Source organism: Bacillus mobilis (assembly GCF_001884045.1).
GTDB lineage: Bacteria > Bacillota > Bacilli > Bacillales > Bacillaceae_G > Bacillus_A > Bacillus_A mobilis.
Genome location: NZ_MACF01000093.1, coordinates 1 through 57,671, shown reverse-complemented (window position 1 = coordinate 57,671; position 57,671 = coordinate 1). Strand labels below are relative to the sequence as shown.

The 57,671-nt window shown below is 35.9% G+C and carries 54 protein-coding genes and 2 pseudogenes (1 of these 56 running past the window's edge); 16 read left to right on the top strand and 40 right to left on the bottom strand.

Annotated features, from left to right (window positions below; all coding sequences use genetic code 11):
- Positions 1-12, top strand: partial view of a glycoside hydrolase family 18 protein gene (locus tag BAQ44_RS16590; protein WP_071722447.1) — the final stretch only. The gene continues 1,281 nt to the left of window position 1, outside the view; only the last 12 of its 1,293 coding nucleotides appear in the window; the start codon falls outside the window, past its left edge; its stop codon occupies positions 10-12.
- Between the two features lie 68 nt (positions 13-80).
- Here the strand turns inward: BAQ44_RS16590 and sspN are convergent, their stop codons facing one another.
- From sspN to BAQ44_RS16570, 4 genes are all read right to left on the bottom strand, one after another.
- Complete coding sequence (gene sspN / locus BAQ44_RS16585; protein ID WP_000527987.1) at positions 81-215, bottom strand: acid-soluble spore protein SspN; 135 nt, start codon at positions 213-215, stop codon at positions 81-83.
- Positions 216-258: 43 nt separating this feature from the next.
- On the bottom strand, positions 259-402 hold the full coding sequence (locus BAQ44_RS16580; RefSeq protein WP_001254697.1) for an FbpB family small basic protein: 144 nt from the start codon (positions 400-402) through the stop codon (positions 259-261).
- Positions 403-543: 141 nt separating this feature from the next.
- On the bottom strand, positions 544-1,491 hold the full coding sequence (locus BAQ44_RS16575; RefSeq protein ID WP_071722446.1) for a 3'-5' exonuclease: 948 nt from the start codon (positions 1,489-1,491) through the stop codon (positions 544-546).
- 115 nt (positions 1,492-1,606) lie between these two features.
- Entirely contained in the window at positions 1,607-2,182 is a 576-nt protein-coding gene (locus BAQ44_RS16570) for a TlpA family protein disulfide reductase (protein ID WP_063262469.1), read from the bottom strand.
- Between the two features lie 483 nt (positions 2,183-2,665).
- Here BAQ44_RS16570 and BAQ44_RS16560 point away from each other — a divergent pair, with 483 nt between their 5' ends.
- Positions 2,666-2,890, top strand: a complete 225-nt coding sequence (locus tag BAQ44_RS16560; protein WP_063262468.1) for a hypothetical protein — start codon at positions 2,666-2,668, stop codon at positions 2,888-2,890.
- Between the two features lie 5 nt (positions 2,891-2,895).
- A complete protein-coding gene (locus BAQ44_RS16555) occupies positions 2,896-3,228 on the top strand; it encodes a YmzC family protein (protein WP_080467759.1) in 333 nt (110 codons plus the stop codon).
- A gap of 22 nt (positions 3,229-3,250) precedes the next feature.
- On the opposite strand, the gene BAQ44_RS16550 is transcribed toward BAQ44_RS16555, so the two are convergent.
- Both BAQ44_RS16550 and acnA read right to left on the bottom strand, forming a co-directional pair.
- Positions 3,251-4,909 carry an ABC transporter ATP-binding protein gene (locus BAQ44_RS16550; RefSeq protein ID WP_071722444.1) on the bottom strand — a complete coding sequence of 553 codons (1,659 nt, stop codon included), beginning with the start codon at positions 4,907-4,909 and terminating at the stop codon, positions 3,251-3,253.
- Between the two features lie 117 nt (positions 4,910-5,026).
- On the bottom strand, positions 5,027-7,750 hold the full coding sequence (acnA, locus tag BAQ44_RS16545; protein ID WP_071722442.1) for an aconitate hydratase AcnA: 2,724 nt from the start codon (positions 7,748-7,750) through the stop codon (positions 5,027-5,029).
- 291 nt (positions 7,751-8,041) lie between these two features.
- Here acnA and sspO point away from each other — a divergent pair, with 291 nt between their 5' ends.
- On the top strand, positions 8,042-8,191 hold the full coding sequence (gene sspO / locus BAQ44_RS16540) for a small acid-soluble spore protein SspO (protein ID WP_063262465.1): 150 nt from the start codon (positions 8,042-8,044) through the stop codon (positions 8,189-8,191).
- A gap of 41 nt (positions 8,192-8,232) precedes the next feature.
- Here the strand turns inward: sspO and pdaB are convergent, their stop codons facing one another.
- Together pdaB and BAQ44_RS16530 are read right to left on the bottom strand one after the other, a co-directional pair.
- Positions 8,233-8,958, bottom strand: a complete 726-nt coding sequence (gene pdaB / locus BAQ44_RS16535; RefSeq protein ID WP_098374097.1) for a polysaccharide deacetylase family sporulation protein PdaB — start codon at positions 8,956-8,958, stop codon at positions 8,233-8,235.
- Positions 8,959-9,004: 46 nt separating this feature from the next.
- Positions 9,005-9,268, bottom strand: coding sequence for a hypothetical protein (locus BAQ44_RS16530; protein ID WP_001146295.1), 264 nt, complete (start codon positions 9,266-9,268; stop codon positions 9,005-9,007).
- Between the two features lie 121 nt (positions 9,269-9,389).
- On the opposite strand from BAQ44_RS16530, the gene BAQ44_RS16525 reads away from it, so the two are divergent.
- Positions 9,390-9,512 carry a small acid-soluble spore protein P gene (locus tag BAQ44_RS16525; protein WP_000517650.1) on the top strand — a complete coding sequence of 41 codons (123 nt, stop codon included), beginning with the start codon at positions 9,390-9,392 and terminating at the stop codon, positions 9,510-9,512.
- A 124-nt stretch (positions 9,513-9,636) separates the two neighbouring features.
- Complete coding sequence (locus BAQ44_RS16520; RefSeq protein WP_000516737.1) at positions 9,637-10,023, top strand: Hsp20/alpha crystallin family protein; 387 nt, start codon at positions 9,637-9,639, stop codon at positions 10,021-10,023.
- Between the two features lie 92 nt (positions 10,024-10,115).
- On the opposite strand, the gene BAQ44_RS16515 is transcribed toward BAQ44_RS16520, so the two are convergent.
- Complete coding sequence (locus BAQ44_RS16515) at positions 10,116-11,354, bottom strand: MDR family MFS transporter (RefSeq protein WP_063262464.1); 1,239 nt, start codon at positions 11,352-11,354, stop codon at positions 10,116-10,118.
- A 68-nt stretch (positions 11,355-11,422) separates the two neighbouring features.
- The gene (locus BAQ44_RS16510) at positions 11,423-11,830 is read right to left on the bottom strand and encodes a hypothetical protein (protein WP_061678575.1); all 408 of its coding nucleotides are present in this window, start codon (positions 11,828-11,830) and stop codon (positions 11,423-11,425) included.
- 137 nt (positions 11,831-11,967) lie between these two features.
- Here BAQ44_RS16510 and BAQ44_RS16505 point away from each other — a divergent pair, with 137 nt between their 5' ends.
- Positions 11,968-13,170 (top strand): alanyl-tRNA editing protein, encoded by a 1,203-nt coding sequence (locus tag BAQ44_RS16505; RefSeq protein WP_148662575.1) that lies wholly within the window; start codon positions 11,968-11,970, stop codon positions 13,168-13,170.
- A 44-nt stretch (positions 13,171-13,214) separates the two neighbouring features.
- On the opposite strand, the gene BAQ44_RS16500 is transcribed toward BAQ44_RS16505, so the two are convergent.
- A complete protein-coding gene (locus BAQ44_RS16500) occupies positions 13,215-13,658 on the bottom strand; it encodes an NUDIX hydrolase (RefSeq protein ID WP_063262462.1) in 444 nt (147 codons plus the stop codon).
- Between the two features lie 104 nt (positions 13,659-13,762).
- Between BAQ44_RS16500 and BAQ44_RS16495 the strand changes: the two genes are divergently transcribed.
- Entirely contained in the window at positions 13,763-14,344 is a 582-nt protein-coding gene (locus BAQ44_RS16495) for a DUF6434 domain-containing protein (protein ID WP_071722438.1), read from the top strand.
- Positions 14,345-14,491: 147 nt separating this feature from the next.
- Here BAQ44_RS16495 and BAQ44_RS16490 read toward each other — a convergent pair whose 3' ends face one another.
- The 9 genes and pseudogenes from BAQ44_RS16490 to BAQ44_RS16450 form a co-directional block, all read right to left on the bottom strand.
- The gene (locus BAQ44_RS16490; protein WP_000827732.1) at positions 14,492-14,689 is read right to left on the bottom strand and encodes a hypothetical protein; all 198 of its coding nucleotides are present in this window, start codon (positions 14,687-14,689) and stop codon (positions 14,492-14,494) included.
- Positions 14,690-15,102: 413 nt separating this feature from the next.
- A complete protein-coding gene (locus BAQ44_RS16485) occupies positions 15,103-16,368 on the bottom strand; it encodes a helix-turn-helix domain-containing protein (protein WP_001020464.1) in 1,266 nt (421 codons plus the stop codon).
- 360 nt (positions 16,369-16,728) lie between these two features.
- Positions 16,729-17,820 (bottom strand): acetyl-CoA C-acyltransferase, encoded by a 1,092-nt coding sequence (locus BAQ44_RS16480; RefSeq protein WP_063262459.1) that lies wholly within the window; start codon positions 17,818-17,820, stop codon positions 16,729-16,731.
- Positions 17,813-19,276 (bottom strand): acyl-CoA synthetase, encoded by a 1,464-nt coding sequence (locus BAQ44_RS16475; protein WP_071722436.1) that lies wholly within the window; start codon positions 19,274-19,276, stop codon positions 17,813-17,815. Before BAQ44_RS16475 ends, BAQ44_RS16480 begins: the two co-directional genes overlap by 8 nt.
- Positions 19,277-19,341: 65 nt before the next feature.
- A complete protein-coding gene (locus BAQ44_RS16470; protein ID WP_001093321.1) occupies positions 19,342-19,917 on the bottom strand; it encodes a biotin transporter BioY in 576 nt (191 codons plus the stop codon).
- Between the two features lie 123 nt (positions 19,918-20,040).
- Complete coding sequence (locus BAQ44_RS16465; protein ID WP_071722434.1) at positions 20,041-21,654, bottom strand: long-chain fatty acid--CoA ligase; 1,614 nt, start codon at positions 21,652-21,654, stop codon at positions 20,041-20,043.
- 169 nt (positions 21,655-21,823) lie between these two features.
- Positions 21,824-22,612, bottom strand: a complete 789-nt coding sequence (locus tag BAQ44_RS16460) for a helix-turn-helix domain-containing protein (RefSeq protein ID WP_063262455.1) — start codon at positions 22,610-22,612, stop codon at positions 21,824-21,826.
- A gap of 343 nt (positions 22,613-22,955) precedes the next feature.
- Positions 22,956-23,060, bottom strand: a pseudogene (locus BAQ44_RS31820) (GNAT family N-acetyltransferase); the annotation flags it as partial.
- A 3-nt stretch (positions 23,061-23,063) separates the two neighbouring features.
- Positions 23,064-23,267 (bottom strand): hypothetical protein, encoded by a 204-nt coding sequence (locus tag BAQ44_RS16450; RefSeq protein WP_000810209.1) that lies wholly within the window; start codon positions 23,265-23,267, stop codon positions 23,064-23,066.
- Positions 23,268-23,419: 152 nt separating this feature from the next.
- Here BAQ44_RS16450 and BAQ44_RS16445 point away from each other — a divergent pair, with 152 nt between their 5' ends.
- Together BAQ44_RS16445 and BAQ44_RS16440 are read left to right on the top strand one after the other, a co-directional pair.
- Complete coding sequence (locus tag BAQ44_RS16445; RefSeq protein ID WP_063262454.1) at positions 23,420-24,232, top strand: GNAT family N-acetyltransferase; 813 nt, start codon at positions 23,420-23,422, stop codon at positions 24,230-24,232.
- 315 nt (positions 24,233-24,547) lie between these two features.
- Complete coding sequence (locus tag BAQ44_RS16440; protein WP_061678565.1) at positions 24,548-24,760, top strand: CsbD family protein; 213 nt, start codon at positions 24,548-24,550, stop codon at positions 24,758-24,760.
- Between the two features lie 213 nt (positions 24,761-24,973).
- Here the strand turns inward: BAQ44_RS16440 and BAQ44_RS16435 are convergent, their stop codons facing one another.
- The 4 genes from BAQ44_RS16435 to BAQ44_RS16420 form a co-directional block, all read right to left on the bottom strand.
- Positions 24,974-26,452 carry a DUF4822 domain-containing protein gene (locus BAQ44_RS16435; protein ID WP_071722458.1) on the bottom strand — a complete coding sequence of 493 codons (1,479 nt, stop codon included), beginning with the start codon at positions 26,450-26,452 and terminating at the stop codon, positions 24,974-24,976.
- Positions 26,453-26,888: 436 nt separating this feature from the next.
- Positions 26,889-27,140 (bottom strand): DUF2164 domain-containing protein, encoded by a 252-nt coding sequence (locus tag BAQ44_RS16430; protein ID WP_001983516.1) that lies wholly within the window; start codon positions 27,138-27,140, stop codon positions 26,889-26,891.
- 17 nt (positions 27,141-27,157) lie between these two features.
- Complete coding sequence (locus tag BAQ44_RS16425) at positions 27,158-27,610, bottom strand: peptidoglycan recognition protein family protein (protein ID WP_063262452.1); 453 nt, start codon at positions 27,608-27,610, stop codon at positions 27,158-27,160.
- A 13-nt stretch (positions 27,611-27,623) separates the two neighbouring features.
- Positions 27,624-28,445, bottom strand: a complete 822-nt coding sequence (locus BAQ44_RS16420) for a protein phosphatase 2C domain-containing protein (protein ID WP_116758377.1) — start codon at positions 28,443-28,445, stop codon at positions 27,624-27,626.
- A gap of 126 nt (positions 28,446-28,571) precedes the next feature.
- Here BAQ44_RS16420 and BAQ44_RS16415 point away from each other — a divergent pair, with 126 nt between their 5' ends.
- A complete protein-coding gene (locus BAQ44_RS16415) occupies positions 28,572-29,381 on the top strand; it encodes a YitT family protein (protein WP_000251342.1) in 810 nt (269 codons plus the stop codon).
- Between the two features lie 20 nt (positions 29,382-29,401).
- Here BAQ44_RS16415 and BAQ44_RS16410 read toward each other — a convergent pair whose 3' ends face one another.
- Positions 29,402-29,773 carry a VOC family protein gene (locus BAQ44_RS16410; protein ID WP_063262450.1) on the bottom strand — a complete coding sequence of 124 codons (372 nt, stop codon included), beginning with the start codon at positions 29,771-29,773 and terminating at the stop codon, positions 29,402-29,404.
- 235 nt (positions 29,774-30,008) lie between these two features.
- Here BAQ44_RS16410 and BAQ44_RS16400 point away from each other — a divergent pair, with 235 nt between their 5' ends.
- Entirely contained in the window at positions 30,009-31,541 is a 1,533-nt protein-coding gene (locus BAQ44_RS16400; protein ID WP_061678561.1) for a BA3702 family sensor histidine kinase, read from the top strand.
- Between the two features lie 44 nt (positions 31,542-31,585).
- On the opposite strand, the gene BAQ44_RS16395 is transcribed toward BAQ44_RS16400, so the two are convergent.
- The 11 genes from BAQ44_RS16395 to hutP form a co-directional block, all read right to left on the bottom strand.
- Positions 31,586-32,194 (bottom strand): alpha/beta hydrolase, encoded by a 609-nt coding sequence (locus BAQ44_RS16395; protein WP_071722430.1) that lies wholly within the window; start codon positions 32,192-32,194, stop codon positions 31,586-31,588.
- A gap of 19 nt (positions 32,195-32,213) precedes the next feature.
- Positions 32,214-33,158, bottom strand: a complete 945-nt coding sequence (locus tag BAQ44_RS16390) for a ring-cleaving dioxygenase (protein ID WP_071722428.1) — start codon at positions 33,156-33,158, stop codon at positions 32,214-32,216.
- A 341-nt stretch (positions 33,159-33,499) separates the two neighbouring features.
- The gene (gene putP, locus BAQ44_RS16385) at positions 33,500-34,978 is read right to left on the bottom strand and encodes a sodium/proline symporter PutP (RefSeq protein ID WP_071722426.1); all 1,479 of its coding nucleotides are present in this window, start codon (positions 34,976-34,978) and stop codon (positions 33,500-33,502) included.
- Between the two features lie 303 nt (positions 34,979-35,281).
- Positions 35,282-36,850 carry an FMN-binding glutamate synthase family protein gene (locus BAQ44_RS16380; protein WP_071722424.1) on the bottom strand — a complete coding sequence of 523 codons (1,569 nt, stop codon included), beginning with the start codon at positions 36,848-36,850 and terminating at the stop codon, positions 35,282-35,284.
- Positions 36,851-36,917: 67 nt separating this feature from the next.
- The gene (locus BAQ44_RS16375; protein ID WP_071722421.1) at positions 36,918-38,045 is read right to left on the bottom strand and encodes an alkene reductase; all 1,128 of its coding nucleotides are present in this window, start codon (positions 38,043-38,045) and stop codon (positions 36,918-36,920) included.
- 594 nt (positions 38,046-38,639) lie between these two features.
- On the bottom strand, positions 38,640-39,101 hold the full coding sequence (locus tag BAQ44_RS16370) for a CarD family transcriptional regulator (protein WP_170956876.1): 462 nt from the start codon (positions 39,099-39,101) through the stop codon (positions 38,640-38,642).
- A gap of 281 nt (positions 39,102-39,382) precedes the next feature.
- Positions 39,383-40,354, bottom strand: a complete 972-nt coding sequence (gene hutG, locus BAQ44_RS16365; protein ID WP_063262442.1) for a formimidoylglutamase — start codon at positions 40,352-40,354, stop codon at positions 39,383-39,385.
- A complete protein-coding gene (gene hutI, locus BAQ44_RS16360; protein WP_071722416.1) occupies positions 40,333-41,604 on the bottom strand; it encodes an imidazolonepropionase in 1,272 nt (423 codons plus the stop codon). The genes hutG and hutI overlap by 22 nt, the downstream gene beginning before the upstream one ends.
- Before the next feature lie 12 nt (positions 41,605-41,616).
- A complete protein-coding gene (gene hutU / locus BAQ44_RS16355; protein WP_029439737.1) occupies positions 41,617-43,275 on the bottom strand; it encodes a urocanate hydratase in 1,659 nt (552 codons plus the stop codon).
- 23 nt (positions 43,276-43,298) lie between these two features.
- Positions 43,299-44,816, bottom strand: coding sequence for a histidine ammonia-lyase (hutH, locus tag BAQ44_RS16350; RefSeq protein WP_000631839.1), 1,518 nt, complete (start codon positions 44,814-44,816; stop codon positions 43,299-43,301).
- A gap of 104 nt (positions 44,817-44,920) precedes the next feature.
- The gene (gene hutP / locus BAQ44_RS16345; RefSeq protein ID WP_000926516.1) at positions 44,921-45,361 is read right to left on the bottom strand and encodes a histidine utilization transcription antiterminator HutP; all 441 of its coding nucleotides are present in this window, start codon (positions 45,359-45,361) and stop codon (positions 44,921-44,923) included.
- Between the two features lie 194 nt (positions 45,362-45,555).
- On the opposite strand from hutP, the gene BAQ44_RS16340 reads away from it, so the two are divergent.
- Positions 45,556-46,503, top strand: a complete 948-nt coding sequence (locus tag BAQ44_RS16340; protein ID WP_071722414.1) for a class I SAM-dependent methyltransferase — start codon at positions 45,556-45,558, stop codon at positions 46,501-46,503.
- A 13-nt stretch (positions 46,504-46,516) separates the two neighbouring features.
- Here the strand turns inward: BAQ44_RS16340 and BAQ44_RS16335 are convergent, their stop codons facing one another.
- Positions 46,517-47,089, bottom strand: a complete 573-nt coding sequence (locus tag BAQ44_RS16335; protein ID WP_071722412.1) for a DJ-1/PfpI family protein — start codon at positions 47,087-47,089, stop codon at positions 46,517-46,519.
- Positions 47,086-47,664: an AAA family ATPase gene (locus BAQ44_RS16330; protein WP_071722410.1), complete on the bottom strand. Its 579-nt coding sequence runs from the start codon at positions 47,662-47,664 to the stop codon at positions 47,086-47,088. The genes BAQ44_RS16335 and BAQ44_RS16330 overlap by 4 nt, the downstream gene beginning before the upstream one ends.
- A gap of 254 nt (positions 47,665-47,918) precedes the next feature.
- On the opposite strand from BAQ44_RS16330, the gene BAQ44_RS16320 reads away from it, so the two are divergent.
- Positions 47,919-48,215, top strand: coding sequence for a hypothetical protein (locus BAQ44_RS16320; RefSeq protein ID WP_071722405.1), 297 nt, complete (start codon positions 47,919-47,921; stop codon positions 48,213-48,215).
- 103 nt (positions 48,216-48,318) lie between these two features.
- Complete coding sequence (locus tag BAQ44_RS16315) at positions 48,319-48,756, top strand: DUF2621 domain-containing protein (protein ID WP_063262434.1); 438 nt, start codon at positions 48,319-48,321, stop codon at positions 48,754-48,756.
- A gap of 34 nt (positions 48,757-48,790) precedes the next feature.
- On the opposite strand, the gene BAQ44_RS16310 is transcribed toward BAQ44_RS16315, so the two are convergent.
- Both BAQ44_RS16310 and BAQ44_RS16305 read right to left on the bottom strand, forming a co-directional pair.
- Positions 48,791-49,846, bottom strand: a complete 1,056-nt coding sequence (locus tag BAQ44_RS16310; protein WP_071722403.1) for a hypothetical protein — start codon at positions 49,844-49,846, stop codon at positions 48,791-48,793.
- A 57-nt stretch (positions 49,847-49,903) separates the two neighbouring features.
- Complete coding sequence (locus tag BAQ44_RS16305) at positions 49,904-50,974, bottom strand: hypothetical protein (protein WP_071722401.1); 1,071 nt, start codon at positions 50,972-50,974, stop codon at positions 49,904-49,906.
- Between the two features lie 275 nt (positions 50,975-51,249).
- Here BAQ44_RS16305 and BAQ44_RS16300 point away from each other — a divergent pair.
- A pseudogene (locus BAQ44_RS16300) lies at positions 51,250-57,603 on the top strand (hypothetical protein); the annotation flags it as partial.
- Positions 57,604-57,671: the final 68 nt, after the last annotated feature.

Genomic DNA, 57,671 nt, shown 5'->3' with positions numbered 1-57,671 from the left:
AAAAAGGGCTGACAAAAGTCAGCCCTTTTTTACTATTAAAAATCCGTCACAAAAAAGAAGAATGACAACATTCTCCCTTTTTAACCGTTATCAACAATCGGTTGTTTACCTGTTTGGTCTTGCATTTGCTTTCCTTTATTGCCACCAGCTTTTTTTGATTGTGTCCCAATATGATTCGGTGCAAAGTCTTTTGAATTTTTTTTCGGATTACCCATTACTATCGCCTCCTTAACACTAGTATCGTACTAGTGTTAAGAATTATTCAGCTTGCTTAAAAAGTTTCATTTCATAACGTTTTTCAATACGCTCTTCAATACGATCGATTGCATCACGATCGCTTAATAATTGTTGTTTATTTTCTTTCACAAGTTCGTCAAATGATTTACGGCGACTTCTTCTCACGCTGTTCACCCTCTCTCCTTCGCATTCTTACTATACATAGTATGAGCAAAGGAAAAACTCTTTAATCAGATTTGCAAGAAAATTTTATGTTTTAGTACTCCTAAAAAACTCCGTGTACAGTAAACCGTACACGGAGTTTTTTTATACCATCATATTTAAATACTCTTTTAACTTTTCATCTGCATTCATTTCACTTTGTTTATACTCACTTAGCGCTTGCAGTACGAAATCATACTGTTCTAAAATATAACTTTCTAATTTCAGGACGTCCTCTAGGCTATTAAGCATAATTCTCGTATTACCAACTTCACTTTTTAACGCCGGTTCACAATTTAAACTCGTACATATTTCTTTCACATCATCTTCTAATATCTCTGTTAATACGTATTTCTTTCGCCCTTTTACTTTTACTCTCATAACTGGATAAAAAGCTTTTATATCTAAATAGTTTCCTACATTCATGCAACGAACCCATTCGATATCACGTTTATTTCGTACAAGCATCTTTTTTACTACTTCATATACTGCTGTTTCATCAAGTACTTCCGTATCCGATTTCCTGTTTGTTTCTTCTTCAATAGATGCACATTTTTGATAAACAGCTGCACACGTAATACAATCATCAAATGCATTATGAGAACTTAAACGAATGCCAAGCATTCGCTTTAACGTTTCAAGTTTATGATTAGGCGCGTGCTTCATATATTTCTTTGCTAAAAACACAGTGTCAATCACTTTATTTTTAGGCTCAGGCAGCCCAAGCATATTTACATTGCTTTTCAAAAAACGCATATCAAAAGATGCATTATGAGCGACAATTACATTTGTATGTAAAAATGCTAAAAATAAAGGTAATACTTCTTCAATCGTCGGTGCATCTGAAACACGATAATTTGTAATACCTGTTAAACTCGTTATTCGGTCCGGAATTGAACGCTCTGGATTCACATAGGAAACAAACTGATCTACTAGTTCATGATTACGATATTTCACTGCTGCAACTTGAATAATTTTATCATTATAAGGGTTAAATCCTGTTGTTTCAAAATCAATTACAACATAATCTAACGGTAAGGATATATTCCCCACTCCATACACTCCTTTATCTCTAAACGTTTATATTTCTTTTATCATAACATGCTGCTATCACTACGTGAAAAAGAAAAGGCAGAAATGGTAACTTTCCACTTCTACCTTTTCACCGTTATTTTAATTTAGCAATCCGTTTCTCCATCTCTTTTTGCGTCATTGGTCCAATGAACTTATCTTGAATGACACCTTTCGTATCTATAAAATAAGAAGTTGGGATCGTAATTACTTTATAGGCTGTCGTTACATCAATATTCTTGTCCAATAAAATAGGAAAAGTAATTCCTTTTTCCTTAGCAAAATTACTTACCTTTTCTACACCCCCACCTTTTTCTGAAGGTGTATAATTTATTGCTAAAATTTCTACGTTTTCTTTATGTTCTTTATAGAAAGCCTCCATATCAGGCATTTCTTGCTGGCAAGGTCCACACCACGTTGCCCAAAAGTTTACAATCACTTTCTTTCCTTTTAAATCTGATAACTTTACATCCGTTCCATCTAACTTCATTAATGTAAAGTCCGGAGCACTCTTCCCTATTTCAATACCATTACTTGCAATCATCTCTTTCATAGCAGCTTCACTTTTTTCTTGCTTCCCTTGTACCACCTGATCGTTTTTACCAAACTGTTCATACGCTGCATATCCGGCTAAACAAAGTAACACTACAATAATCGTAAACTTCCGCCACATTTTATATCACCCTAACGTGTTTGTCTTCTTATAACTTAATTAACAAAATACTGTATACCTTATTTTAGCTTATACGGACGAGCTTGGAAATATTCACAGTCGAAATAATCGGAATATTTGTAATTTAAATGAAATATTTACCTTTATATCATATAATTAGAAATATATACAAAAACTGCGAGGTGATATGTATTTTACAATTGCTAATTAACCCTTTCACTTTCGTTTTTTTCACTTTACCATTACTATGTATTTGTTCGAGCAGTTTGCTATACAAATTTAAATGGGCTGCTATTATTATTTCTTTTACTGTCCCGTTTATATTTTTCATTATCGTTTCTGAATTTGACATACACCTAGCTTTACAAAGCTTTGATGCTTGGATCATTTTTAGTGCTGTTTATTCTGTACTTTCCTACATAACGGCAGCATTAATAAGAAGAAAACTCCACATATAGAAATTTCAAAAAGGAGGATGTTTTTATGAACTTATTTGAAAAAATACTATTATATATTCTTAGTTTTATATTTTCCCCAATCGGCATTATTACTTGGATCATCTCGCTCTTCAGTAAAGATCCTGAAAAAAGGCAAGTGGGACGTATTTGCCTCTATATCGCTTTAATCTCATTTATCCTATTAGCCGGCCTTGGTTTTCTTAGTTTCTTCACGACGACTATGACTACCACTACTATACAGAAGTTATAGAAAGGATGATTATTTTGGGAGAACATCCTATAAGTAAAGAACTTCGTTATATACGGATATGTTTAGTTGTTTTAGTAATTGTTCTTTTATTTTTCAATAGTAAAAAAGTCGTTGAAATTTCTACAAATCATGATTCTACAGAAAATGTTTCGACCAGTAATATGACACAGATTGCTGAAAATACATTCGCTATTCAAGAATATAACCCCTCTCTAAGTAGCGAACATACGGTCAAAATTTTCAAATATAATCCAGATACAAACCAACTTACTCTGGTGAAAGAGTTTAGTACTAACGATACTGAGTCTTATACGTATCAACTTAATACGAGTGAATAAAGATAAGAGCACTATGTCGCTCTTATCTTTTTATTAACATCTTTTTGAAAAATGACTTATATGTTAGTAATTCTTTAGGATCCCCACATTCCACAACACTTCCATTATTCATGACAACAACTCGATCCGCTATCATCGCCCTCTCAACATCATGTGTTGTCACAACTCTCGTTACATTTCTTCCTAGCCCTTTAAGCATATTCCAAACTACTTCTTGATTATCCGGATCTAATCCAGCAGTCGGTTCATCTAAAATAATAAGATTCGGATTTGAACCCATTGCTCGCAATAATGCAAGACGTTTTCTTTCTCCTCCCGAAAACTCTTCACCACTTTTATGTAATACAGTTTCAATCCCCCCAGATAAATCTCTAATAATTGGTTTCACATTTACAAGTTCAATATTTTTTTCTAATCGATCTTCTAAATACTCTTCTCCGAAATACATATTCTCTTTTACTGTCGTCCGAAAGAAACGAGGTTCTTGCCACACTGTCGTCATACGAGCCTCATTACCATGATAAACAATGCTACCGCTAGATGGTTTATACAAACCTGTCATTAATTTTAAAAGCGTTGTTTTTCCTGCACCACTTTCCCCCACAATAATAACGAGTTCACCAGGGTAAATTTGCAAATCAATATTATGAATTCTGCATTTCTCTTCATCATTCTCCTGAAATGAAACATTTGTTACCGTCATCCCCATCGCTCTTTCTACCTTACTATCTGCCACTTTTTTATCTAAAAATGAAAAAACTCTATTTGCCGAAGCGACTGCAACTTGTGTCATCATTAATAAATCGCCAACGTAACGAACTGGAAAAAAGAGCATTTCAATTGTAGCTAATACCGCAACAAGTGAGCCAACTTCCATTTCCCCCTTCATTATTTTCTGCGCACCTATAATGAGAACAACGATATATGCTCCTGTTTCAATCATTGTTCCAACTACTCCAATACAATGTTGCATCATCGTCTTCTTTACTTCTGTTTTATAAGATTGTGCCGTTACTCCTTTAAATACGCACATGGCCCACTTTTCTTTTTGCAAACTACGTAAATCTTGTGCTCCTTTTACAAACTGTGAAACCATCTCTACAACACTTGATTGATCGCTTTGAGCAATGCTTGCAATATTTCTTACCTTTTCCCCCATCAACATCGGAACCGTTGCACTTAAAAATAAAAACGGAGTTACCCATAATATGAACATGATATCTATATGTTGTAGTGCTATGAACGCACCTATAAATTGCGCAATGGCGTGTATATATTCTATTAATATAGAACCATATAACCTAATCCAATTCGGAATATCAGACACAACTAACGTCTCTAACTCTCCTTGTTTAATTTTCTCACTCTCTTCAAACGATAATGAGAAAAAATGGCGTAATACATCTATACGCTTCTTTCGCAATATTCGTTGACTTGCTTTGGAGCTTATATAATCAAATGACAGATTGTTGATCCACATCAACAATCGGCTAGCTGCAAATAAAATAATGTAAAGGTACGCCTCCTTTAACTCCCGTTGAATAAGGTTATCTATAATTAATCCCATTAAAATCGGTCTAGATAAGTTTAAAATAGCTGCGAAGGAGCCACTGCATACAGCTGCTATTACTAACATTTTTTCTTTCTGTAACGGTAACAATATTCTTTTATATTTTTTCATGACCTTTCCTCCATTTTTTTAAGTAAAAAGAAAGGGATGAAACCAAATGGTTTCATCCCTTTTCATAAAATAAGGAAGCTAACAGTTGTTAGCTTCCTTATCGTTCATTTCAATTATTTAGTTCGACACTTTAGATTCTTCAATTTTCTCACGAAGAACCATTTGTAAGATACCACCGTGACGGTAGTAGTCAATTTCAACTTCACTATCGAAACGAGCTACTACTTCAAATTGTTTTTCGTTGCCATCTGCATCAGTTGCAACTACTTTTACAAGATCGCGTGGTCTAACTGTTTTGTCAATTTGAATTTCAAATGACTCGTTACCAACAAGACCTAATGTTTCAGCGCTTTCGCCATCTTTAAATTGAAGTGGTAACACACCCATTAACACTAAGTTACTGCGGTGAATACGTTCGAAGCTTTCTGCGATTACTGCTTTAATACCTAATAAGTTTGTACCTTTCGCAGCCCAGTCACGAGAACTTCCCATACCGTAATCTTTACCAGCAACAACTAGAAGGCCTGTGCCCTCTTCTTTATATTTCATAGCAGCATCATAGATAGATGTTACTTCACCAGTTGGCCAATGTGTTGTATATCCGCCTTCTGTTCCTGGTGCGATTTGGTTTTTAATACGGATGTTCGCGAATGTACCACGCATCATAACTTCATGGTTACCACGACGAGAACCGTAAGAGTTGAAGTCAACTGGTTGTACGCCGTTTTCTAATAAGTAACGTCCAGCTGGCGTGTGCTTACCGATTGAACCTGCTGGTGAAATGTGGTCTGTCGTTACAGAATCACCAAATTTACCAACTATGCGTAAGCCTGATAACGTTTCAACTTCACCTGGCTCTTTTGATAAACCTTCAAAGAATGGTGGGTTTTGAATATAAGTTGAATCATTATCCCAAGTATATAGAGCTTCATTTGAAGTTTGGATTTCGTTCCAACGCTCATTGCTGTTAAATACTTGTGCATATTCTTTTTTGAACAGTTCAGATGTAACAACACTTTGAACTACATCTTCAATTTCTTTAGCTGATGGCCAAATATCGTTGAAGTATACAGCATTGCCATTTGCATCTTTACCGATTTCATCATTTTTCAGGTCAATATCAACAGTACCTGCAAGTGCATATGCCACAACAAGTGGTGGTGATGCTAAGTAGTTTGCTTTTACAAGCGGGTGAATACGACCTTCAAAGTTACGGTTACCAGATAAAACAGATGTTACTAATAAATCGTTTGCTGCGATTGCTTCTTCTAATTCCTCTGCTAATGGACCAGAGTTACCGATACAAGTCGTACAGCCGTAACCAACTGTTTGGAAACCTAATTGATCTAAATATGTTGTTAAACCTGATTTATCTAAGTACTCAGTAACAACTTTAGATCCTGGTGCTAATGATGTTTTTACGTACTCAGGTACTACAAGTCCTTTTTCAATTGCTTTCTTCGCAACTAGACCTGCCCCAATTAATACGTATGGGTTTGATGTATTTGTACAGCTTGTAATTGCAGCGATTGCAATTGCACCTGTTTTCATCGTTACTTCTTTATCTTCTAATGTAACCTTCACTTCTTTATCGAACTCTTGCTCATTAAATCCAAGTCCTTGTGTTCCAACTGGTGCTACAACAGCTTTGTGGAACGCATCTTTCATATCTGAAAGTGGAATTAAATCTTGTGGGCGTTTCGGTCCAGAAAGGTTAGATTCAATTGTATTTAAATCAATTTCAACAAGATCAGTGTAAATTGGATCTTTTCTGTCCGCTGTATAGAATAAGCCGTTCGCTTTACAGTATTCTTCCACAACGCGAATTTGCTCTTCATCTCTACCTGTTAAACGTAAGTATTCTAATGAAATATCGTCGATTGGGAAGAATCCACAAGTTGCGCCATATTCTGGTGCCATGTTTGAAATTGTTGCACGGTCAGCTAAAGGCATGCTCTTTAGTCCATTACCGAAGAACTCAACGAATTTACCAACTACACCTTTTTGACGTAATACTTGTGTTACTTTTAATGCAACGTCTGTTGCTGTAGTACCACTTGGAAGTGTACCAGTTAATTTCACACCGATTACTTCAGGTACTGGGAAGTATGAAGGCTGTCCAAGCATTCCTGCTTCTGCTTCAATACCACCAACGCCCCATCCAAGAACGCCGATACCGTTAATCATTGTTGTATGTGAGTCTGTTCCAACTAATGAATCTGGGTATGCAACTAAGTCACCTTCAGCATTTTTCACAGCATGAACAACTGGCGCTAAATATTCAAGGTTTACTTGATGTACAATACCTGTAGCTGGTGGAACTGCACGGTAGTTATCAAATGATTTTTGTGCCCAGCTTAAAAATTTATAACGTTCTTCATTACGTTTAAACTCTAAGTCCATGTTGAATGCAAGCGCGTCTGCCGTACCCGCTCTATCAACCTGTACAGAGTGGTCAATTACAAGGTCTACAGTAATTTCTGGATTAATTTTATCAGGATCCCCACCCATGTCTGCCATTGCTTTACGAAGCGAAGCCAAATCTACAACAGCTGGTACACCAGTGAAATCTTGTAAAATTACACGAGATGGTTTAAATGGAACATCGATATCTTGCACATCTTTCGTTCCCCATTTCGCTAAATTTGTAACATGCTCTTCTGTAATTACACGTCCGTCTACTTGACGAAGTACTGATTCAAGTAAAACTTTCACGGAATATGGTAATTGAGATACGTTGCCAACCCCTGCGTTTTCAAGCGCTTTCAAATCATAATAATGATACGTTTTTCCATCTAATTCAAAAGTTGCACGTGATTGAAATGGATTATGTTTGACCATTATGTTTCCCCCCTGTTAAACGTGACTAAGTTGTCTGAATATAAAATGTAGACAAACTTTTCAATACCTTACGATAATATCTTATTACAACTTTCTAAATAAGTAAATAATAAGAAACTTATAGATTATCATAAGTTTTCTTTATGTTTCTAAATTTGAATAATGTTCATGCTCCTTATGAATACTATTACCATAAAGTAAAGTGCTCTATTAGCGCTTTGCTTACAGTTCATACATACTATGAACTGCTTATCATTCAACACACAAAAAATGTTATAGAGGTGAAATAAAATGGGTAAAAGAAAAGCAAATCATACTATTTCAGGAATGAATGCGGCATCTGCACAAGGACAAGGTGCTGGTTTCAATGAAGAATTTGCAAACGAGCCTTTAACTCCAGCAGAGCGACAAAATAATAAGAAACGTAAAAAGAACCAGTAACGAAAAATCCCAAAAGGTCCATTTTCCTTTTGGGATTTTTTCTAATGTTTATAACGTAGTAATTCTGAAACCGTTACAAATCGATAGCCTTGTTTTTTCAACTCAGGTAAAATTTTTGCTAACGCTGCTACTGTTTGACTACGATCATTTCCTCCATCATGTAACAATACAATATCTCCACTTTTAGCATTTTTCACTACATGATTTACAATGGATTCAACCCCTGGATTTGCCCAATCACGCGGGTCTTGATGCCACGACCATAGAACCGTTTGATAACCCGCTTCTTTCGCGGTTTTAAATACAGCATCGTTAATATATCCGCCAGGCGGACGGAATAGCAAAGGTTCTTTCACCCATTTTTTAAAATATTTCTTCCCATCTAAAATATCATTTTCTAATTTTTCGTCTGATGAATTACTCGCATACAAATGATTCATCGTATGGTTTCCAATTTCATGTCCCTCTTTTAACACTTCTTTCACTAAATATGGATTACGCTGCACTCGAAATCCAATCATAAAAAATGTCGCTTCTGCTTTATATTGACGTAATAAATGTAAAACTTGTGGTGTATAAGTTGGATCTGGTCCATCATCAAATGTAATGGCAATAATCTTTTCATTATTAGGTACTTCCCACGTTACATAGCCCGTTGGTTCTAGCTCTTTTCTGAGCAACATTTTCGCTTCCACTTTTTCAACTTGAAATATATGTACTGCGCATAATAAACAAAAAACGAATAGAAAAATCTTCTGTTTTAGCATAACGTTCGTCAAAGTAATAAGGTTGTCGAATACACAACAATCTCATTTACTTTTCTAATTGATCTACATTTCGCATAATGTTTTGGAGATTATTTTCGTATTGCTCAAGTTGTGGGCGTTGTGTTTCCGAAGCTACTTCTAATGCATTTTGAATTTGTTCATACGCTTCCTGAACCTCTTGGCGTAACTCTTTTAAATCATGACCGTAGTTTGGATCATTTTTCACAATGTTATTAAATGCGTTTTCTGCTTGTGTAACTCCTTGCTGCGCTGCTTGAAAAGCTTGTTGTTTATCTTTATGATATGGCACTATATAATCCCCTTTCCATAATAGTTAGTCCCATTTATCTTTACCTTTTTTTCTAAAAACATTCTCGTATAAATTTGCAAACTTCTCTCATTCTAAAGAGAAAGAGGAGGTGTCACATACAATGGGCAAAAACAATCGTGAAGCAAAAGAAAAAAAGGGACAACCTGAACCATTAAGCGGATCTCATAAAGTAAAAAACCGTAACCATTCACGTCAAAAGAATCATGCACATCATGATATGTAAAACAAAAGGCTCACACTAGCTACCTTTGTCACATACAATGTTTATATTTTTCCATTTATTCTTCACCCCTACTTCATTCATGCATAACATAGTATGAATTGAGATTTTACGGAGGGTGTCTTACATGGGCAAGAAAAAGAAGGATTGTCTTTTTCATGTTGATGGTTTCGAAGAATGGATGGATCAATTTTGTTCTGATTCTTGTAGTAACTTTAGTTTCCCAAATCAAATTCATATTGACCTTTGTGAAACTGAACAAGAATACATTTTGGAAACAGATGTACCAAATGTATCCGAACAAAATGTAGTTATTAAAAAGATGGAGACAGGCCTAAATATTTGCATACTTCATAATAATAGTTCTTTACAGCGGATCATTCCTTTACCCGCTACTATCATTTATAAGAAGATGCTAGCCTGCTTAGAGAATGGATATTTAGCTATTCATATTTCCAAAAATGAAGTTGCTAATAAACATGAAGAAAAAGTTCTTTTTCAAATTGAGAAGTAAAATAAAGTAAAACTTTAATCAACGGGAGTTTTACTGCCGCAAATAGCGGGATGAATACAAAAATAAGCCCCAGCCGTCTGCTGGGGCTTATTTTATTTCGCATGTAATTCTAAATTACAATTTCTATCATCTCTTTTTTTCAATAAACCTTTTGTAACTAAAAGTACAGGAAATGCTACAGTTGAAAATATAGCTAGCGCTGAAAAGACAATAAATCCATTTTGGTACCCGTAGTAATCGAGAAGTACTCCCCCAAGCCATGGACCAATTACTGCTCCAATTCCTGAAAATCCCATTGCTCCAAAATATGTGCCTTTTAAATGTGAAACAGCTATACCATCTATAAATACATCCGTCATTGAAAACATGAGAACTTCTCCAATGGTAAAAATAATTGTGCAAGTAGCAGCACCTAGTATAGATTCTACTATTCCAAATCCAAACAATCCTCCGCTCACAAATAAAGTTCCAACCATAATGGATACTAGCGGTGTATACTTTTTACACATTTGAATAACAGGGTATTGAATTACGACTACAACAATCGCATTTAAAGCTAACATATATGAAAATAATTTCACTCCATCCTGAAATATATGTGCATTTGCAAAATATTGAGATACTGTTGTCGTTAAGTGAGAAAAACCACAATTACTCAAAATAATACCGACTAATGCAACTAAAAATACGACATCCTTTCGCAAAATGCGAATTGCATTTAACATTGTGACAGGTTTTTCTGTATTTACTTTCTTTTTTTCAATTGGATACTTCTTAAATTGGAACGCTAAAATAGCTGTATATAGAATGTATACTCCAGCTGCTACTAAAAACGGAATTGTTGATTTTGCGCTTCCAATTTGTAATCCGACAAGTGGGCCAATTGCTACTCCAACATTGATTGCACCGTAACGCAAATTATATACGAGTAAACGATACTCTGGTTTCGTTAAATCTGATAATAATGCTCTTGACGTCGGTTCAAAAAAGGACCTACATAATCCATTCAAAGCATTTAATAAAAAGAAACTTAAAACATGATCTGCAAGTGAAAAACCTATGAATACAAACACCCAAACGATCATGGACCATATTATAATCATATTTCGGCCGATCCGATCCGATAAATTCCCTCCGATAAAACTAGCAAATACTCCAACAAGTGCACTCGTTCCGATAATAGCACCCGTCATTCCAGCTGATACGCCTTTCACAGTCGTTAAATAAATTGCTAAAAAAGGAATGCTCATTGACGTGGCAAACCTCGCAAATAAAGTCCCTATTATAATTGTCATTCCTAACGGATGAATATTTTGCAACTTCCCCTTCATCTAAAAAACCTACTCTCCCTGTTCTTACATAAAAAAAGAAAGCAAAGGTTCTGCTTTCTTTTCCCTTTTTATACTTGAGCTGTTGATACTCGAGTTGTTCTCGTTATATCCATATCTATGCCGTATGTAAACTGTAATTCTTTACAAACATCTTTAATTAAAATTACGACATTGTATTTCTCATTAAATTGTAAAACGATACTTTCTACTTCTTCATATGTATACTTATATTCCCCTGTAATGACACTTTTTAGATCAAAGCATTCATTTATACAAAGTTGCACAAGTAGCTGGTCATATTTCTCTATTACATCTTCTTTCTTCCACAGTACCTCTTTTACGTATAACCGATCGAACTTCACACTTTCTCGATTACAGTCCGTTAAAATCCGGGTCATTTCATTTAATTCTCGATACAATTCAGAAATATTTTTGCTTAAACTAAGTAGTTTATCTACGCCGTTTTCATATAACATATTCATTCCACCCCCGCATTTTCTTTTTCTTATTATAGCAAGAAAATTCTAAAAATAGTTTCTTTCTTCTGAAATATTAGGAAACTAATTTCAATTGCTTTACAATGAAACTATTGAACACGAAAGGGGAAAAAAAATTGAAGCAAAAATTATATTACACTGACGCTTATAAGAAAGACTTTACTACTAAAATTATAAAGCAAGATTATGATAAAGACGGTAACTTATACGTTGTTTTAAACGAAACAGCATTTTATCCGACAGGTGGCGGGCAGCCCCATGATACTGGAACTTTAAATAGCATTGCAGTAAACGATGTTGAAGAAGTCCATGAAGAAATCCGCCACTTCATTACAGAACAATTACATACAGAAGAAGTTGAAGGTAAAATCAATTGGGAACGCCGTTTTGATCATATGCAGCAACATGCAGCTCAGCACATTTTATCCGCTGCTTTTTGGGACCATTTTAACATACCTACAATTGGATTCCATCTTGGGAAAGAAACGGTAACAATTGATTTAGAAACAGAAAATCTGCATGCAGAAACAGTTGAAAAAGCAGTACAAATTGCAAACAAAATTGTTTTTGAAAACCATCCAATCCGCATCCAGTGGATGAACTTAGAAGAAGCGAAAACATTGCCCCTTCGTAAAGAACCGACTTTAACAGAAAATATACGTGTTGTTATAATTGAAAACTTCGACTACAACGGCTGTGGCGGAACACATCCGAAATATACAGGAGAAGTAGGTCCTATTCAAGTATTAGGATGGGAGCGTAATAAAGGTGGCATAAGATTAACGTTTATCGCTGGCTGGCGCACACTTAAATTAATGGGGCAACAGCAACAAATTATAAAAGATGTTTCTAAACAATTAAACAGTAGCGAGAATGATATTCCAGCAAAAGTAGCACAACTTCTCACTTCTCAAAAAGAAAACGAAAAAACAATACAAACAATGAATGAAAAATTATTATATGCAGAAGCAAACGAACTACTGCAACAGCCTTTAGAAATACATGCTGGCATACTTATTTCTAAAGTATTTACAAATCGTTCTATGCAAGAAATCGCAAAGCTTTCTGCTATTATTACAGAACAACAAGAGCATACCCTTACATATTTCGTTATCGAAAATGATGACAAACTACAATGCATCCTCGCTTGCGGAAAAACAGTCACACTTGATATGAACTCACTTTTAAAAGACGCTCTTCCTGCTATTGAAGGAAAAGGTGGCGGAAATAAAAAGAGTGCGCGCGGCGGCGGAAAAGCGGTTATGACCGGAGAAGAATTTTTAAATCAACTTGTTTCTTCTTTACAGTCAGCGGTGTGAAATATTTTTGCGAAGGATAGCTAATCGCTATCCTTCATCTATACTTACAGGCCTATATTTTGTTTCAATCCTTGATAACTCCCTGCATTTGCAAACCCTTCATTTACCAGTTTTATAAAAGTTTCCGAAAAACCATAATGACTTAATTCGTTAATCGGTACCATTTGCACATCATGAATCGGATTATGATCGAACTCGTTAGAAGGTAGCGTAATTTCACCTTCAATCTTTTCAAGCAGAAACGTAATATGTAATAAAGATGGACTAGCATCTGGTTTATCACAAACATAGAGTAGCTTCTTAATTTTAACTTCTAATCCTGTTTCTTCTCTCATTTCTCGAACCATCGCTTCTTCTAACATTTCACCATTCTCTATCCTTCCTCCAGGTAAAGACCAATCGCGATTAGCAACTTTTTGCTTTACTAGCAATACCTTTTCATCTTCAATTAAAATTCCCGTAACACGAACTTGCATTACATTTTCCATATGTAATCTCCTCTTCCTGTTATATTTACAAATTAATCCTTCCACACAAAGAACGTACGTTTTATAATTAAAGAAAATTATGGAAGAAAGAAGTTGTTACATTCATGCGTCCAACTTTAACAAAATCTATATCACTTGAAGATTTCCAAAACTATTATTGGTTAAAAGCAGAACTCCAAACATTTTGTCGTGAGCATGGTTTGCCAGCAAGTGGCTCTAAGCTTGAAATAACAGAGCGTATCTCACATTATTTACATACTGGTAAAATATTAAAAAACAGCTCTGATCAAAAAGTGAGTAAAGCTTCCCTCTCTTATAAGGACCTTTCCCTTCAAACGATTATTACTAAAAATCACCGCTGTAGCGAAGATGTTCGTGCTTTTTTCAAAGACAAAATTGGAGCAAACTTTCGCTTTACGGTAGCTCTTCAAAAATTTTTTAAAGAGAATGTTGGAAAAACATATGAAGACGCAATAACGTTTTGGTATGAAGAAAACGAACGAAAAAAAGATCCTAGTTATAAAACAACTATTAGCGCGCAGTTTGAATACAATCGTTTCACTCGCGACTTTTTCGAAGATCCAAATAATAAAGGAAAATCAAAAGCTGATGCAATTGCTGCTTGGAATGAAATAAAAGCAAAACCTGGTAGCAATGCTTATATTCCTCAAAAAGTAGAAAACTAGTAGCACCACTATCCAAACCTAAACCTAAAATACTTTAAAAGATAATTGAATATTGAATAGGGATTAGTTGTTATTCAATTATATAATCACCGACATTAAGCATTTATCTCTTATTTTGAATTTACATTTGCATAAATAGGCAATTATTTAACTATCTCTTTTTCTTTCAGGAATAAAACTAGAAAGGAAAATGGCAACAATTAATGCCAGACTGAAGTTTTCAGTAGTATCAACCTCTAAACCATTTTTCCATTGATATATAAAGGATATCAATAATAAAAGTATAGCAATTCCACCTGTATATCTTACTATTTTTCTCTTAGTTCCCGTTTCGTTTCTTTTCATATGTATCCCTCTTTCTTATTTATTAAGTATGCTGCATTGTATCTTCAGTGCCATTTATTTTTTGTTCATCTCATTTGAATTGGCTTAAATATTGTCTTTTTCATCCATTTTGTAGATTGTTTTTTCTCTTGCATCAGAATAACCACCTCCTTACTGTTTGAATTTCTATACTTAAAATATACATGTTCATTTATGTTAATAACAATTAGTAAAATCCCATTAAAATTTTAGCGAATTATTAATCGTTTTAAACTTGATATTTTACTTTTTTTGAAATATAGGAAAGATTTACTCCCCTAACTAGATATTTGACGAAAGTAATGTACTTGAATGGAAGCTTTATAAACATAGTAGTTTTACTAGCATTAATTTCCTATTAGATCAATACATAAGAAAGCCCACTTAAGCGTAGCTTAAGTGGGGAGTTGACTGGATATTTTCAAGTACTTTGCTGACATTTTATAAGCGCGATTATCATAAAAATAGTTTCCTAGTTCAGTAGCGAGTTCACGAACTAAAGGGTATTGCTTTTTTTCTAGCCCCCTTTCAATAGCTTTTTGCATATTTTTCTCATATCCATGATTATCGCCCCTTAATTTGGATATTTTCCCCTTAAGTCCATATATTTCAACATATGCGTGTGGCATATCAGAAATTGATAACATTTCTAATGCATCATCCATCAGTTTATTAACAATTTTCCAGTCTTTAGATTCTATATAAATTTCTATTAAGTTTCTTACTGCATATATTTTTTGAGCTTGATCTGGATAAAGATTGCTAGTCTGTAAACTTTTTTCATAACATTTAATAGAATTGGTGTAATCTTTTAATCCTTGATATATTTTCCCATAATTATATGCAATCAAAGGTAAATACATAGGATTATCGCTAACCTCTGCTTTAATTTCTGCTTGTTTTAAAGATTCAAGAGCTTTCTCGGATAGATTATCTTTTTGATATTGTAATGCAATAATTATAAGAATGTTTATCACTTGATTTTCTACATTTAATTTTTCATACAATCTGTAGGCTTTTTTAGCATACAAACGACTAATCGTTTGATCTTTATAAAGACTTTGATTTGTTAGACTTAGATTATAATATATATCAGCGTGTAGCCTAGTTTCATCTAAACCAAGTAAACTCTCTGTCTGCATATAAATTTCATTTGCAGTCATATAGTCTTGTTTATTAGAAAAATAATGACCTCGAGCCATTAAATAATATATAAAGTCTTGAGTATATGGGAAGGCTACTTGATTTGGAATTACTTGCGAAGCCTCATTTACAATAGTTGCTACATGTAATAAGTTATTATTTCGAGAATGATAGTATATTAAAACACCATAGGCCTTTAATAATAAGAGAATAGAGTCTGTATCGCGAACATACAACTCTAAAGATGATAAGTCTTTAGAGCTTATAATATTATCATTTTTATACCTATTACATATTTCAAGAATCTTAGCTTCAATATCCTCATAATCTACACCTACAAGAAAGTTGTAATCAATATCTAGATTTTTAGCGATTTTTTTTAAAACAGAATTTGAAGGTTTAATTTGTCCATTTTCAATTCTACTTAAATAAGTTATAGAACATACCCCTGATACTACTTCCCCTTGCGTGAATTCTTTATGTATACGTATTTGTCGAATCCGTTCGCCAATGTTCATATTCCCATTCCTTTCTTCAAATAAACTGATTTGATTATTTTAGAGCAATATAATAAGAATAACGCCTATATTATCTATCATAATATACGTATAGTTTTATGTTCAGAGAGAGAAATGTTATTAATACTTATCTGGATGCATATGAAATTTTTATGCTCAATTTACTAATATCAGCTTTTCCACCTTCCACCCATATTATTACATTATACCAATTATCTGAGGCTCAAGCTTACAAATTTAACCTCAGGTAACCCAAAAATATAGAATAATAGTTGTTTGTTTTTTGGTTACTAAGAGAGGATATAAACTCATATATTGAACTAATTATCCCCTATTAATCATAGTACAGTTAATACCTCGCTAGTCTTCTACTTTCTCAAATAATAAAGCCAGCCCTATTCCGCCCCCTATTCCTAACGTTGCAATTCCATATTTCATATGCTCTCTTTGCGCTTGATAAAATAAACGTGTTACAAGCATAGCTCCAGATGCACCGTACGGATGACCGAGCGCAATTGCACCACCATTTACATTTAATTTTTCGTACGGAATTTGTAACTCCTTTGCACAGGCAACAACTTTTGAGGCGAATGCTTCATTTATTTCAAAGTAGTCGATGTCTTCTATTTTTACATTCATTTCGTTTAATAATTTGTTCACCGCAAATATCGGACCAGTTCCCGGAAGATTTGGATCCACTCCAACTACAGCACTATGAACGAAACGAAGTACAGGCTTGTATCCTAATTTTCGGGCTTGCCCCTCTTCCATTACAAGAACTGCACATGCTCCGTCGTTTACACCACATGAATTCCCTGCCGTTACTGTACCATTTTGTAAAAATGCGGGTTTTGTTCTTTTAATAATTCGTTCATAATTCATTTCTGGCTTTATAGATTCATCTAACAATCCATTAAAAGACAATATTTCATCATGTATATATCCTTTTTCTAATGCTTGCAATGTTCGTTTATAACTGAGGCAAGCATACTCGTCTTGCATTTCTCTCGTGATGTTATAACGTTCTGCAACATATTCAGCCGCTATTCCCATATCAGGATCGCCAATTGTTGCCGGTGAAAATCGCGCTCTATTTTGAAAAGGTGATGTACTTGTACTCTCTACTCCCCCTGCAATATAACAATTACCTGCTCCGCCTTGAATGAAATGACATGCGGTGCGAATCGCTTCCAATCCGGCACCACATTGCCGGTCAATCGTTACACCCGGAATATGATAACCAAGTCCTGCTTCTAAAGCAGATAATCTCGCAATATTCCCTCCTGGTCCAACAACATTCCCTAATATAACATCGTCTATTTCTCTCTCAATTCCTTTACTGAATAACGTAAGAAGCGGCGTTACTAATTGCTGAACTTCATAATCTTTCAATATCCCATTCTTCTTACCAATAGGTGTCCTTTTCGCTTCTACAATAACCGCTCTATTCATATATCTTATCCCGGTTTTCAATCATATTTTTTGCTGCAAGACGAGCAATTTTCCCGCTATTTGTATACGGTATTTCATCTACAAAATACCATTCTTTCGGTATTTTAAACGAGGATAATCGTTGTAAGCAAAAACTTTTTAATTGTTGCTTCGTAGCAATTCCTTTTACGATGGCGACAGGTTTTTCACCCCAATAACTATCTTTCACACCAACTACAACTATTTCATCAACGGCTGGATGCTCATGTAATACACTTTCTATTTCTTCTGGAAAAATATTAATTCCTCCAAATAAAATCATATTCTTCTCTCTGCCGACAATATAAATGAAGCCTTCTTCATCTTCATAACCTACATCTCGTACTGTCATCCATCCATCTTCAGTCAACTCTGGAACTAAAACCTGATCCAATATGTATCCCATAAAAAACTGATCACTATTCACATAAACAGTTCCAATCTCGCCTTTTTGTACTTCTTCTCCTGCTTCATTACATATTCGAACTTGCACATTGTGACAAGGTTTTCCTACTGAATTTGGCCTTCTATCGCTCTCTTCATCAACTAGTGCTGTTACAAAACTTAGTTCCGATGCACCGTAAAATTCATATTTTCGTGCATAAGGAAATATACTCTTTATTTTTTCTTTCGCTTCAGCTTCCCATTTCGCTCCTGACGAAATAATTCTCATTTCATTTTCTATTACTCTGTTTTCTTTATATAAAGATTCTAGCATTGTCGGAACTGTATACATGACCGAGATATGTTCCATTTCTAACTTATCCAACACTTGATCTGGAATAAACTTTCTCATAACGTGCACCGTTTGCCCTACATATAATGCACTTATTGCGCCATATAAGAAAAGAGAATGAACGAGCGTCCCAGCTATTAAAATAGAATCTTCTTTTTTCATATGAAAGTCCTGTATATTGCAATCAAAACTATGAACCCATGATTGTTGCGCCCGTAAAAATGCTTTCGCCTTCCCAGTCGATCCTGATGTAAATCCCATATAGAACGGAGCATTTTGTACATTTTTTACAGGATAATATGTAGGCAGGTAGTTCTCTATCATACGTTTCCACTCATCAATTTCTATTACTCTTTCTTCTTCACCAGGTAGATCATTTACCTTATATCGCTCTGTCACAATCACATCCGGATTACTGATTGCAATTCTTTCTTTGAGCTCATCCTGTTTCCACTTTATATCTAATGGCACACAAACCCATCCGGCCATAGCAGCACCAGCAAATAGTTGTAAAAATTCTATACTATTCTCTAATACAATTGCTATCGTTTTATTCTTCGATTCTTTTTCATTCAACCAGTTTGCTACTTTACACACTGACTCAAACCATTCTTTATATGTTAAAATTCGATCATTTTCCTTTATCGCCATTTTATTTGATTGTATAGAGAGATGTTTTTTATATTCTTTTGTAATTCCCATATAAGTTGTCCTTTCTCTGCAAAATAATAAAAAGAAACACGCAATGAACGTGTTTCTTCTCTTTCTTATCCTGCATTTGTATATTTCCCGCTCTTTAGAGCAGGCGTAATAATATGTTTCAATGAACGATGTAATTTCGTTACAAGAATCGCTGCTATAATCGCTTTTATGCAATCACCTGGTAAAAATACGGCACTTACTTTCATCGTCTGCCATATAGAAACATCCATAAAGAAAGCTTGTACAATAATACCAAATACATAAACTACGAAAATACCACCAATTATATTAATACATAATACCTTTATTATAGAAACTTCACGTAAACGCTCGATTAAATAACCAATGACAAACGCTCCAACGATATAACCGAGTAAATATCCTGCACTTGGCCCAACAAATACGCCTGGACCACCGCGTCCACCAGCAAGTAATGGTGCTCCAACTCCAACTATAAGTAAGAAAATAAGCTGACTTAACGCACCAAGACGTGATCCTAACAATCCACCAGCAAGCATAACACCGAGTGATTGTAATGTAATCGGAACTGGTGTAATAGCAAGAGCAATTGGAGGTATTAACCCTAACACTCCCATAATAGAACTAAATAAAGCGACGAAAACTAAGTTTTTTGTATTCATATTTGCTTCTCCTATTTGTAAACTTAAAATAACTTTTAGATAACATATTATAAGAGTTATATTATCTTTCTATTTTGCCTTTGTCAACTTATTTTAAATATAGGTTTACAAATATTTTTTCAATTATTTCTCTTTATGCAAATGCTCAAGTTCTTTCCGAAGCGCCTGTTTTAAAAACTTCCCAACAGATGTTTTCGGTATTTCTTCCATAAATACAATATCGTCTGGTAACCACCACTTCGCAAACTGTGGTTTTAAAAACTCATATATTTCTTCTTTTGTTACTGTACTATTTTTCTTTTGAACGACGCAGGCAATTGGTCGCTCTTGCCACTGCGGATGAGGAACGGCAACGACAGCTGCTTCAAATATAGCATCATGTGCCATTAATGCATTTTCAAGGTCAACTGAAGAAATCCACTCACCTCCGCTTTTAATAACATCTTTCGTACGGTCAACAATTTTCACGCAGCCTTCCTCATCAACTGTAACAACATCACCAGTATATAACCAACCGTCTCGGAATCCTTCGACAGTACGATCATCGTTATAATAGCTTTCAGCGATCCAAGGTGCTCGTAAACATAACTCTCCCATCTCAGTACCATCCCACTTCACTTCACCGTTTGTACCGACTACTTTCATCTCTACACCAGGGACAAGATATCCTTGTTTTGAGCGGATTTCTAATTGCTCTTCATATGATAATTCTGTTTCATAACTTTTTAAACGTGCAAGTGTTACGAGTGGGCTTGTTTCAGTCATACCATATGCATGTACGAAAGGAACATTATATTTTTGTTCAAATGCCTTAATAACGCTTTTCGGTGCAGCAGCACCACCGCATAATATTCTCGTTATACTAGATAAATCGTAACTATTATTTTCTAATTCTTGTAATACACCGAGCCAAATTGTCGGCACACCTGCTGCTATCGTTACTTTTTCAGCTTGAATCATCTCTAATAAAATTTTTGGCGTAAACATTGGTCCTGGCAGAACTTGTTTAGTTCCAAACCAAGTAGCAGCGAAAGGAAGTCCCCAAGCGTTCACATGGAACATCGGTACAATTGCCATCGCCGCATCACTTTCCGATAAAGCAGCTGTATCCGCTAAGCCGAGTGCCATACAATGCAATACAGTACTACGATGCGTATATACAACACCTTTTGGGTTTCCTGTAGTCGCTGACGTATAACACATACCAGCAGGTGTATTTTCATCAATATCTTTAACAAATTGGAAAGTTGGATCGCCTTCTTCTAATAGCCTTTCATAATGATATACAGGTTCTAGCGTAGTATTGGGAAGTTCATCTTTATCAGTCATAATAATGTAGGCTTGTACAGTTGATAATTGTGATTGAATTTTTTCAACGAGTGGTACGAGATCTTCATCTATAAGTAGAATACGATCTTCTGCGTGCTGAATAATGTATGAAATATGTTGAGGAGATAAACGAATATTAATTGTGTGCAAAACAGAAGCAATACCAGGAATAGCAAAATACGCTTCCACATGTCGATGATGATTCCACGCTAACGTTCCTATACGCTCGCCTTCTTTAATTCCTAATTTTTTTAACGAACTGGAAAGCCTTCTCGTCCTTTCACCTAACTGCTTATACGTTAACGTCGTAACTGTATCATGTGTCCGTGAAACAATTTCTTTCTTTGAAAACAGTTTTTCTGCTCTTTCCATCATGGAACTAATTGTTAGCGGTACATTCATCATCATATTGGTTACATCCCCCTTTAAAACGTTTTCATTTTTCATTTATTATAACAGACTTCTACAAATGATTACGACATTTTTCTGTATTTTCTGAATTATTTCTTTGGAAATAATTCAGAACGATAAAAAAACATGTTTTGAATACGTTGATTCGAAACATGTTTTTTATTCTTTATAAACTATCTACCTTTTTCCTTACTTTCTTTTTCATTTTAAAAATAAAACGATTACTGTATTCCTTATTTTCTACTAAAATTCGATATATCTCCCACACTCCTACAACACGGACAAAAAGATAGACTCCAATTGCAATCAGTACAACACAATACGGATAATACTGCACTAATTCTCCTGAAGTGATATGTTTTTCCTCAAACAAAAACGGTATTGCGCCTGCGGCTATAAAACAAAATCCAACAATCATCACTGCAGCATACTTCTTCTTAATAATCGCATATCTTTTTGTCAATTCCTTTAGAAAGTTTTGATCAAATAGTAGTTCTTCTTTTTTCAGTACATTGTATCGACTCTCTTCTATTGTTGCAGGTACCATCATTGATCCAATTCCAAGGACAGCAATGATAATGACAAGGAATGTTGACATTGTTGCATTTTCTTTAAATAATAAATACGGTATTGTAGATAAAATGAGCAAACTAAATCCTAACGCAATATATTTAGAAATTTTTTGCCCATACACTATATACCCTTCTGCCATTTCCTGACTTACATAATAGCCCTCCACATTTTCATTACTTTGCTCTGCAGTTTCTTTTAATAAATAGTCGAGTGATACTTCAAAAACATTTCCAATCATTATTAACTTTTCAGTTTCTGGAAAACCTTGACCGTTTTCCCATTTACTAACCGCTTGCCTTGTTGTGTTTAATTTTTCAGCCAATGCTTCTTGAGAAAGGCCCTTTTCCTTTCTTAATTTAAAAAGCTTTTCACCAAATCCCATATGTGTGTCCCCCTTTGTTTTCTTACCTAAATTGTATGTAAACATTGCCCTTATCTCTATCTTCCTGCGGTTGCACTTTGTCAACTTACGGTTGCGATTGTGTTAAATAGCGGTTTTGTATACGATTTAGCTAGTTTTCTTTTATGATTATGGTGTGAATAAAAACACTCTATCTCAATAACCAATTATAACAATTAAAGGAAGTTTTTGCCATAAAAATACAAAAACCCCCTTATTCATTTAAAGGAGTTTTCGATATGAAATATTCCAAGAAGAACTAATTTTCTTTCTCATATTAATTCACAATTTCTTCTATACATTTTTGTATGTTGTGCAACTATTAATAAGCATCCCACACAGTATATGTTGTCATCTCTTTATATAAGGCATATTCATATATATGTAAAATATTACTCCTATTAACTTCCTTAATAAAAACACTTTTCAATAATCATAACGGCTTCTGCTTAAACTTTTCATAATGTCGTACTTTTAATAAAAGGATATTCCCGCAATCTGTACAAATATAAGCATCTACTGGTGAAGATGTGAACATCGTCTCCTTTTTCCGTATTTGTGCATATCCGACAAACTCACCTTCCCCTATGTTTTGAGAACCACAATTAGAGCATGTCTGCACGTCTTTCTGTTTCATGAGAGCACCACCTTTAATCTGTTTTCACTCCCTTCGACAATTCACTTCCATTTCCCTTCCAAAAAACCTCTTATTCTCTTACATTTCAACAGGAATCTCAAAACAAACACCGTATATGTACTATGAAATATATTTATTGACGGAGGAATTATATGAGTACAATTATGACGCTCAATACAGCACAAGAAATAGAAAACGCAGAAATACATATGCTTTCTTCTAGATTAGTGCTACTGCAAGCAACAAGTGGAAACCCAATGCAAATACAAATGAAAAAATTCGGGAACGCCACTGCCTTTTCATCAAAAATAATTGCTGGTCCTGCTTTTAATACCGTGAAGGGTACTACATTTACCAATACAGATGAGATAGATGAAATCATCTCTTATTATCAATCGCTACAAATCCCTTGTCGTTTTGAAATTACACCCGCTCAAGGTACAGCCGAATTATTTCAATACTTATCGCAAAAAGGTTTTTACCAATCGGGCTTCCATACCGCTTTATATAGTATACCGAGAAAGGATCCATCCCTGCTTCCTTCTAACATTTCAGTACGCCAACTGAAAGAAAGTGAATTTCATATTTTTGCAGACATATATGTACGTGGATTTAATATGCCATCCTTTACAAAAGATGGCGTCCGTCAAAATAACGAAATTCTCTACAATAAACCCGGCTGGCATTTTTTCATAGCCGAAGTTCGAAACACTCCTGCTAGTATAGGCGTTCTCTATATAAATAACGGTGTTGCTTCATTAGCTGCATCTGCTACTTTACCAGAATTTCAACGTAAAGGCTGTCATACTGCATTAATTCAAAAACGAATTGAAACAGCTATTGAATCCAATTGTAATTTAATAATTGGGCAAGCAAAGTTCGGTAGCGGCAGTCAAAATAATATGGAACGTGCCCATATGAAAATTGCTTATACAAAATCAATATGGACTACAAAAGAAATATAATTAACATTCTTTCTCCTTTCATTACAATCTTATACATTCTACCCCGCATTAACGGGCAGTAAGACCTCCACCGCCAAATTCAGCGAAAGCAAAGAAATTAGGTGGGAGATCAACTGCCCATAAAAGCCCGATTGGTTCAACTAATAATCAGTGGGGATGCCCCCACTGATTAAAGTTTCACTTTATGACAATTCCTTTTCTATCCTATTAATCATTTGAATATTCACACTAGATTTGTTACGCTATTACTAGATACATCATTCAACTTGCAATATGAAAAGAGAATTCTAATCAAACTACAAGGAGGAGAAATGTATGACTAAACATGATCACGGTTTAAAAGAAAAAGTAGAAGGTGCTATTGATAAAGTAAAAGGCGAAGTAAAAGAAGTTGTTGGGAAAGTAACTGACAATAAAAAATTACAAGCTGAAGGAAAATGGGATAAAGTGAAAGGCACTGCTAAAGATACTGTAGGTAATGTAAAAGAGAAAGTTCATGAATATAAAGAGCATAGAGAGAATAAATAAAAAAGAACCAGGATGTATGGTTGGGCAAGTAGTAAGTTACTAAAGTTTGTATTTTATATTTGCCGATAAAATTATTTTAAAACGACAAATAGATGCCTAAGGGCATCTATTTGTCTATAAACTGCTATTTTGCTTCTACTATATAACTTCCTAACCACTGAGGCTTCCCCTTACCGACATTCCCCAACATAATACCTTTGCTAGAATAAAAGATTACTTTGTGAAATTTGGTTTTAGGTCACCTGTATACGGTTCATGCTCAACGAAGATTTTCATATCTTTTCCATTCGCATCTTTCCCGATTCTTGTATACGTAAATTTCTCTTTATTTAACTCTGTAAGTTCAAGGACCGCACCATATTTATTATTTCCTAACGAAGCGTGAGCCCTTATTTTATTACCATGTACAACATCAAAGAAACCATAGTCTCCACGGCTTTCTCCTGTATTTACATTGAAAAACTCGTATTTATTTGTATTTTTATCGTATTTTGCTAGACTGATTAAGTTTGAGTTGTATTTTGTTACATTATTACCTTGTTCGTCTAATACCACCGTTCCGTTCCATAGTGTACTAGATAAAATTTCATCTCCATCAACGTCTGTAACTATTTTACCTGTCGAGCTTTCTAAATTTTTATCAGGTCGCGTGAAAGATAGTTCTTTTTCATGGTAAGGAACATGTTCAACAAACACTTCTACATCGCTCCCTTTTGCATCTTTCCCCATTCTTTTATATGTAAATTTCTGCTTATCTAATTGCGTTAATTCAACAACAGCTTGATAATTTTGCGTTTCAGAAATTAACACTCTTTTCTTTCCATCATTCGTTATAAAAAAGGTACCGCTATCATTACGACTCTCTCCTGTATTTGCATGAAAGAATTCATACCTTGCAGTTTTAACATCATATTTTGCAAGCCCAATGAAATTTTGATTTTCTTTCGTTACATCATTATGATCTTTGTCATAGACTTTTGTCCCTTGCCAATTCGTTTCACCAAGTATATTAGCTAGTAGTTGCCCTTTCGTTTGTTCAGTTTTTTTCGTTTCTTGTATTGCATTGTATAAAAATTGTGCGTACTGTTCACGTGTCACATCCATACTTGGAGCAAACTTCCCTTCTCCTACTCCTTTTGCAATATTATTTGTTTGAACAGCACTAATTGCATTTCTTGCCCATGAGTTCGTTGAAACATCATTAAAAGTGTGATCACTCTTTGCCTTTAAATGAAAAGCATTTGTAAGAACTTGTGCCATTTCTGCACGTGTTAACGATGCCTTCGGTCTAAAGTTCCCATGCTCGTCACCCGTAAACACACCCATTTCTGTTAAAGATAAAATTTCCTTTATATAGCTTGTTGAATCTTCACTTACGTCACCGTATGGGTTTTGATAATTTTTGTTTTCTTCCCTATTAAAATAACGATACATTAAAGCTGCAACCTGTTCGCGTGTTACGTTATCTCCAAAACCAAATCTTCCATCATCATAGCCAAAAATGATTTTCTCACCTGTTAATTGCTGAATCGCCTCATATGCCCAGTGCCCCTTTGGAACATCTTTGAATACACCAGTATGATTCGTTTTTGGTGTAACCTCTTCTGCTTTCACCTCTCCATTCGTTTCACTTAATAGACTTCCACCTAAAACTGCTGATATGATACATGTTTTTAAAATTGTTTTATTCATAGCTTCCCAATCCCTTCCTTCATTTAACAAAGAATTACACCACTTATCTTCCAAAAGAAAATTCTATGTGAGCAATTCATGTTTTAAATTTTGATTACAGCGAATTGGATACAAAGTGTTACACATCCAAATTTCTTCTTTGTAGTATCCATAGCTGCTATATATAGGAATTATAAATAGCAACTATAAATTGCCCATAAATAAATTATTAAAAAAAGATAAAATTAAGATAATATATTTTTAATCTCAATCAAAAAAACGTTATTCTTTCTCATCTAGCTTGTTAAGAAAGAATAACGTTTTTTTAATTCTGGGGTCCCTTTTGGTAAAAAAGAAAAGGTTTATTTTATATGGTCAAAAACAATTTCACGGCCTTTTCCAAACAAAACATTGGAAAGAAGCCGTGGCAAATACTTATTTTATAATTGGCGAAAGTTTACTTCCCTTCACTCTTCTCTAACACATACAAATCTTCTTCAATATTAGATAGTTTCTCTGTTACAAGCTTTCTAGCGTCTCCTATTGCTTGATTGTATGCAAACGGTCCTACTAATTTAATCATTTCTTCAATTAAACGCTCTGCTTGGAAACGCCCAATTTCATCTAAATCTTCTTCAACGAAAAATTGCTGAATTTGTGCTACAAGCTCTTCTTTTTTATCATTTGGTATTTTTATATTCATCATCATTTCTTACTCCTCTATATTTAAGATAGTTCGTTTCTTAACTCTACCATAGAAAATCGACTGCCAGGACAACTTTTTGTAACTCCTTCTAACTCCCTATGACCTAGTATATTTTCTTTCTTTATAGCAAACTGCCTCATAAACATTTTACATAAAAAATATAATGCATTCATTTGTGCAATAGTTGGATCATATTTATCAAAATTACCCGTTATGCATATTCCAATTGTATCTCTATTATTATCTTTCGCATGTGCTCCAATATGTAAACCTCGTCCTTCAACTACAGTTCCATCTTCTTCAATAAAATAGTTATAACCGATCCCGCTCCACCCTCTTACTTTTTGATGAAATTCATGTGTTTTATACACATCCCATCCATCTTCGGATGTGTGGTGAATAATCAGTTTATTTACTGTTTCTAAAGGAACTAATTCATCTTGAAATGTTAAATTAACACATTTAATTTCCATTTGAACGTCCTCCTTACAAATCAATGATCATGATTGTTTTATCATCTGGCCTTATTCTCTTTTTCCCTTCTAGTTCTTCAATAATTGCTATATATTCACTTATACTATTCTTTCTTATATATGCAACAGTTTGTTCGAGTGGCCAATCTGGGTGAAATAATCCGTCTGAACAAATAAAAATCCCGCTCACTTCATCTATATGTAATTCCCCATGTTGTAAATAATGTATCGCTTCTTTCATTCCATTTGCAACGGAATATCCATCCTGTATATTTGCAAGATAACGATTGTATTTTAACTGTTCTTTCACATCTTGAAAAACATGTTCTTCTGGTACAGATAACCCTTTTTTACGATCTTCTTCTCTCTTCTTTTTTGCTCGTTTACTAATTCCTTCGACTGTGTCTTTCGTTAATACTTGCATCGTTCCATTTTGAAGTATTGCGACAATCATACAGTCCCCTAACTGTACATATTCGATTTTCTCACCATCTATTTGAACGGCCGCGATACATGTACACCACAAATGCTCTTTCTTTCTTGTGTCTACTTCATATTCTAACATTTTGCTTTGCAATGCTTCATTTGCTTTTGCGACGGCAACTGGTAAACTATGAGTTTCGCGTAATGAAGCAAAATAACTTGCAAATAAATGTGAAGCGATGTATGCTCCATTATGTCCCTTTTCATCATGAAACGGGACGAGTGGTGTTGCCCCATCACATACACCATAAATCTTTTTTTCTTCATTACAAAAATAAGAATCCTCACATTCTTGCTTCAACGGGCTTTTCTGTTGATATGTTTTTATCTTCACAACTGTATCCCCTTTCAAATGATAAAATACTCGAATTCTTTTGATTAATCTAATTTTCCGAAATAAACTGTTTTTACCCAAAACTTTCAATATCATATATAATCTTGAAATAATATGAATTTTTTAGTGAAGGACGGGAAAGAGATGGTCAGATTTCTTGGTGTTATTATTGGTTCTATTATTATTGCAATTGCCTTTAATCTTTTCCTTATCCCCCACAAAATTTTAAGTAGTGGAATTGGCGGAATTGCTATTATTTTAGGGATTGTAACTCCTGTAAACACAGGTATTATTAACTTCGTATTAAACTTACCTATCCTTATTTTAGGATACATAGGTCTTGGAAAAAAAGTAATTTTTAACACTGTTATCTCTGTTATTGTATTATCTGTTGCATTATACTATGTTCCAGTGAAAGTCGTAGCAACAGATCCACTTTTATCATCTATCTTTGGTGGTGTCATTGCCGGAGCTGGTATCGGTCTTGTTTTTAACTGTAATGGATCAACTGGTGGATTTGATATTATCGGTATGTTGTTGTCTCGCAAACGTGACATTAAACTTGGCGGATTCCTTATTATTTTAAATGCAGTCGTTGTAATCATTGCAGGATTCTTCTTCACTTGGGATGTTGCTCTTACAAGCTTACTTTCCATTTATGTAACTGGTAAAGTTATCGATGCTATTCATACGAAACATCGGAAGGTTACACTTATGATTGTAACAAATGAAGCAGAAAAAATGAAAAAACAACTTCTTTCAACTGTTGTACGTGGAATTACATTACTTGATGGCGAAGGTGCTTATTCCAGCGAAAAGAAACGTGTACTTATGACAGTCGTTTCTCGTGAAGAATTAGCAAGTATGAAATTAACAATTTCTGAAATTGATCCTCATGCATTCGTTAACATTACAGAAACGGTTGAAGTATTAGGATTGTTTAGAAAAGGTTAAAAAACTAGGTGGATTTCTACCTAGTTTTTATTTTCCATAAATTCAATTCGATTTCCGAACGGATCTGACACATAAAATCTAATTACATCTGGTCGTGCATGATCATCTATTACTTCAATACCTTGCTTTATTAACTCTTCTTTAAATTCATCAATTTTTAAAACATAAAAAGCCGGATGCGCTTTTTTAGCTGGATTGAAGTTTTGCTCAACTCCAATATGAATCTCTTGATTTCCACACTTAAACCAACAGCCACCGCGCTTCTTTAATTCCTCTGGCTTCGGGATTTCCTCCATACCAATTTTATTACTATAAAAATCTCGTGCTTCTTCTTCACACCCTACAGGCGCAGCTACTTGTACATGATCAATACCTTGAATATAATTTCTCATTTTCTCTCCCCCTCTTCTATCCTAATATTATAAGGAAAACCTACTCCTGTAACTTACAAATGCTTTATAAAACAATATAAGCTCCCCTTATTACCACCCTATACGCACTTTTCCAAAATAAAGAAAACAAAATTTATTATATAACTTCCATTTTTTATAGAAATATACATTGCATCTATATTATAGTTATGAATAGACAAATCTTTTTAGATGCTATTTGTACGGAGGAACTATTATGAGTCGTAAAAAATATTCATCATTTCAAAGAAAACGTCATCTGAACATTTCTGGACGTTTGCGAAACCATATACAAGATCGTTCTTCAGCAGAAATGTACGCATCTCTGTTCGAGCACAATCCTGATAGTATTATTTCATTGAACTTAGAGGGAGTTATTCTACATACGAACCCTTCTGTCGAAAGAATATTAGGTTACACTTCTTTAGAATTAGAACAGAAAAATATTACCTCTATTTTAGAAGCTCATATTTCTGAGCAAGTATTACAAAATATAAAGAATACTAAAGCGGATAATCAACAAGAGTATATGTTATCTATTTATCATAAAAATGGATTCTTATTAGACGTCGTGACTAAACTAGTTCCTATATTTGTCCAAAATCGTCTAACTGGCGTATATGCCATTATGAAGCCTCTTGAAAAATCAGAAAGAATTGAGAACATGCTAAAAGAAAGCGAGAAGAGATTACGTACATTAGTGAACTCCATGCCTGCGTTCGTTATATTTAAGGATCATGAAGGGCGCTGGCTTGAAGCAAATGATTACGCACTTTCTTGCTTCAATTTCCACCATGTACCTTACCACGGGAAAAAAGATAGTGAACTCATTCAATATAATGAAGCGTACCGAGAAGCTTTTTTACATTGTGAAGAAGTTGATGAACTAGCGTGGCAACAAAGACAAATTCTTCATGGTGAGGAATTTATTATTCATAGAGATGATTTCGACTTAATCTTAAGTATATCGAAAGTTCCTCTCTATCATCCTGACGGCTCGCGTAAGGGTCTTATCGTAATGGGTAGAGACGTTACCGAACTTAAAGAAACAGAAAAGTTATTACGAAAATCAGAAAAGCTCGCAGTAGTCGGACAACTGACAGCTGGAATTGCCCATGAAATTCGAAATCCACTCACTTCTCTAAAAGGTTTTCTAACATTGCTACTCCCTGAAATCAATGAGGAGCAGAAATGGTATATCGATGTTATGTTAAGTGAGATTTCACAGATGGAATCTATTACAAGTCAATTTATGGCGATGTCTAAACCACAAGTATTATCTATCCAAACTTGTAACATACAAACTTTAATTGAAGAAGTAGTTACATTTATTTTACCAACTGCTATTATGCATAGTGTCCATATCATTATGGATCATTTTGATTACAAACATGATATTCAGTGTGATGGTAACCAATTAAAACAAGTTTTTATAAACATATTAAAAAATGCGATAGAAGCGATGCCAAATGGCGGAAATATTTACATCCAAACAAAACCATTTGATGATACTTTCATTTTAATACGGATTATTGATGAAGGTTGCGGTATCCCAGAAGATCGTATCTCTCGTCTAGGCGAACCGTTTTATAGTTTAAAAGAAAAAGGAACTGGACTAGGATTAATGATGTGTTACAAAATAATTGAGGAACATCATGGTAAATTACACATTTCAAGCGAATTAAATCAAGGTACAATCGTTGATATTCAATTGCCACTTTCTTCATCTCATCTTGCGATTCAGTCGTAAATAATAAAAGAAGCATCTGCTAATTGTTAGCAGATGCTTCTTTTTTAAAGTGCTTTGTCATACCATTCTTTTGCTTTTTCTACTTCACCCATTGTTAATTGATGCCCTCTATTTTCCCAGTGCATTGTTACGTTTGCAGTTGCACTTTCTAATAATGCCTTCAATTCCTCTGACTCTGCTGATGAACAAATCGGATCATTTGTCCCAGCAGCAATAAACACGGATTTCCCTGCTAAATTAGGTAATTGTGTTCCTCTTCTAGGCACCATTGGGTGATGGAGCACAGCGCCTTTTAATGCATTTTCGTAATGGAATAATAAGCTTGCAGCAATGTTTGCTCCATTTGAATAACCGATAGCTACAATGTTATTTCTATCAAATTCATATGTTTTTGCAGCTTCATCTAAAAACTCATTTAATTCCTTCGTACGGAAAATCAAATCTTCTTCATCAAAAATGCCTTCTGCCAATCTACGGAAGAAACGTGGCATGCCATTTTCTAATACATTTCCCCTAACACTTAATACAGATGCTTCCGGATCAACTATTTCTGCAAGTGGTAATAAATCTAATTCATTACCACCTGTACCATGCAGTAATAACAACACTGGTTTTGACGTATCTTTTCCTTTTTGAAAAACATGTTTCATCATAATCTTTTTCCCCTTTCAATCACTTTTCGTCTAAATTTCTCACTTCAAATGGTAAAAGTGTTTGTTCAATTTGTTTTCTATGTGTTTCATATTGCTCCGGTAACTTTAATTCCTCACCCATCGTCTCTAACGATTCGTCATGAGCGAAACCAGGAGGGTCTGTTGCAATTTCAAATAAGATTTCGCCGTGTTCTCTAAAATAAATTGCGTTAAAATAATTTCGATCTTGTACAGGCGTTACGTGATATCCAAAACGAGACACACGCTCTTTCCAATCTAATTGATCAGCATCATCACTCGCTCTCCAAGCAATATGATGAACTGTACCAACACCCATTTGACCACGCCCGATTTTTGATAATCTCAAGTCGATAATATTTCCAATATCAGCAGAAGAACGGAATCGAACAAATTCACCTTCTTCTCCAATTTTCTCAAGACCCATAACATGCTCTAACAATTCAGCAGTTTTTTGAGGTTGTGCAGATAAAAGAACAGCACCGCCAAATCCTTTAATTGCTACTTCTGGTGTAACTTCTCCAAAACTCCAATTATTTAATTCGCCTTCTTCTCTTTCAACTAATTCTATATGCAAACCATGTGGATCATCAAATTCTAAATACTGTTCTCCAAATCGAGTCATTTTTGTATACGAAACATCAAATTTTTCTAATCTATTTTCCCAAAAATCCATTGCGCCCTTTGGTACGACATAAGAAGTGATTCCTACTTGACCATCACCAATAATGCCTTGACGAGCACCTGCCCATGGGAAAAACGTAATAATTGTTCCGGGCTTCCCTCCTTCATTACCAAAATAAAGATGGTACGTGCCTGGATCATCAAAATTCACTGTTTGTTTCACTAAACGTAAACCTAACAGACCAGCATAAAAATCTACATTTTCTTGTGGGTGTCCTACGATTGCTGTAATGTGATGAATTCCCATCGTTTTCTTTTCCATTTTCTCCGCCCCTTTTTATTTCATTTTAAAAACTTTTATACATTCAAATTCATTATTCATTTTGTCCATACTGCAAAGTAAAATCCATCGTTACGATTTTATCTCGAATTCAAGATATTAATTATAAAATTACACATCAACATCTAACTTATCGGAATTATCTCGAATTCGAGATAACCCTCAAAAAAATATTTACTCCATCTGAAATCTTTATTCGTAACACAAATTATCTTGAACCTAAATTTATTATAAGTTACTTACTTTTAGTTGTCAACAAGTTCCTTATTTTCATTTTTAATTAAAAGAGAGTAAACACCAATTTAGTTTACTCTCTTTGCAATTTATTTCGTTTCCTCTTCCAACACGGCTTCCATCTCATTAAATTCACGATGAATTGCTTTCACTGGTTCTTTCGTTAATAAACTTACAACAATAATAGCTAATAAGCTACAGAAGAATCCAGGTACCATTTCATACATAGTTGCTTTTAAACTTGGAATTTGTACCCAAGTAATTACAACTACTGCACCTACAATCATCCCAGCAAGAACGCCCCATTTGTTCGTTCTCTTCCAATATAAGCTTAATAAAATAGCGGGTCCGAATGCTGAACCAAATCCCGCCCAAGCATAACCGACAAGTGTTAGAATTGTGTCACTTGGATGATACGCTAAAGCAACTGCAATCATAGCTACTACTAATACTGACAGCCTACCGATAAATACAAGTTCTTTGTCACTTGCGTCACGACGGAAAAATGTTTTATAGAAATCTTCCGTTACTGCACTTGAAATAACAAGTAATTGCGAGGAAATACTACTCATAATCGAAGCCAAAATAGCTGATAATAAAAACCCAGTAATGTACGGGTGGAATAAAATGTTTGAGAATGTTACAAAGACCATTTCTGGGTCTTGTAACGTTGCATTATTTTTAGCGTAATAAGCAATACCAATTAGACCAGTAAGCATTGCACCTATAATTGAAATCGTCATCCAACCGATACCGATTCTACGAGAAGTTTTTAAATCTTTAATAGAAGTAATCGCCATAAAGCGGACAATAATATGTGGTTGACCAAAATACCCAAGACCCCATGCTAAAAATGAAATAATCCCAAGAATTGTAGTCCCTTTAAACATATCTAAATGCGATGCATCAACTTGTTTAATTGTATTGAATGTTTCTGTTACACCGCCCACATCTGTAAAAGCAACAATTGGCACTAATACAAGAGCAATAAACATAATACATCCTTGCACAAAGTCGGTCCAACTTACTGCTAAAAAACCACCGAATAGTGTATAAGCAACTACGACACCGACAGTTACAAATAAACCAATCTTATAATCTAGGTTGAAAGAGTTTTCAAACAAACGTCCACCTGATACTAAACCAGCCGACGCATAAAATGTGAAAAATACTAAAATGACGATAGCGGAGACAAAGCGAAGTATTTTCGTACGATCTTTAAATCGATTCTCTAGAAAGTCTGGAATCGTAATTGAATCATTTGCCACTTCTGTATACGTTCGCAAACGCGGGGCAATAATTAAATAGTTTGCATAAGCACCTATTAATAAACCTATCGCAATCCATACACTTGATAATCCTGTTGCATACATCGCACCAGGTAATCCCATTAGCATCCAACCACTCATGTCCGAAGCACCAGCTGATAAAGCTGTAACTGCTGGACCGAGTCCCCTTCCGCCTAACATATAATCTGATAAATCGGATGTCTTCTTATAAGACCAATAACCGATATACAACATACCTGCCATATAAATAGCAAGCGAAACCATAATCTCAATCTTCACCAAATCTCTCCCTTAGTTACATAAGCCATTCAAAATTTCGAAAGATGACTTTTTCTATTTTCTTGTTTTCGCTTATGGTTCCCTACCTTAACAAACATTTTTTGTTCTTTCAAGTGAACAAGCCAATTTCACTACATGTAAAAACCTTTATAAACGCCTTTATCCCAGTGGATTACCCGGCTTTTAAAATAAATTAAAGTAAAAATATTCAGAAAATATACCATGCACTTTTTCACTCCTAATTTCCAAATTAAAAAGCCATACAAATGTATGACTTTTAATCTATTAAACATAGCTTATTTTCTATTTACTAGTAGGAAACAGTTCCGAAAGAGGCACCACCCGCCCCACCTCATCTTTAAACACAATATGCTCTCTCGTTAAATGGCGTGGACTCTTTACTCCCGCTGCTGCCGCAAGTGAGAACAAACTATATCTCATACTAACAACATAATTCATTACGCGCCATTTCTTCTCATACGGATCTAACGCTTTTTGATAATGAGGATTCGTCGTCGCCACACCAGATGGACATTGCCCCGAATTACATTGAAGCGCCATAATACAGCCACTTGCCATCATAAACCCGCGTGCTGAATTTATAGCATCAGCACCAATAGCTAAAGCAATTGCCACTTTATCTGGTGTAATTAATTTCCCCGAGGCAAACACTTTGAATTTGTCCCGAACACCATAATGATTCGCTGTATCAATACATGTCAGTAACGCTGGAATAAGCGGCATCCCCATACTATCTGCCATCGATTTATACGTTGCACCTGATCCACCTTCTGAACCATCGATTGTAATAAAATCTGGATAGATGTTTAACTCGTTCATCGATTTGAATAAATCTTCCAACGGCCCCTGCTGTCCAATTACAATTTTCATACCGACAGGTTTACCTCCGTTTTCTTGCAACTGCTGAATAAAATAAAGTGTATCTGCTGCATTATTTAAAAATGAAAATCGATTCGGTGAATTAATCGTTTCTCCTTCTCGTACATTTCGAACAGAAGCAATTTTCTCATTTACTTTTTGTCCCTCTAGATGACCGCCACGTATTTTAGCCCCTTGCCCAAATTTCAATTCGAATGCTTTAATATTCCTTTCTTTCGCTTTCTCCATGAATTGCTCCATTGAAAAATTACCATCCTCATCACGGTAACCAAATAATCCTGGACCAATTTGCGCAACGATATTTGCACCTGTATGTAAATGTTCTGGTATTACACCACCTTCCCCTGTATTAATCCACGAACCACCAGCCATCTTCGCACCAAATCCACTCGCTAATATATAATTTTCGCCAATCGCACCGTAAGAAGTTGCTGATGCTCCAAACATGCCATACAGTTTCCATGGATATTTACGATTTTCACCGACGATAACCGCATCATCTTCTTCATATAACCAAAGATTCGTTGTATCCGCTGTCAATTTTTCTCTTCGTGAAAATAACCCTTCTTTATGAATCACATACTTTTTCCCTTCACGTTCTTGCGCTACATTCACACTTAATTCTTCTGTTAATATCGGAAATAATGTATTAGCAATATAATAACCAGATGTATCAAAATCTCGTTTTGATCCAAAGCCAAGTATTTCAGAACGGTACTTTGCTAAAAACATTACACTTTGAAAATCATACCGTGAAAAAGGCTTTCCATCCGTATCATGATCAAACCAATATTGCCTAAATTCCGGCCCTATCTTTTCAAGTAAATAACGCATCCTTCCTAAGTATGGATGTAGCTTTAATATAGAATGATGTGTCCGTTTTTTAATAAAAAATGTAATAATAAAAAAAATGATTAATAGTAGCATGAATAAGAGCAATATACTAATAATAACGAGTAGCGTTTCACTCATCCCGCTTCCTCCTATGAAAATCCATAATAAAAGGAGAACACCTGATGTGTTCTCCTTTTATCTTTATTCAAATTAATGTAACAAGATGCTCTTTCGCATCATATTCAACTAAACTTTCAGCATTTTTAATTCGATGAACAAAATCTGGATTAGCAATTAAAGGTCTTCCGAATGCCGCTACATCAATCGTTCCTTCTTGCAACGCTTCTTCAGCCTCTTTCGGATTTAAATTCCCTACTCCTACGATCGTACCATCCCAATATTTTCTTACTAATTGATGAAAATTCTTTCCGTCAGCAATGACTGCCGTATAATTCATCGTTGAAGGGTGAATCATCGTTAATCCAACTTCTTTGAACATATTTACAAACGTTTCAATTGCAAGCTCAGGGTTTTCCCACATATAAGTAGGATTATCACCTTTGAAAGCAGAGAAACGAAGAAGTGTTTTATTAGCTCCAACAGCTTCTATTACAGCCGCCGTTACTTCTTTCATAAACGTTAACCTTTCCTTTAAGTCTCCGCCGTATTTATCAGTACGCTTATTTGCAAACTCATAAGTAAATTGATCGATTAAATATCCGTGTGCACCGTGTATTTCTACTCCATCAAATCCAGCTTCAATTGCATTCTTCGCAGCTTGTGCGTATTGACCGATCACTTCTTGTATTTCTTCTAACGTCATTGCTTCTGGCGTATCAAACGGTTTACGAAAACGTGGAACATTTCCCTCTGCAGCGATAGCAGACGGTGCTTGTGGCATTTTCCCACCAATTATTTCGTGATGACTCATACGTCCAACATGCCATATTTGAGCAATAATCGTTCCGCCTTCTTTATGTACTGCCTCTGTAACAGGCTTCCACGAATCGATTTGTTCTTGTGTATAAATTCCTGGTACTCCTGGATTTCCTTTTGCTCTTGGGCTAATGACGATTCCCTCTGTAATAATTAATCCAACTCCATCAGCTGCACGCTTTCTATAGTACTCGACTACATCAGTACCAACTACTCCCGTTTCATGATTTGCGAAACATCTCGTCATCGGTGCCATTGCTATGCGATTACGAAGAGACCAAGATCCAATTTGAATCGGATTGAACAACTTTGTTTCTTCAATATTTTCAAAAAATCCCCAAGCACTTATATTTGTTCCTTCATAAATACTTGCTGCTTTATTATTTGAACTTGTCATTTTTCTTCCCCCTAAAAAAATTCTTACTACAATCGCATCATACTTACTTTTAGATAGTAACGTCAATTTATACGCCTTTACCATCAAACATTCGAATATCAAAAAAACAGAATGATACAAATAAAAAAAGGTTTCCTAGGAAGGAAACCTTTTTTAGTTTACCGTATATGGATGACAACTCATTAATCTCTTTTATATAAAGAAAATAAACAATTATTGTCTCTTCACATATAAAAAACTTTAAAAATAGAAGTGAAAGTGGTTCAGTATTCTCCTAAAAATAATAACTTATAAACCTAAAACAATGAAAGCCCTACCTCTCTTTCATCCTTACGGCTCCTCGTCCGTGCCAGTGTGAATCAGGATTGCAAAAATCAAGTAACTATTCTATCGAAGTGTTTAATTAAACTTCGAACATTCGTAAAGAATTTTAAAAATAAAAATGGATTTGATTGTAGTAATAACAAAAGGGGTTAATGCTCTAAAAGTGGTTTGAAAGAGTTGAATGTCTTTGAAATGATTAATTTTCTATAATTATGCTCCCAAAAAATTCAAAATCTTTTTTGGGATATAATACATTATTTGTAATGAATCTTAACAAAAGCTTTTTATTTGACTTTCTGTGATACCTTCAATTAATCCCAGTTCACTCATCAAAAATTCGTGTGCGTTATCTAACATTTTCTTTTCGCTTGCATTAAGTGCTTTTTCTTTCTGCATACGTAATAAATCACGTACAACTTCAGCACCTTCTTGTATTTTACCCGTCTTTATTTTATCAGTGTTCAATTTATACCTTTGTTTCCACGTAAGTAATCTATCAGATTCTCCATGTTGAAAAATATCCAATATGTGTGCTATCGCCGTTATATCCGTAACTGGTCGTATATTTGAGCTCAATATTCTCCCTGCAGGAATCATTAATTCCATATTACTACCCGACATTTTTATAACATAATACTGTTGTTTTTCTCCTGCGATTTCCTTCTCTTCTATGGCTTTAATTATACCTGCTCCGTGCATTGGATAAACAATGTTATCGCCAATTTGAAACAAATAATCCACCTCCATATATGGTAACCTTCTCAATCTTAACACACATTCATTTTTTTAGCAAAATTTTTATTTTATCATAAAATTATTTTTCATGTCAATTCTTTCAAACTAAGAAAATAAATTCGTAAAATATCACTAAAAACCCGCAATCTTATTAACTTTTCCACACATATATACATGCTACTTTCACCTGCTCTTTTTACATAAAAACACATTACTACATATAAGTAGTAATGTGTTTTTTATACGGAATCATTAAACATTCCCTATTAATTTCACGCCTATACACTAACCTGCTTACGGACTGTCTCTCTTGCTAAAAGAAAACTCATAATCACTTGTGCAGCTACTCGGCTCGTCATATCCCTAAAATCAAGTGTTGGATCAATCTCTACAATATCCATCCCTTGAACGAGCGGTTCTTTACCAAGAAATTCAATCGCATCAAGTAAAGTCGTACTATCCATTCCGCCAGGACCAATTGCTGGGCAACCTGGTGCAAATGCTTGATCGAGTACGTCCATATCAAGAGAAATATAAATAGAAGTCACGCCTTGCTTTCTTAATACTTCAATACTTTCCGTGATAATATCTTTGATTTCTCGCTCTCGTACATCTTTCATTGTATATACTGTCACGCCATGTTCTTTTGCATATTCATGGTACGCTCGCGCATTTGAAAAATTGCGAATTCCGATTTGAACGAGTTGTTTTCCTGTAATGACACCATTTTCTAGTAAACTACGGAACGGTGTACCATTTGATGGGCCACCATCATCTAAATTACGTAAATCATGATGGGCATCAAATTGAATAATCCCGACCTTTCCTTTACTGTTTGCAAATCCTGTTATACTCGGAAAACTAATCGAGTGATCCCCGCCAAGAACGATTGGTATCATGTTCGGATTTACTTTCGTTACATGACCAACTGTTTTCGCAATTCGGTTATGACTTTCTTTTATATCCGTTACATGCATCGTAATATCACCGCAATCATATAAAACACTTTCCTTCATATCATGTTCTTCTGTAATTGCGTACGTGCTATATGCATCTAACATCGCACGAATTGTTTTTGGAGCAAAGATCGCTCCTGAATGACTAATAGATGGTTTAGAAAGGGGTGCTCCAATTAAGGCAGCACCGAATATTTCCACGCCTTCCTCCCAATCTTTAATCATTTCACTCCATTTCGTCACTTCACGATCGATAAACTTTGCATTCTTCTTTAAATAGTGGCCGTGCTCCACGTTTGTTCACCTCTTGTATATGCGATATTACCATTCTTCCATACTGTATTTACATGACTTACGCCGTAATGATACGGTACGTAAGCATAATTGTAAGCATCCCATAAAACTAAATCTGCCTTGCGACCAACTCTAATTTTCCCAGCTACGTCCCCACGATTAATTGCGTAAGAAGAGTTAACTGTTACCGCGTTCCAAACTTCTTCTGGTGTCATTTTCAGCTTGAGCATTGCGATGCTCATAATAAGCTGAATGTTTTCAGTTGGACAGCTACCTGGGTTAAAGTCTGTAGCTAACGCAACTGCAACACCTTCATCGATCATTTTACGACCACGAGCAAAGCTTTCTTTATTTAAATAGAAAGTTGTTCCTGGTAATAAAGTGGCTACTGTATTAGAGTTTGCAAGCATTTCAATTCCTTTATCAGAAGCGCCAACTAAATGGTCCGCTGATGCTGCACCAATTTCAGCCGCTGCTTCCGCACCACCAAGAGGATCAATTTCATCTGCATGAATTTTCACGTCAAAGCCAAGCTCTTTCGCTTTTAATAAAAACTCTTTTGATTCTTCGACAGAGAACACGCCTGTTTCGCAGAAAATATCAACGAATTCAGCTAATTGCTTCTCTTTCATTTCTGGCAGTAAGTCTAACATCCATTGTAAAAATTCTTTTGATTTCCCTTTATACTCTTTCGGAACTGCATGAGCACCTAAAAATGTGGAAACTAAATCAATCGGGTGCTCTTTTTGCAATTGCGCAGTTGCCTCTAATTGTTTCCATTCTGTCTCATCATCCAATCCGTAACCACTCTTCGCTTCTACAGTTGTAACTCCGAAAGATAGCATACGGTCTAAATGGAATTTCGCTTTTTGAACAAGTTCTTCTTTCGACGCCTGTTTCGTTGCATTTACAGTTGAAAGAATACCTCCGCCTTGTTCTAAAATTTCTAAGTACGGCACTCCTTGCAATTTTAGTGCGATTTCATTTTCACGAGATCCACCAAATACAAGGTGAGTATGCGGATCAACAAGACCAGGAGAAATCATTTTCCCACCGCAATCAATAACTTCTTTCGCTTGTAATCCTTTCGCTTCTTCCGCTGTTCCAACGAAAGTAATTACGCCGTTTTCAATTCCAATCACACCGTTTTCGATAACAGGAAGCGTGTTCATCGCTTCCCGTCTTAACAAGCCATCTTCTTGATCCATTGTTAGTAATTGACCGATATTTATTAGTAAAGTGTCCAGCATGTTTTCTCCTCCTTATTTCATCATTGGAATGTTAACGCCTTTTTCTTTCGCAGTTTCCACAGCTAAGTCATATCCAGCATCAACGTGACGAACAACACCCATACCAGGGTCAGAAGTTAATACGCGCTCAATACGTTTCGCTGCCGCTTCTGTTCCATCTGCGACGATAACCATTCCAGCGTGAAGTGAATAACCCATACCAACGCCACCACCGTGGTGAACAGATACCCAGCTCGCACCGTTTACACTGTTAATTAATGCATTTAAAATTGGCCAGTCTGCTACTGCATCACTACCGTCTTTCATCGCTTCTGTTTCACGGTTTGGAGATGCTACTGATCCGCAATCTAAATGGTCACGGCCGATAACGATCGGTGCTGATAATTCACCATTTGCAACCATTTCATTAATGATGCGACCAAATTTCGCGCGCTCACCGTAACCAAGCCAACAAATACGTGATGGAAGACCTTGGAATTCAACTTGCTGACGTGCCATACGAATCCAGTTACATAAATGCTCATTGTCAGCGAATTCACGTAAAATAACTTCGTCTGTTTTATAAATATCTTCTGGATCACCAGAAAGTGCTACCCAGCGGAATGGTCCTTTTCCTTCGCAGAATAATGGACGGATAAATGCTGGAACGAATCCCGGGAAATCGAATGCATTTTTCAAACCTTCATCGAAAGCAACTTGGCGAATGTTATTTCCGTAATCAAATGTAATTGCGCCTTTTGCTTGCATAGCAAGCATTGCTTCTACATGTTTTGTCATGCTTTCTTTTGATAATTGTACGTAACGTTCTGGATCTTCTTCACGAAGTTTCGCTGCTTCTTCTAATGTGTAACCGACTGGAATATAACCGTTTAATGGATCATGAGCAGATGTTTGATCCGTAACTAAATCTGGCGTAATATTACGCTTCACTAGTTCTGGTAAAATTTCTGCCGCATTTCCTAATAAACCAATTGAAATTGGTTCTTTCTTCTCTTTATACTCGTTCGCAACAGTTAATGCTTCTTCTAACGATTCTGTATACATATCACAGTATCTCTTTTCAATACGACGATCGATGCTGCGCTTATCAACATCAATAGCAATAACAACACCGCCATTCATCGTTACAGCAAGAGGTTGTGCACCACCCATACCACCTAAACCAGCAGTAAGTGTTAATGTACCTTTTAATGAACCATCGAAATGTTGACGTGCAGCTTCTCCAAACGTTTCATATGTTCCTTGTAAAATACCTTGTGTTCCAATATAAATCCAGCTACCTGCTGTCATTTGTCCGTACATCATAAGACCTTTTTTCTCTAGTTCACGGAAGTGATCCCAGTTCGCCCACTTCGGCACTAAGTTTGAGTTCGCTAAAAGAACGCGAGGTGCATCTTCATGTGATTTAAAGATTGCAACTGGTTTTCCTGATTGAACAAGTAATGTTTCATCGCTTTCTAACGTTTTTAATGAATCTACAATCGCCTGATAGCTTTCCCAGTTACGAGCTGCACGGCCAATTCCGCCATATACAACTAATTCTTCTGGTTTTTCAGCAACTTCCGGATCTAAATTGTTCATTAACATACGAAGTGCAGCTTCTTGAACCCAGCCTTTCGTTTGTAACTCAGTACCTCTTGGCGCGCGAATTGTTTGTTTTACTTTTTCCATTTCAATCTCTCCCTTTTCTCATTTTATAGTGCTGCGTTTACATCTAATCTTTCTTTTATCGAATAATTCGTTTTTAACCAATACGCAATATTTTCAATATCCGTTGAGAATATGCGGTCATTTGTAATAGAAGGTACTTGCTGACGACCTTGATGGTAGAAGCTCTTCGTCACTGTACTCATGTTTTCAATACCTCGATATTCTGCTGCTTGCATCGCACAAATCATTTCAATTGAAAGAACACGTCTTACGTTTTGAATAATTTGATGCGCATGGCGTGAAGCGATTGTTCCCATACTTACGTGATCTTCTTGGTTAGCTGATGACGGGATTGAATCAACACTCGCCGGATGTGCTAACGTTTTATTTTCAGAAACAAGTGACGCTGCTGCGTATTGCATAATCATTGCACCAGACTGAAGTCCTGGTTCTGGACTTAAAAATGGAGGTAAATCATTTAATTGCGGATTTACTAAACGCTCAATACGACGCTCTGAAATATTTGCAAGTTCCGCCATTCCTACTTTTAAGAAGTCCATCGCAAACGCAATCGGTTGACCGTGGAAATTACCACCCGAAATTACTTTTTCTCCGCCATCAAAGATTAGCGGATTATCTGTTGCGGCATTCATTTCAATTTCTAATTTTTCTTTCACATAATTTAAAACTTGCCAAGAAGCACCATGTACTTGCGGGATACAGCGAAGTGAATATGCATCCTGTACTCGTAGCTCTCCTTGTTTTGTTGTTAACTTACTATCGTGAAGGATGTCACGAATTCTGCTCGCTACTTCCACTTGCTCTTTATAACCTCGTGCTTTATGAACATTTTCATCAAATGCATCAATAATGCCTTGTAACCCCTCAATTGTCATCGAAGCAATGAATTCAGCTTGATAAGCCGTTGCTTCTGCTTCTATATAAGAAAGAACTCCTTGAGCTGTCATCGCCTGCGTACCATTGATTAATGCAAGCCCTTCTTTCGCTTCAAGTTCAATCGGCTCAAGACCTTCTTCTGTAAGAGCCACCATCGCATGAACGCGCTTCCCTTTATAGAACACTTCACCTTCGCCTAATAATACGAGCGCAAGATGAGATAAAGGCGCTAAATCGCCACTCGCACCAAGTGAACCTTGTTGCGGAACGACTGGGTGAATTTTACGATTTACAAACTCAAGAAGCATATTTACAACAAGCGGTCTAACACCGGATACGCCTTTAAGCATCGTGTTCGCTCGTAAAATTAACATACCGCGTGATACTTCTTCAGGGAATGGATCGCCTATCCCGCATGCATGTGACTGAATTAAATTGTGTTGAAGTGCCTTTACATCATCTTTTTGAATAAGCACATCACTGAACTTTCCAAATCCAGTTGTAATACCGTAAACGACTTTTCCGTCCTCTACAATTTTCTCAACAACTTCGCGGCATTCCGCCACCTTTTGCATACTATTTGGACAAGCTGTTACACCTTCCCCTTCAAGTAACAACCTCTTCATTTCTTCAATTGTCAATGTGTGTCCTGTTAACGTAATCATTCTTTTTTCCTCCTTAAAAAGGCAAAAGGGGACCTTATCTTTTTAAGACAGACTTCTGTCCTAAAAAAGTAAGGCCCCCTTCTAACTAATAGACTATGGGCAAATCATATGTGATTAATTCCTAAACCAATCGCCTCATGCTCAGATCCTTTTACAGGTGCACCAATCGTTCCATATAATGCAACAGCAACCCATTCGCCTTCTTTTTTTCCGTCGTATGGTGTACCGCGCACAATCGCAAAGCGAAGTCCTACTGTACGAAGAACGTCTGCTAACTGAATTTGACCTCTCGTCACTCCGTACAAAGCTTCCATAATTGCATGATAAAGTGCATGTGTTTCTCTGTAAACATCTGTTTCAATAACTTGGTTGCTCTTAGCCGCTGTTTCCATTGCTGCTACAACTTTTTGCGAATTCATCGAACCCACTTTCCCTGTACAATACTTCCAACCTTTCGGAATAGATAATACAGGGCTTTCATTCTCATCCGCAAGTGCCAACAACATGGCCATACGACCAATTCGATGTGTTCCTTGAAGAAGCATGTGACTCTCTCATTTCTTTTAATTATTTGAATATTTCTTAATTTAAGAATATATGAAAACGGTTAAATCGTCAATAGTTTAAACTCACATTCAAACAATTTTTTTATCTCCTTCATTTGTGTACACAAATTATTCACACAAAGTTTTCAGGTGTGCTATAGCCTCACTAACAAATGCAAAGGGGTTATATTTCAATGACGAAGCGAAAAGATATTCATTTTCGAATTGAAGAAAAATTACTTGAAAGGTTTGAAGCTGCACTCCAATATGAAGATTTAAAGAAAACCGACGTATTAACACATGCGATTCAGCAATTTTGCACGAAGGTGGAATGTGAAAAAATGAATGATGTAAAACGCCAATACAACGTAAGCAACCATTTACAAACTCGTATCGATACGCATAAACATTACGAAGAAAAACAAGTGAATTTAGATGAATTCGTCATGGAACACTTACAACTTCAAGGAGACGAAAAAATATTAGAGGTTGGATGCGCTAACGGGAATTTTCTTTCTCTTTTACAAACTAACGGTCATAAAGGACAACTAACCGGTTTTGATCAATCGAAAACGATGCTTTCTGAAGCTGCAATAAAAAATAACATAATTGAATGGAGATTAGGTGATGCTGGTAATCTTCCTTTTGAAGCTAATTGCTACGACTGGATCGTCGCAAGACATATGTTATATCACATGAAAAGTGTTGAAAAAACAGTTCAAGGATTCCATAAAGTAATTCGTCCTGGTGGCTCACTTTTAGCTACAACAAATTCTGACGTTACATTACCTCGTATAGTTGAAATGTGTAACCGCATGTTAGACGCATTTGATTTACCGAAAACAACATCATCAGTCACTCCATTTTGTTTAGAAAATGGTAAAGAGATATTACAGTCTGTTTTTCCAACTGTCGAAGAAACAGTTATTCATAATGCTCTCGTTTTTCATCATGCTACTCCGATTGTAAACTATATTTCTAGCATGTTTCCATCCCTAAATATACCTGATAATACATATCTTCACGCCGAAATGAAGGAATGGCTAAAAAAAGAAGTAGAAAATGAATTGTCACTTCATAACGGTATATGGCGCGATCCGAAAACGTTAGCCATTTATCGATGTAAAAAAGAAAAAAGCTAGCAAATGCTAGCTTTTATACATTCTCAGGCAAAAGCTCCTCCATCATCATATTGCCCTTACCACCATAAAAATTTATATTATGTTTGTTCGCTACTCCACAATAAGAGGCAATCGCTATTCCAAATGGTACAAATGCATGCCCCTGTGCTGTAATAATATTTGAGTGTTGCACAATTTCTTCATATACAAAATTTTCTACTGGAAAACAATCTAATTTTTGATAATCCATAGTCACCGTATACGAGATTGCTTTGAATAAGCCTGCTTTTGCTAGCGCATATGGTCCAGCACAAATAGCAGCTACTAATTTTTCTTGTTCATGAAATTGACGAATGACTGAAAAAAGTACTTCTGCATCTTTCATATGTATTGCATCTCCACCTGGAATAATAATCCCCTCAAATTCTTCTACACGCACTTCACTTAATTCTATATGTGGTTGCACTTGCAAACCTGTTTCACTTATAATCAATTCTTTTGTTACACTCGCTGTAATAATTTCAAATTTATTTTTCAGCAGCGCCGTAGCTACCGTTATTTCAAACTCCGCAAATGTTGGGTACACAAATAAAAGTATTTTTTTCATAACCCTCTCTCCTTCAACCATTTTATAAAATATTCCTCTAATTCGTCCACTGTTAATCTATTCGTGTCTACATAAGTTACAGAAAATTGTTTATACCATTCTTTTTCAGTTTCTACTAATTTAAATTGCTCATCAAATGTACTTCTGTTTCTTGTTCTATCGTTATTTTTTCTATCATATACATTCTTTTCCGTCACATCTAAATAAAAAATTGCATCTGAACGACATTCTCTTAATCGATATAATTCATCTTTCAATTCACCTTCTATATCCCACTCTTTCCCTATAATCGTTGGATAAAAAAGTGTATAGAACAGGATGTCTTCTGGTCCACGATCAAAAATCACGACTGAATCTTTCACATTTTGAAACTCCTTTATTTTTGCTTCGATAAACATTTTTTGATTTATAATAAATCCTTCTTTTGAATTCATATCCAAATTTAATTGCTTTCGCTTTTCTACAATTGGATAAGGGTTTTCATATATAACTGAAAGTCCACATCGCTCTAACCTTTTAGCCAATGTTGTTTTTCCGCTTGCCATTGGTCCTTGAAGTGAAATTACATATGCCATCCCTCTCATTCCCTTGCGCTTTAGTACATCTACAATATACAGAATTTTGAAAACCATCAACAATATATATATCATCTTGTTTCTTATTCTTATCTAACTTATAATAAAAATTAGAGATTATGACGGACGCATCGATAATGTAAGCTTGGAAATCCAAGCTTACATTATTTTTTGCTTTCCCTTTTCTAATAAAAAGAGTATACTAGTTTAGAACGTATGTTCTTAATTATTACATACAGTAAGGAGATAGAACAATGGTATACGACACAAAAGCAATTTCTTGGAATGAGTCTTTAAAACAACTTCAACGCCGCTATACAAACAAACAAGTTGACCGAAAAGAATTTGAGGATATTGAACTAATGGAATTCTTCCGCGATAACGACTACATTTCTTTACCTACACATATAAGCGGCCTATCAACAACACGTTTTACTTCTTACTCTATTTTCACAACTGAAGATAAAGATCGTAAAGTTGGCACATTAATCATCGAATATGTAGAAGATGATAGTAACAATTTATGTGTTGAACAACTATACTTTGTTTAAATGATAACGCTTGGTCAAAATGACCAAGCGTTCTTGCTTTCTATGAATCTCACTGTTTATAATATGAATAAAAGAAAACCGCAATCATTAAGGGGGGATACGCTTGCTCGAAGGATGGTTCAGTTGGTTTATTGTGCTATGGACTGTTATTTTATTAGGACTTATGTCTATCGGTGGATACTTTATGTTCAGAAAATTTTTAAAACGACTACCAAAAGAAGATGGTATGTCTATATTAGATTGGGAAGAGCACTATATTAATAAAACTAGGCATTTATGGGATGACGAACAAAAACAATTGTTAGAAGAGCTCGTAAGTCCTGTTCCAGAACTATTTCGCGATGTTGCTAAATCAAAAATTGCCGGAAAAATCGGAGAACTAGCATTACAAGAAAAAGCCTCTCAAATTACACAAGATTTAATTATTAAAGGGTATATTATTGCTACACCAAAGCGCGACCATAAATTTTTAGTGAAAAAACTACAAGAAAAAGAGATTGATTATTCTAACTATAAAACTTTATTAACAAAATCCCTCTAATAAAAAAAGATTGCTAGCTTATAGCAATCTTTTTTTAACTTACAGTTACTGATTTTACGGCTGTTAATCTAGCTTCTGCTAAGTCTATTTGTAATCCGACCGCACTTATATAAATCGTATCACCTGTTCCTGTAATATTCACTTGTGTGGATGTCGTATTTGATGCAATAGAACCTGTTGCATTTACATTTGTAATATCAAATTCAGCTCTTGCATTTGCATTTGTAGTTGTTCCAGAAAAATTACGATCTGCAAAACTACCAATTGTATTTAAATTTCCATTAATATCATTTACTTGCCCTCTAAAAAAGTTTCCTATTGGATTATTTGGTCCTGTTAATGTCACAGAGTTCAATTGAAAATTATCACCTGTAAAGTTCGGATCACCATTTACCGCCATTACAAAAGCTCTTGCTGTCACTGTCCCTGTAGCTGGTGTGAAAAATCCAGAAAGAGTTTGTGGTGTACCCGATAATAAAAAACCTGGAAATAAACTCACATTTCTCACCGGATATGAGGAATCACGATATACAACAATCAACGACCATCCAGCACCATATCCAACCGGCTGACGCGTAGGTAATCTCGTTACGCTATATCTTCCTGCTGCTCGATTGGGTAATCCTTGTAATAAAGATGTAACGTCTGCTGCTCGATTATAAACATTGGCTATAAAAGGTAAATTCGTCCCTTCTGATGACCATGCTGAATTAATTGTCACTTGTGTACTCGTTCCATCTGGCGTAACTAAATTTGGTGGATTCGCATCAACAACAGCGGTTGTAACAGCCGTATCCAAACCACCTGACCAAACAAGTAAGGCAAAATCTACAACCGCTGTAGCTGGAACAATAATAGTTGATGGATTTACTTCAGCCCATGAACCATCTAACGTCCAATCATTCGTCGTACCTCCAAATGTATTTGGGTCTGTTGATGAAGGAACCCCTCCAAAGGTTAAGTCAGTATTTAATGTAATAAGTGCATTGTAAGCAAAGTTTGTATTAGCAGTACCACGCATTCCCATCGTATTGCCCGTATGCATCATGAATAAATTATCATTTTTACCGTAAGCTCGAACGAAGGCCAATAAAGATCACTCCTATTATTTTATAAAAGGGATTTTTCACTAACATTTTCAATTACTTTAACTTACAGTTACCGATTTTGTAGCAGATAGACGAGCCTCTCCTAACTCTATTTGTAAACCTACAGCACCCGCATAAAGATAATCAAATGTATTTGGGATATTAACTGTCGTAGAAGTTGACCCAGCTGTTAATACACCGTTAGCAGGAACATTCGTCACATCAAATTCAGCGCGCCGATTGTTTGTCGCAGTTCCAATGGGCATATTTCGGTCTGCAAAGCTACCAATTGTATTTAAATTCCCTACATAATTATTGACTTGCGAAGCGAAAAAATTAGGATTGGCATTATTAGGACCCACAAGCGCTGTACCATTTAACACAAATGTATCTGCTGTTGCATCTGTATCACCATTTAACGCCATTGTAAATACACGAGCGTTCACCGGTGCTGTAGCGGGCGTGATAAAATTAGAAATCGTTGCTGTCTCACCCAATGTAGAAATGAGTAAACCAGTATATAAACTAACATTCCTAACAGGATATGAATTATCACGATATACAACAACTAACGCCCACCCTACTCCTGTTCCTTGCAAAGGTGGATTTGCCGTTGGAACACGTTCTACAAAATAATCACCTAGAGCACGATTAGGAAGCCCTTGAAGAATACTTGTCACATTAGCTGCACGTGTATAAATCGTACCTTGAAATGTCCCACTCGACCTTGTTTCTCCCCACGCAGGTGTACTTGTAATAGTGTGAGTCACATCATCCGGGGTTCTAAATGTTGGAGTATTCGCATTGACTACCGCTTCTGTTACAGTCCCCCCTAATGTTCCTTGCCAAACTAACATTGCAAAGTCGACCGTAGCCGTTATTGGTACATCTGTTACAGATGGATTGAGCCTCGTCCATGACCCATCTAAAGTCCAATCATTTGTCGTTCCTGCGAAGGTATCAGTATCTGTTGAGGATGGCACCCCAGCAAAACTCAAATTTGTATTTGTAGAAATTAATGCGTTATATTGATATGCAGTAGCTGTCGTAATACCACGCATCCCTAACGTATTTCCTGTATGCACCATAAAAAGCGAATCCGTTTTTGTATATGTTTGTACAAAGGCCAACAACCTCACTTCCTTTCTATTAAAAGTAATATTTTCTCGCTATTTCATTTAATGCGAGCAAAACGAAAAAGTTCCATTTATATACATACGAGCTAATTTAGGCAAAAAAAAAGCCTTTGCCTATTCCTATTCATTTATATTTGAATAGGATGCAATGACGAGCACATTTTTCATATTTTTTTACAAATAGAACGAGTTTTTACTTTTGAATTGATGCTATTTGTAAATATCTAACTATCGATCGGATTTAAATTTATTGAGAAAGGACGAATCTAATGGCAATAGCAACAATAGGAAGTCGTTTAACCTATACAATCGTTGTCCAAAATACTGGAACACTGCCTGCCCAAAACGTTACATTTACAGACCCCATACCAGCTGGCACCACTTTCGTTCCAAACAGTGTAACTGTTAATGGTACTCCAACAGCCGGCGATCCCTCGACTGGTATTCCTATCAATAATATTCCTGCTGGTGGTTCTGTTACAATTACTTTTCAAGTAGATGTAACTAGTATTCCTACACCACCTGTCGCTAGTAACGTAGCATCATTTGGATATGAATTTCAACCTGCACCTAACGCACCCACTATCACACGTACAACAACCAGCAATATAGTTGATACAGATATTTTCACAGCTAATGTCTCATTAACAAAAGCAGTAGATAAAACAATCGCTACCATCGGTGATACGATTACGTACACCATAACCGCTACAAACGAAGCTCCATTAGCTGCCAATAACGTTATCATTACAGACACACCTCCTGCTGGTACATCGTTTGTTCCAGGTAGCGTTACAGTAAATGGCACTTCTACTACCGATAATCCTGCTACTGGTATAAATGTAGGAACGATTGCAGCAAACGGGATTGCTACAATTACTTTTCAAGTTCGAGTTAATAGCCTTCCTACACCTAACCCTATCCCTAATAGTGCAACTTCAAGTTTTCAATACAATCCACCAAGTCAACCACCAATTAACAGAAACTCTACAAGTAATATAGTTGAAACACAAATTAATGCTACTATCATTAATCCGACTAAAAATGCAAATCAACAAATTGTAAACATTGGTGACATCATTACGTATACGATTACTGTTCCAAATAACGGTAATATTTCAGCAACAAATGTTTCTATCACTGATCCTATCCCTACTGGCACTACTTTCATTCCAAACAGTGTTACAGTTAATGGAACGACACAATCCGGCGTAACACCAACAAATATTCCGTTAGGTACGATTCCTGCTGGTCAAACTACAACTGTCACATTTCAAGTTCAAGTCACTTCTCTTCCAGCTAATGGAACGATTACTAACGAAGCAAATATAACATTTACGTCGCAACCGAACCCTACTGAACCCCCAACGACAACTACTACAACACCACCTCCAACAACTACTTCTGTACGAACTGCAATTGTAAATCCAACAAAAACAGCTAGTCCACAAATTGCTGATATTGGTGATATTATTACGTATACAATTACTGTACCGAACACAGGAAACATTGATGCGACGAACGTTATTGTAACTGATCCTATTCCAAGTGGCACTACATTTATTCCAAATAGCGTCACAATTAACGGCGCTTCACAAACTGGTGTAAATCCTGCTGGTGGTATACAAATCGGAACAATTGCTGCTAGTACAACCGCTACAGTTACATTCCAAGTTCAAGTTACTTCTCTCCCAGAGAATGGCTTAATTCGAAATATTGGAACCACAACATTTACGTATGAACCAGATCCAACAAAACCACCTATTACAACAACAAATCCTACACCACCCACCACTACTCCTGTTAACACTGCTATTACAAATCCTGTTAAAACGGCAGATAAAACTGCTGTTGATATTGGTGATATTATTACGTATACGATTACTTTTACCAATGATGGTACGATACCTGCTACGAATGTAGTTTTTAATGATACAATTCCTGCTGGTACAACATTCATTCCGAACAGTGTAGTCTTAAATAATGCTCCCGTTCCAAATTCAAATCCAGTACTAGGAATTCCAATTGGAACAATTAATCCCGGTGAAACGAAAACACTCTCATTTCAAGTTCTTGTTACACAAATTCCTGCTGGCGGTGTTATTACAAACGAAGCTTCAACGACATATACGTATCAGCCAGACCCAACAAAACCGCCTGTTACAACAACCGAACCGACAGCACCTACTACAGTCGCTGTTAATACCGCTACGGTTAACCCTACAAAATCTGCTAATCGTAATTTCGTTGATATTGGTGATGTTATTACGTATACAATTAGTTTACAAAATAACGGCACTGTTCCCTCTACGAATATTTTACTAACAGATCCAATCCCAAACGGTACAACTTTTATTCCAAATAGTGTCACGATTGATGGTGTCTCACAACCTAACAGTAATCCTGAAAACGGTATACCAATCGGCACTTTAAATCCAAATCAAGCAAAAACAATTACATTCCAGGTTCAAGTTACAAGTGTGCCACCTAATGGCCTTATAGAAAACCAGGGCAGTGTATCATTTAATCATATTGTAAACCCAAATGAACCCCCTGTTACAAAAACTACCCCTACTCCTAAAACGGAAACACAAGTTGGGACCGTTGTTACAGCACCTACAAAATCTGCAGATAAACAAGTTGCTGATATAGGTGATACGATTACCTATACGGTCACATTCACAAATAATGGGACAGTTCCAGCTACAAATGTTGTCGTTACAGACCCTACACCTAACGGGACTATTTTCGTTCCCAATAGTGTTACGATTGATGGCGTTTCGAATCCTGGTTCCGATCCAGCACTCGGACTACAACTCGGCACGATTTCTGTCGGAGAAACAAAAACAATCACCTACCAAGTTGTCGTTACAAATTTACCACCTGATGGAATAATTAGAAACCAAGCGTCCTTCACTTATCAATATCAACCGAATCCAAGTGAGCCCCCCGTTACAACAACTACTACAACTCCAAGTGTGAACATCCCAATTAACAATCCAAATCCGACGACTACAAAATCTGTTGATCGACAAATTGCTGATTTAGGAGATACGATTACTTTTACCGTAACATTTCAAAATAGGGGGACCGTGCCCGCTACAAATGTTATTGTGAAAGATATACTTCCATCTGGTGTTTCATTCGTTCCTGGTAGCGTTGTCGTGAATGGAACATCCCAGCTTGGAGAAAATCCCGAAATTGGTATTCCAGTCGGCACTGTAAATCCTGGTCAAAGTATTACAGTTACATTCCAAGGTGTAGTAAATAGCATCCCGCCCGGGGGAGTCATTAGAAACCAAGCAAATATAACATTCACATATGAGCCAAATCCGAATGAACCTCCTGTTACAACAACTATTACAACTCCTGAAACAGAAACGGCAGTTAATACAGCAACACTACATCCACAAAAAACAGCTGATCGTTCCTTCGTTGCATTAAATGATATCATTACCTATACACTCTCATTTCAAAACACCGGTACTGTCCCTGCTACGAATATAACCGTGATTGATTCTATCCCTGCTGGTACTGTATTTGTTTCAGATAGTGTTACGATTAATGGTATTCCTCAACCAGGAACCAATCCAGCATCAGGAATTTCACTTGGAACTTTAGCGCCGTCCGAACGAGCGACGATTACTTTCCAAGTACGAGTAGTAAACATCCCTGCTAGCGGCGAAATACGCAATCAAGGAAGTGTCACATTTAATTATCAACCGGATCCAAATTTACCTCCCGTCACAAAAACAGAAACGACTCCTGAAACTACGACTCCTATTCAAACTGTAGTCATAAGTCCAACAAAAACTGCAAACCTTACGTTTGCAGAAATTGGTGATATCGTAACTTATACTGTCACATTTACAAACCAAGGAACCATCCCTGCTACAGGTGTAACAATTACAGATTCTTTGCCACCTGGTACAACTTTTGTTACGAATAGCGTTACAGTAAATAATATTCCTCAACCTGGCGTAAGCCCAATCACAGGTATTCCCGTCGGTACTGTTAACCCTGGCGAAACTGTCACGGTTACGTTCCAAGTACAAATAAATGCTATTCCACCTAACGGAAAAATAGAAAATACGGCAGTTGTAACCTATATTTCTCAACCTAACCCAAGTGAACCACCTATTACAACGACAGAAACGACTCCTACTGTTACTTTACCGGTTCGTACCGCTAACCCGAATCCGCAAAAAACAGTAGACCGTGAGTTTGCAAGTATTGGCGATACACTCACTTATACAATCACCCTTCAAAATTCTGGTAATATACCTGCAACTGATGTCATTATTACAGATTCTATCCCTACTGGAACTACATTTATTCCTGGAAGCATTACGATTAACGGTATTTTACAACCTGACTTGACCCCTGAAACAGGAATCCCAGTTGGCACATTAAATCCTAGACAAATAGTGACTGTTACTTTAGAAGTACAAGTAACTGCTCTACCACCAAATGGTATTATCTCAAATGAAGCAAATGTCACTTACACATCTCAACCAGACCCTACCCTTCCGCCTATTACAACAACCACACCTACTCCAATCGCAGAAACAATTGTACAAAATGCAGAGTTAGAGTCAACTAAAACAGTAGATTTATCAGTTGCTAACATTGGAGATGTACTCACGTATACAATCACTCTTGAAAACATCGGAAATATTCCTATGACAAATGTATCTGTCATTGATCCACCACCAGTAGGTACACAATTTATTATAGATTCCGTTACAGTAAATGGTATTTCACAACCAGGTATTGATCCAAGTGTCGGAATACCTATCGGTACTATACAACCGAATCAAATAGTAAACATCACATTCCAAGTAACGATTACAAATATACCGCCTAACGGGGTTGTTACAAATGTTGGTTCAGTCAACTTTACATCTCAGCCTAATCCAAATGAACCTCCTATTACAGAAACAGAGACAACACCACCAGTTAATACTGAAATCATTAATAGTATTATTAATCCATCGAAAACAGCTGATCGAAACAACGTTGATATAGGTGATATTATTACGTACACCGTTACCTTCCAAAACTTACAAACTGTACAACTGACAGATATCGTTTTTACAGACCCCATCCCAACAGGAACTACTTTCATTCCAAATAGCGTTACAATTAATGGTGTACCAACTAGTAATGTTGACCCAGCTCTTGGCATCCCTCTGGGCACATTAAACCCTAGTCAATCAGTTGTTTTAACATTCCAAGTTCGCGTTGTTTCCATACCACCTAACGGAATTATTGTAAATGAAGCTACTATCACCTACACATTCCAACCTAATCCTGGAGAACCACCAGTAACAGTAACTACTCCAACGCCCCCTACTACTACAAATGTCAACACAGCGACAACGAATCCTACAAAATCCGCTGATAAAGTATTTGCATTATTAGGTGACACAATCACTTATACAATCTCCTTACAAAATACAGGAACTGTCCCTGCCACGAATGTACTTGTAACCGATCCTATTCCAGCTGGTACTACTTTCATTCCAAATAGTGTAATGATTAATGACGTGCCACAACCAGGTACCGTCCCTAGTTCTGGAATTCTTATCGGTACATTAGAACCTAACACCTCGGCCGTCGTAACTTTCCAAGTACAAGTAACATCGATACCGCCGACAGGTTTTATTGAAAATGAGGGCACCGTTTCATTCCAATATCAGCCAGATCCAAACTTACCACCTGTATCTATTACTACACCTACACCTACTACAAAAACTCGAGTAAGTGAAGTTACCATTAACCCTAACAAGCAAGCAAACCCTCAAATAATCAATCTCGGTGATACTATCACATATACAATCACATTCCAAAATGTAGGAAATATTAATGCGACAGATGTCATTATGACAGACCCTACTCCAGCTGGAACCAATTTCGTACCGAATAGTGTTTCTGTAAATGGTGTTTCTTTACCTGGTGTAAATCCAAGTAGTGGTGTAAATGTCGGAACAGTAACTCCAGGACAAATTATTACATTAATTTATCAAGTTACTGTAACAACATTGCCACCAGACGGCATTATTACAAATACAGCAACTGTCACTTACACATTCCAACCAAACCCTAGCGAACCCCCTATTACCATTACAGATCCTACTCCAACTGTTGAAGTATCCGTTATTACACCTACACCTAACCCGAATAAACTAGCAGACAAACAAATTGTAGATATAAATGAAATCATAACGTATACCGTAACCTTCCAAAATCGCGGATCAGTCCCTGCAACTTCCGTCATCATTACCGATCCGTTAGCGAATGGATTAACATTTGTTCCTGGTAGCGTTGTAATAAATGGCCTTCCAGACCTTGGAGCAAATCCTGTAGCGGGTATACCTGTAGGTACAGTCAATCCGAACGACACAATTACTGTTCAATTCCAAGCGAGAGTAACAAGCGTACCACCTGGTGGTATCATTCGAAATCAAGCAACTGTTACTTTCACATATGAACCAGTTCCTGGTGAACCTCCTATTACCATTACAGACCCTACTCCAATTAACACAACGGATGTAAATACAGCTATATTAAATCCGCAAAAAACAGCTACGCCGGAAACAGTTACACTAGGTGATATCATTAATTGTCGATAGGTAAGTCTTTGAGGTTATCTCCAACTTTTCCCCCGATCCGCACGGTACGTGCCACT

What these genes read in the sequence shown, in the direction of transcription:
- BAQ44_RS16335 (WP_071722412.1), bottom strand. Translation starts at nt 47,089, where the DNA reads ATGAAAAAAATACTTTTATTTGTGTACCCAACATTTGCGGAGTTTGAA.
- BAQ44_RS16500 (WP_063262462.1), bottom strand. Translation starts at nt 13,658, where the DNA reads ATGGAAAATGTAATGCAAGTTCGTGTTACGGGAATTTTAATTGAAGAT.
- BAQ44_RS16510 (WP_061678575.1), bottom strand. Translation starts at nt 11,830, where the DNA reads ATGTTATATGAAAACGGCGTAGATAAACTACTTAGTTTAAGCAAAAAT.
- pdaB (WP_098374097.1), bottom strand. Translation starts at nt 8,958, where the DNA reads ATGCTAAAACAGAAGATTTTTCTATTCGTTTTTTGTTTATTATGCGCA.
- BAQ44_RS16375 (WP_071722421.1), bottom strand. Translation starts at nt 38,045, where the DNA reads ATGACAAGTTCAAATAATAAAGCAGCAAGTATTTATGAAGGAACAAAT.
- BAQ44_RS16525 (WP_000517650.1), top strand. Translation starts at nt 9,390, where the DNA reads ATGGGCAAAAACAATCGTGAAGCAAAAGAAAAAAAGGGACAACCTGAA.
- BAQ44_RS16430 (WP_001983516.1), bottom strand. Translation starts at nt 27,140, where the DNA reads ATGATGATGAATATAAAAATACCAAATGATAAAAAAGAAGAGCTTGTA.
- hutH (WP_000631839.1), bottom strand. Translation starts at nt 44,816, where the DNA reads ATGATTACGTTAACAGGACACACATTGACAATTGAAGAAATGAAGAGG.
- BAQ44_RS16415 (WP_000251342.1), top strand. Translation starts at nt 28,572, where the DNA reads ATGGTCAGATTTCTTGGTGTTATTATTGGTTCTATTATTATTGCAATT.
- acnA (WP_071722442.1), bottom strand. Translation starts at nt 7,750, where the DNA reads ATGGTCAAACATAATCCATTTCAATCACGTGCAACTTTTGAATTAGAT.
- BAQ44_RS16550 (WP_071722444.1), bottom strand. Translation starts at nt 4,909, where the DNA reads ATGAAAAAATATAAAAGAATATTGTTACCGTTACAGAAAGAAAAAATG.
- BAQ44_RS16520 (WP_000516737.1), top strand. Translation starts at nt 9,637, where the DNA reads ATGGGCAAGAAAAAGAAGGATTGTCTTTTTCATGTTGATGGTTTCGAA.
- BAQ44_RS16400 (WP_061678561.1), top strand. Translation starts at nt 30,009, where the DNA reads ATGAGTCGTAAAAAATATTCATCATTTCAAAGAAAACGTCATCTGAAC.
- sspO (WP_063262465.1), top strand. Translation starts at nt 8,042, where the DNA reads ATGGGTAAAAGAAAAGCAAATCATACTATTTCAGGAATGAATGCGGCA.
- hutI (WP_071722416.1), bottom strand. Translation starts at nt 41,604, where the DNA reads ATGCTGGACACTTTACTAATAAATATCGGTCAATTACTAACAATGGAT.
- hutP (WP_000926516.1), bottom strand. Translation starts at nt 45,361, where the DNA reads ATGCTTCTTCAAGGAACACATCGAATTGGTCGTATGGCCATGTTGTTG.
- hutU (WP_029439737.1), bottom strand. Translation starts at nt 43,275, where the DNA reads ATGGAAAAAGTAAAACAAACAATTCGCGCGCCAAGAGGTACTGAGTTA.
- BAQ44_RS16515 (WP_063262464.1), bottom strand. Translation starts at nt 11,354, where the DNA reads ATGAAGGGGAAGTTGCAAAATATTCATCCGTTAGGAATGACAATTATA.
- BAQ44_RS16470 (WP_001093321.1), bottom strand. Translation starts at nt 19,917, where the DNA reads ATGAATACAAAAAACTTAGTTTTCGTCGCTTTATTTAGTTCTATTATG.
- BAQ44_RS16475 (WP_071722436.1), bottom strand. Translation starts at nt 19,276, where the DNA reads ATGGGAATTACAAAAGAATATAAAAAACATCTCTCTATACAATCAAAT.
- BAQ44_RS16330 (WP_071722410.1), bottom strand. Translation starts at nt 47,664, where the DNA reads ATGGCATATGTAATTTCACTTCAAGGACCAATGGCAAGCGGAAAAACA.
- BAQ44_RS16560 (WP_063262468.1), top strand. Translation starts at nt 2,666, where the DNA reads ATGAACTTATTTGAAAAAATACTATTATATATTCTTAGTTTTATATTT.
- BAQ44_RS16395 (WP_071722430.1), bottom strand. Translation starts at nt 32,194, where the DNA reads ATGATGAAACATGTTTTTCAAAAAGGAAAAGATACGTCAAAACCAGTG.
- BAQ44_RS16555 (WP_080467759.1), top strand. Translation starts at nt 2,896, where the DNA reads ATGATTATTTTGGGAGAACATCCTATAAGTAAAGAACTTCGTTATATA.
- BAQ44_RS16450 (WP_000810209.1), bottom strand. Translation starts at nt 23,267, where the DNA reads ATGAAACAGAAAGACGTGCAGACATGCTCTAATTGTGGTTCTCAAAAC.
- BAQ44_RS16490 (WP_000827732.1), bottom strand. Translation starts at nt 14,689, where the DNA reads ATGAAAAGAAACGAAACGGGAACTAAGAGAAAAATAGTAAGATATACA.
- BAQ44_RS16485 (WP_001020464.1), bottom strand. Translation starts at nt 16,368, where the DNA reads ATGAACATTGGCGAACGGATTCGACAAATACGTATACATAAAGAATTC.
- BAQ44_RS16340 (WP_071722414.1), top strand. Translation starts at nt 45,556, where the DNA reads ATGACGAAGCGAAAAGATATTCATTTTCGAATTGAAGAAAAATTACTT.
- BAQ44_RS16460 (WP_063262455.1), bottom strand. Translation starts at nt 22,612, where the DNA reads ATGGGATTTGGTGAAAAGCTTTTTAAATTAAGAAAGGAAAAGGGCCTT.
- sspN (WP_000527987.1), bottom strand. Translation starts at nt 215, where the DNA reads ATGGGTAATCCGAAAAAAAATTCAAAAGACTTTGCACCGAATCATATT.
- BAQ44_RS16440 (WP_061678565.1), top strand. Translation starts at nt 24,548, where the DNA reads ATGACTAAACATGATCACGGTTTAAAAGAAAAAGTAGAAGGTGCTATT.
- BAQ44_RS16380 (WP_071722424.1), bottom strand. Translation starts at nt 36,850, where the DNA reads ATGAGTGAAACGCTACTCGTTATTATTAGTATATTGCTCTTATTCATG.
- BAQ44_RS16425 (WP_063262452.1), bottom strand. Translation starts at nt 27,610, where the DNA reads ATGGAAATTAAATGTGTTAATTTAACATTTCAAGATGAATTAGTTCCT.
- BAQ44_RS16435 (WP_071722458.1), bottom strand. Translation starts at nt 26,452, where the DNA reads ATGAATAAAACAATTTTAAAAACATGTATCATATCAGCAGTTTTAGGT.
- BAQ44_RS16480 (WP_063262459.1), bottom strand. Translation starts at nt 17,820, where the DNA reads ATGAATAGAGCGGTTATTGTAGAAGCGAAAAGGACACCTATTGGTAAG.
- BAQ44_RS16495 (WP_071722438.1), top strand. Translation starts at nt 13,763, where the DNA reads ATGCGTCCAACTTTAACAAAATCTATATCACTTGAAGATTTCCAAAAC.
- BAQ44_RS16410 (WP_063262450.1), bottom strand. Translation starts at nt 29,773, where the DNA reads ATGAGAAATTATATTCAAGGTATTGATCATGTACAAGTAGCTGCGCCT.
- BAQ44_RS16465 (WP_071722434.1), bottom strand. Translation starts at nt 21,654, where the DNA reads ATGATGATGAATGTACCGCTAACAATTAGTTCCATGATGGAAAGAGCA.
- BAQ44_RS16570 (WP_063262469.1), bottom strand. Translation starts at nt 2,182, where the DNA reads ATGTGGCGGAAGTTTACGATTATTGTAGTGTTACTTTGTTTAGCCGGA.
- BAQ44_RS16390 (WP_071722428.1), bottom strand. Translation starts at nt 33,158, where the DNA reads ATGGAAAAGAAAACGATGGGAATTCATCACATTACAGCAATCGTAGGA.
- BAQ44_RS16445 (WP_063262454.1), top strand. Translation starts at nt 23,420, where the DNA reads ATGAGTACAATTATGACGCTCAATACAGCACAAGAAATAGAAAACGCA.
- BAQ44_RS16320 (WP_071722405.1), top strand. Translation starts at nt 47,919, where the DNA reads ATGGTATACGACACAAAAGCAATTTCTTGGAATGAGTCTTTAAAACAA.